The sequence below is a fragment of the Nocardia sp. NPDC051900 genome, from assembly GCF_044452545.1.
GTDB classification, from domain to species: Bacteria; Actinomycetota; Actinomycetes; order Mycobacteriales; family Mycobacteriaceae; genus Nocardia; species Nocardia sichangensis.
The window spans coordinates 224724-278000 of sequence record NZ_JBITBU010000008.1 but is presented as its reverse complement, the minus strand read 5'-3'; the positions used below and the strand labels follow the sequence as shown (position 1 = coordinate 278000).

The window sequence follows — 53277 nt, the reverse complement described above, 5'->3', positions numbered from 1 at the left end:
CCGGTCGCGGGGGACGGACGCAAATCGGCCGCCGGGCCGCGCCGGTCGCGGGGGACGGACGCAAATCGGCCGCCGGGCCGCGCCGGTCGCGGGGGACGGACGCAAATCGGCCGCCGGGCCGCGCCGGTCGCGGGGGAGAGCGGCAAAAGAAAGGCCCTCCAGCGATCTTGCTGGAGGGCTTTCGCCGACTGTGCGGACTATCCGCTCTTGCGCCGGAATTCCCGCTTGTGGCCGACCGCGGAGTGCGCCGAGGACGCCTTCGACCGTCCGTCGAGGTGGTCGGCCGCGCGGGCGTTCTGCTGGTTCTTGCGCTCCAGTGCTTCCCGGAACTTGCGCTTCACCTCGTCGGCGCCGTTGGACTTACCCGAATCCGCCATCGCTGCTCCTCGTCGTCGCGGCCGCGCGCCGCGTCCTCGCGGGCGGCGGTGCCCGGCCGATTGCTGTCGAACACCCCGACGCTAGCCCGTGCGAGGCGGTTGTGTCAGTTGGATTTCGCGCGCGTCGCGCGGCCCGATCGCGTTCGGGCCGGTCAGTCGAGTGCCTGCGCGGTACTGCCGCCCAGCGGCATCGCCGGAAGGCCGAGCTTGCGATGATCCCAGCTGCGCGTGCGCTCCGGCACGACGCGCACGGCCACCCGCTTGTTCAGCATGGCTTCGACCATCGGGCGCAATTCTTCGTTGTAGGGGCCGGTGTAGCGCTCCCATACGCTCACGCCGACGGCGAAGAGTTTCTCGGCGTCATCGATGATCTCGGCGCGGCCCTCGATCGAGACGCCCCGGAGTTGGTCGTAGGTGTCGCCCGCCTCGACCATGCAGGTGACCCGAGGATCGCGGCGCAGGTTCACTGCCTTCTGCGATTTGGCCTTGGTCTCGAACCAGATCTCGCCGCCGATGAGCGCGTACCACATCGCGGTCAGGTGCGGCGTGCCCTTCGGTCCGATGGTCGCCAGCGTCGCGATCCGGCTGCGCTGCAGGAACTCGGTGATCTCGGTGTCGGACATCACGATCTGTGCCCGTTGATTGACTCCCATGGGGCAACTCTAGAGAGTCCGGACTGAAACAGGTTACAGGCGCTTGTGCAGCGCCTCGGCCGCCGCGACCAGATCCGCCGCCCACCGCGCGCCCGGCCTGCGGCCCATCCGATCGATCGGTCCCGACACCGAAACGGCCGCGACCACGGCGCCGCCCGCGTCGCGCACCGGCGCGGAGACGCTGGCCACGCCTGCCGCACGCTCGGCCGCGCTCTGCGCCCACCCGCGCTTGCGCACTTCGGCCAGCGCGCGTTCGCCGAACACCGCGTCGGCCAGGATGGTGCGCTGCAGTTCCGGGTCGGCCCACGCCAGCAGTACTTTGGCCGCCGACCCCGCGGTGAGCGGCAGCCGCGCCCCGATCGGCACGGTGTCGCGCAGTCCGACGGGAGGTTCCAGCGCCGCGACGCAGACGCGGGCGTTGCCGTCGCGGCAGTACAGCTGGACGCTCTCGCCGGTGATCTCGCGCAGCCGGGGGAGGATGGCCGACGCGGCCTCGAGCAGTGGATCGTTCGCGCTGGTCGCGAGCTCGGCGAGGGCCGGCCCCGGCCGCCAGGTGCCGTTGCTGTCGCGCGCGAGCAGGCGATGCACTTCCAAGCCGACGGCGAGACGGTGTGCGGTGGCGCGGGGTAGACCGGTGCGCGCGCACAGCTCGTTGAGACCCGAGGGATGCTCGGCTACGGCGTACAGGACCGCCACTGCTTTGTCGAGGACGCCGATGCCGCTATGCTGTCTCATAGAACGATACTAGCGTCTCGGATGTTGAGAAATCCACCTCCATGGATCCTTCCTCTCGGCGTTCGGACCAGGCGCAGCTATCCCAACTTGTGCAACCGTCGCCGCGTCGGAGTCCAGATCGCGGAACGGCTGCTTCGTCCGAAAGGTGATCGACAATGGCCGAACCGCGCACGCTGGCCGAGAAGGTATGGGACCAGCACGTCGTCGCTCGCGGGGAGGGCGAGGGTGCCTCGCGCGAACCGGACCTGATCTACATCGACCTGCATCTCGTCCACGAGGTGACCAGCCCGCAGGCCTTCGACGGACTGCGCGCGGCGGGCAGGCCGGTGCGACGGCCCGATCTCACGATCGCGACCGAGGACCACAACGTTCCGACGATCGATATCGACAAGCCGATCGCCGACCCGATTTCACGCACCCAGGTGGAGACGCTGCGGCGCAACTGCGCGGAATTCGGTGTGCGGCTGCACCCGATGGGCGACCTGGACCAGGGCATCGTGCACGTGGTCGGGCCGCAGCTGGGCCTGACCCAGCCGGGCACGACCGTGGTCTGCGGCGACAGCCACACCTCGACGCACGGCGCGTTCGGGGCGCTGGCGATGGGCATCGGCACCTCCGAGGTGGAGCATGTGCTTGCCACCCAGACCCTCTCGCTGCGCCCGTTCAAGACGATGGCGATCACGGTGGACGGCGCCATGCCGCCCGGCGTGACGAGCAAGGACCTGATCCTGGCCGTCATCGCGAAGATCGGCACCGGCGGCGGACAGGGCTACGTCCTGGAGTACCGCGGCGAGGCCATCCGGGCCATGTCGATGGAGGCCCGAATGACGATCTGCAACATGTCCATCGAAGCGGGCGCGCGGGCAGGCATGATCGCGCCGGACGAGACCACCTACGAATTCCTCAAAGGACGGCCGCACGCGCCGCAGGGAGCCGATTGGGACGCCGCGGTGGCCGCCTGGGAGGCGCTGAAGACCGACGAGGGCGCTGTTTTCGACGCCGAGGTGCACATCGACGCCTCCGAGCTGACTCCGTTCGTCACCTGGGGCACCAACCCGGGTCAAGGCGCCCCGCTGGGCGAGGCGGTGCCCGACCCCGCCGCCATCGCCGACGAGGTGGCTCGCGAGTCCGCGGAGAAAGCTCTGCGTTACATGGACTTGGAGCCGGGTACTCCGCTTCGACAAGTGCCGATCGACACCGTATTCGTCGGCTCGTGCACCAACGGACGCATTGAAGATTTGCGTGCGGTGGCCGGGATTTTGAAGGGACGTCATGTCGCCGACGGCGTGCGAATGCTGGTTGTACCGGGCTCGATGCGGGTTCGCGCACAGGCGGAAAAAGAAGGACTCGGGGAGATTTTCACTGCGGCGGGCGCCGAATGGCGGCAAGCCGGCTGCTCAATGTGCCTGGGAATGAATCCGGACCAGCTCGAGCCAGGCCAGCGTTGCGCGTCCACCTCGAACCGCAACTTCGAGGGCAGACAGGGCAAAGGCGGCCGTACGCACCTCGTTTCTCCCCTCGTAGCGGCCGCGACGGCGGTTCGTGGAACTCTGTCATCGCCTGCGGATCTGGACTGACCGGCCCCGATTCCCTCAATCAAACCCAGGAGATTCGTTATGGAAGCCTTCACTGTGCACAAGGGCATCGGGGTGCCGCTGCGCCGCTCCAATGTCGATACCGATCAGATCATCCCGGCGGTCTACCTCAAGCGGGTGACGCGGACCGGATTCGAGGACGGGTTGTTCGCCGCATGGCGCACCGATCCCGACTTCATTCTGAACATCGCGCCTTACAACAGGGGTAGTGTCTTGGTGGCGGGTCCGGATTTCGGTACGGGATCGTCGCGTGAGCACGCCGTTTGGGCGCTGTCGGACTACGGCTTTCGGGTGGTCATCTCATCCCGGTTCGCCGACATCTTCCGCGGCAATGCGGGCAAGGGCGGTCTGGTCGCCGCTCAGATGTCACAGAACGATGTCGAAATGCTCTGGAAGTTGCTCGAGGAACAGCCCGGCTTGGAATTGGTTGTGGACCTCGAGGCGCGCACGGTGACGGCCGGAACCGTCGTGTTGCCGTTCGATATTGATGACTACACCAGGTGGCGTCTGCTGGAAGGATTGGATGACATCGGCCTGACGCTGCGCCGGGAGGACGCGATCGCCCGGTTCGAAAAGGCAAGGCCAACATGGAAACCCACTACCCTGCCTGCACATATTTCGCAGACGTAATCACCCCCGCCGGTTAGCTGGACACCCGGAGTTGCGGTAGCTGGACGTGTGCTAAACCACATGAATTTTGGCGTGGCACATAGACTCTTGCCCAAAGTGGGTTTACCGTGGTACCTAGTCGGTCCGACGACGGGCCATTAGTCTGCGGAGGATTCAATGAACAAGGCGGAACTGATCGACGTTCTGACCGAAAAGTTGGGTACGGACAGGCGCACGGCCACCGCGGCAGTCGAGCATGTGGTCGACACCATCGTGCGCGCGGTGCACAAGGGTCAGAGCGTCACTATCACCGGATTCGGTGTGTTCGAACAGCGTAAGCGTGCGGCTCGCGTCGCGCGGAACCCGCGTACCGGCGAAACCGTGAAGGTCAAGCCCACTTCGGTGCCCGCGTTCCGTCCCGGCGCTCAGTTCAAGGCGGTGATCGCGGGTAAGCAGAAACTGGCCGCGACCGGGCCCGCCGTCAAGCGCGGGGTGAATGCGCCGGTGTCGGCGAAGAAGGCGGCGGCGAAGAAGACGGCGGCCAAGAAGACCGCCGCCAAGAAGTCGACGCCGACCAAGGCGCCCGCCAAGACGACGGCCCGCAAGGCCGCCGCCAAGGCTCCGGCGAAGACCACCGCGCGCAAGACGACCGCTACGAAGACCGCTGCGAAGAAGGCGCCCGCGAAGAAGACCGCGGTCGCGAAGAAGGCTCCGGCCAAGAAGACGGCCACCAAGGCCACGGCGGCCAAGAAGACCACCACCGCTGCCGCCAAGAAGACCACCGCGAAGAAGACCGCGGCCAAGAAGGCCTCGACTCGCGGAACCCGCTGATCTCGAGCCACCGCCGGATCGGCGCTGAATGCGTGGCCCCACGACTGGGCCCATTCGCCTCAACGTCGAGACGGCCCCGGGAGACACCCGGGGCCGTTTTCGGCTGTCCGCCTACCTAGACCTCACGGCCGTGGCCGCCACTCGGCGCCCGCCGACCCGCGCGGTGACGCGGGAGCTGCCGGTCTAATCCGACCGCACCACGTAGGCTGACAGCGATCGATCCAGATGGTCGGCGGCCACCAAGCGATGGCCGACGAACGACAGCACCCACACACTGCCCTTGCGATTGCGCGCCGACGGCAGCGCGATTCCATCGCGTTCGGCCAGCCATCCCAGCAGATCGGGGATCACCTTGCCCTGACTGCAGACGACACGAATGGCTTTGTCCGACACCAGGGCTCGAAAACGTTCCCGGGCGTCGTCCGGGTTTTCGGCGTACCCGGTCTCGGAAAGCAATGGCTCCTCGATGATTTCGACACCGAGTTTCTCCGCCAACGGCGCCACGGACTGCACGCAACGCAGTGGTGGAGCCGAATAGACCTCAGATGCGCCGAACGCCAAGAGGTTCGGCGTGAGCGCCTGTGCCTGCGCCTCGCCCTCGCGGTCGAGCGGACGCTGCTCGTCGGGACCGTTGAAGCGGTCCCTGCGGCCTGCTTTGGCATGCCGCACCAACAGCAGAGTGTCGGTGCGCGCGGGCAGCCGGGTGAAGGCGCGCACCACCTGCCGGTCCATCGGATACGACAGTTGGTCCATCACCCGATCCAGCGGATGCCAGCTCAGCACGTCCACCTCGGAGTTGACGGTGAACTCCCCGCCCACCTGTTCGGCGGCCCAATAGTCGACCCGCTTCAGCTTGCGGTGGCCGGGGATCGGGTAGGTCACGTGGCCGAGATAGCGGCCGAGCCTGCTCTCCAGCCCGGTTTCCTCCCGGACTTCGCGGACCGCGGCCAGCACCGGGGTCTCGCCCGGGTCGAGTTTGCCCTTCGGCAGCGACCAGTCCTCGTACTTGGGGCGGTGGACGATCGCGATCTCGATCGCACCCGAGGACGACTCGCGCCACAGCACCGCTCCGGCGGCGTGGATATTGGCGGTGACGCGGGGATCCCAGAACGGGCCCCCCTCTTGTTCGAACCCCGTTTTGGCGTTCACTGCTGATCTGGCCTCCGCAGCCGCATCAAGAACTCCTGATGGTCTCTGATCTTGTCCCCGTCGCCGGACACGCCCGGCGACGCCTGCCACGTGCCGTCCGGTTGCAGCACCCAGCAGCGCGTGGTCGGCGACAGAGCCGAGTCGAAGACTCCGCCGAGTTGTTCGGTCAACCGCGGATCCTTCACCTGCGCCATCACCTCGACCCGGCGATCGAGGTTGCGGTGCATCATGTCGGCGCTACCGATCCAGTACTCGTCCTGCGCCTGGAAGTGCAGGATGCGGGAATGCTCGAGGAACCGGCCGAGGATCGAGCGGACCTCGACGTTCTCGCTCATCCCTGGCACACCGGGGCGCAGGCCGCAGATGCCGCGCACCACGATCTGTACCGGCACGCCCGCCTGGGAGGCCCGGTACAGCGCGTCGATGACCTCCTCGTCGACGATGGCGTTGGCCTTCAGCCGGATTCGGGCGTCCTTACCCTCACCCGCCAGATCGGTCTCGCGCTGGATGCGCTCGATGATGCCGGAGCGCACGCTGTGCGGGGCGACGAGCAGATTGCGGTAGTTCTCTTTCCGCGAGTAACCGGTCAGCGAATTGAACAGGTCGGTCAGGTCGGCGCCGATTTCGGGTGCGGCGGTGAGCAATCCGACATCCTCGTAGAGGCGCGCGGTCTTCGGGTTGTAGTTGCCGGTGCCGATGTGGCAGTAGCGCCGGATGGTGGCGCCCTCGCGGCGCACCACCAGGCAGGTCTTGCAGTGGGTCTTCAGGCCGATGAGGCCGTACACCACGTGCACGCCGGCCTGTTCCAGCGCGCGGGCCCATTTGATGTTCGCCTGCTCGTCGAATCGCGCCTTGATCTCGACCAGGGCGACCACCTGCTTGCCCGCCTCGGCGGCGTCGATGAGCGCGTTGACGATCGGGGAGTCACCGGAGGTGCGGTACAGCGTCTGCTTGATGGCGAGCACCTGCGGGTCGGCGGCGGCCTGTTCGATGAACCGCTGCACGCTGGTGGAGAACGAGTCGTACGGATGGTGCACCAGCACGTCACCCTCGCGCAGCGCGGCGAAGACGTTGCGCGGCGTCTCGCGCTCGCCGAACGCGGGCGGGGTCGCGGGAACGTACGGAGTGTCCTTCAGATTCGGCCGGTCGACGCCGTACACCTGCCAGAGGCAGGACAGGTCGAGCAGGCCGGGCACCTGGATGACGTCGTCGGGGTCGACGTCCAACTCGCGGAGGAGCAGATCGAGCATGTGCTCGGTCATGTCGTCGGACACCTCTAGTCGCACCGGCGAACCGAACCGCCGCCGGGCCAGTTCCCGCTCCAGCGCCTGGAGCAGGTCCTCGTCGCGATCCTCGTCGACTTCGAAGTCCGCGTTGCGGGTGATCCGGAACGAGTGGTGCTCGACCACCTCCATGCCGGGGAACAAAAGGTCCAGGTGCGCGGCGATGAGCGCTTCCATCGGCAGGAAAGCCGCGATCGGGGAGCCGGAGTCGGTGCGGCGCACGCGGACGAACCGGTCGACGTTGTCGGGGACCTTGACGCGGGCGAAGTGCTCGCCGCCGGTCGCGGAATCCTTTACCGTCACCGCGAGGTTGAGACTCAGCCCGCTGATGTAGGGGAAGGGGTGCGCCGGGTCGACCGCGAGCGGGGTGAGGACCGGGAAGACCTGATCCTGGAAGTAACCCGAAAGGCGACTGCGTTCGTCCTCGTCCAGGTCGCTCCAGTCGATGATCGCGATGCCCTCGGCGGTCAACGCGGGCAGCACGCTGTCGAGGAAGACGCGGGCATGCCGCACCGCGATCTCCTGGGTGCGCGCGGCGATCAGTTCCAACTGCTCGCCGGGGGAGCGGCCGTCGGCCGAGCGCACCAGCAGGCCGGTCTCGGCGCGGCGTTTCAGCCCGGCCACCCGCACCATGTAGAACTCGTCGAGATTGGACGCGAAGATCGCCAGGAACTTCGCACGCTCCAGCAACGGCAGCGACTCGTCCTCGGCGAGGGCGAGCACGCGGGCGTTGAAGTCCAGCCAGCTCAATTCGCGATTGAGGTAGCGATCGCGTGGCAACCGCGCCGCCGACGAGTCGGCGGACAGGGGTGTCGCCGCTGGGGGTGGCGTGGGAAGCAACGGCTGCTGCTTGACGGTTTCCGTATCGCTCACGTCACCGATCATCCCCTACCGGAGAGGTCGTGTGCATCCCGCGACCGTGATCGTCATGTGTCTCACGCCACCATGGCGACCGGCTAGCACACGTGTGGAACGTGTTCGTGAACGCCGCCCGGCCAGCCGATGTCGTGCAGGACAGCACGCGTCGCGTTTCCGGCCCCGAGTGCCACCGCGCGGTCCAGATCGGCGGGGGTGTCGACGTCCGAGCGCAGGCCCGGCCAGTCCCCGGTGAGATCGACCGCGCCCGCGTCGATATGGCTGCGTGCCGACCCGGGACCGAAACGGGGATCGAGCGCGGCGACCGGGTCGCGAACCACGAGCGCGGCGGTGCCGCTGCCCTCGTGATCGATCACGATCGAGCGCAACCCGCGCGGGGCGGCGGCGAGCATGTCCGACAGTTCTTCCGGGCGCAGCGCGGGCAGATCCGCCTGCAAAGCGAGCAGATCGATCGGGCCGTGCGCGCCGCGCAACGCGGCGGCGGTGGCGGCGAGCGCGGTGTTCAGCCCGTCGGCGTGCCGCTGACGCGGTTCCGGATGGACTTCCGCGCCCAATGTGCGGGCCAGGTCCGCGACGGCGGGGTCGGGCGTGACCACGGTGACCGATACGACCTCGTCGACCGCCGCGGTGGCGGTCACGGTGTCGGCGAGCATGGCCAACACCAACCGGGCCCGGTGCTCCGGGCGCAGCCGGTCGGCCAGTCGGCTCTTGGCCTGATCGAGGCTCTTGACCGCGATCACGGCATGCACGGCGTGCGGGCGCATGCGAGCAATCCTTCCATGGCATATTGGGCTGATGACGAGGGCGGCAGTGCTGGGCGCGGGATCGTGGGGCACCGCGTTCGCGAAGGTGTTGGCGGACGCGGGAACCGAGGTCACGATCTGGGCCCGGCGGCCCGAGGTCGCCGCGACGCTGGCCTCCGAACATCGCAATCCCGATTACCTGTCGGATATTCCGCTGCCGCCGGTCGCGGCCACCCACGACCCGGCGGTGGCGCTGGACGGAGCGGACATCGTCGTGCTGGCGGTGCCGTCGCAGTCGCTGCGGGCCAACCTCGCGGAGTGGAAGGGGTTGATCCCGGGCGACGCCACGCTGCTGAGTCTGGCGAAAGGCATCGAGACCAGGACGCTGCTGCGGATGAGCCAGGTGATCGAGGAGGTCACCGGGGCCGATCCGAGCCGGATCGCGGTGCTGTCCGGACCGAACCTGGCGCGCGAGATCGCGGTGGGCCAGCCTGCCGCGACCGTGGTCGCCTGCTCGGACAACGATCGCGCGGTGGCGGTGCAGCACGCCTGCGCGACCGGATACTTCCGTCCCTACACCAACACCGACGTGGTCGGCTGCGAGATCGGCGGCGCGTGCAAGAACGTCATCGCGCTCGCCTGCGGCATCGCGTCGGGAATGGGACTCGGCGACAACTCGATCGCCAGCCTGATCACCCGCGGTCTCGCCGAGATCATCCGGCTCGGGGTGGCCCTCGGCGCGGAGCCGGTGACGCTCGCGGGTCTGGCCGGCGTCGGAGACCTGGTCGCCACCTGTACCTCCCCGTTGTCGCGCAACCGGTCGTTCGGGCACGTGCTCGGCGCGGGCGGATCCATGGACGCCGCCCAGTCGGCCACTCATGGCCAGGTCGCCGAGGGTGTGAAGTCCTGCACATCGGTGCGCGCGCTGGCCGAGCGGCACGGCGTCGAGATGCCGCTGACCACCGCGGTGCACCAGGTCTGTCACGAAGGGCTCTCCGTGCGCGAAGCCGTCGGCAACCTGCTCGGGCGGCGGATGAAGCCCGAGTGAGCCCGCTCCGCCCCGGCGGGAGTGTCCGGGACGGTCAGCGGTGGGAGTGCGCATCGAAACGGGTACGGTTCGGGGCATGACGAACCGGATCAGGGTGGCTGTGGTGTTCGGCGGGCGCAGTAACGAGCACGCCGTGTCCTGCGTATCGGCCGGTAGCGTGCTTCGCCACCTGGATCAGGAGAAGTACGAGGTCGTGCCGATCGGCATCACCACGGAAGGCCGCTGGGTGCTCGGCGGTTCGGAGGTGGCCGCGCTCGGCATCCACGACCGCGCACTGCCGTCGGTGGACGCCACCGGCACGGCATTGACCCTGGCCGCGGACCCCAGCCGCCCCGGGGCTCTGATCGCGCTTGACGATCCCAGGGCGGCGCTCGGCTCGGTCGATGTGGTGTTCCCGATCCTGCACGGACCGTTCGGCGAGGACGGCACCTTGCAAGGGATGCTGGAACTCGCCGGAATTCCCTACGTCGGCCCCGGCGTGCTGGCCAGCGCCGCGGGCATGGACAAGGAGTTCACCAAGAAACTGCTCGCGGCGGAGGGGCTGCCGATCGGCACGCAGGTGGTGTTGCGGCCCGGCACCGCGACGGTCACCGAGGAAGACCGGCTGCGCCTGGGTCTGCCCGTGTTCGTCAAACCGGCCCGTGGCGGCTCATCGATCGGCATCACCCGGGTCACCGACTGGAACGAGCTGGACGCGGCCATCGCCGTGGCGCGCGCGCACGATCCGAAGGTGATCGTCGAAGCGGGCATCGTCGGGCGCGAGGTGGAGTGCGGGGTCCTGGAATACCCGGACGGCCGGGTCGCGGCGAGCGTGGTGGCGGAGATCCGGATGCCGGAGACCGGCGTCACCGTCGACGGACCCGCGTTCTACGACTTCGACACGAAGTACCTCGACGACATCTGCGAATTCGACGTTCCCGCGAAACTGGACGACGAGGTGTCCGACCGGATCCGGGAATTGGCCGTGCGTGCCTTCCAGGCTCTCGACTGCCAAGGACTGGCGCGGGTCGATTTCTTCGTCACCGAGCAGGGGCCGGTGATCAACGAGATCAACACGATGCCGGGATTCACCGCCATCTCCATGTATCCGCGCATGTGGGAGGCCACCGGCATCGACTATGCCGCACTCGTCTCCACGCTCATCGAGACCGCGCTCGTTCGCGGCACCGGGTTGCGTTAGAGCCTGCCGTCGTCGGGTGCGCCCCAGGTGATCGGCGCGCGACTACTCGGAGTCAGTTGGGCAGCGGTCCCGGGTCGATCGGCTGGGCCGGGAGGTTGGCGGTGATGGTGTCGGAGACTTCTTGCAGCGGCGTCGGACCGGAGCCGTCGGGGACGGTGAGGGCGACATAGGTCCCACGGTCGACGGCGAACCACGTGCTCGCCTTGGCGGCCTGGTCGCGGACCTCGAACCACTGCACGCCGTTCACGATCTGCAGCGGCGAGGCGCGATTGAATTCCAACGGGCGATCCAGCCCGCAGCGCAGCACGATCGCGTCGCCGCCGTCGGCGCGCTGCCATGCGCGTGTGGCGGGCGGAGCGGGCTCGACCAGCGTCGATTTCGTGAAATCACCCAGGTCCGCGGGCAAGGCGGGCAGCAGGGCGGCGCAGGCCGGGCCCTCCGCCGCCGGAGCCGGGACAGGGCCGAGCACCAGCGGTTCGCGCTCGACGGGCGCGCGGTGCGCGAGCACGGCGGCGACGAGCACCGCGACGACCAGCACGACCGGAAGCGCCACGGCGGTCGCGATGAGCGCGGGCGGGTACTGGTGTGCCGGGGACGACGCGGGGCGGCTGTCCGGCTCGCCGGTATCGGTATCCGCGTTCGCGCTGTCCCCGCTCTTCGACAAGGAAGGCGTGGTCCGCGCGTCGGAGTCGGCGGCTTGTGGGCGATCGGACGCATTGTCCGTCGCCGCGGGTTCCTTCGGGGCGCTCCCGGGATCCGTGGCATCGGTGCGTTCGTGCTCGGGCTCCGCCGAATCACGGTCCGACGAATCCGCCGCCATGCTCACCGATCCTTTCCGCTACGCGCGTCGTCGCTGCCGCGCCGCAGGGCCGTTGGTACTCGAGTGCCCCCGAAAGGGTACCGTCGGGCTCATTCCAGCAAGCAGCGCGCCGGGAAGGATCGGTCATCAGCGCCAGCAGTGCCCCGAGGACAGTGCGTGAACTGGGCGAGTTCGCGCTGATCGAGCGCATCAACGCGGGTCGCGTCCAGGCGCCGGGTGTGCTGCTCGGCCCCGGTGACGACGCGGCGCTGGTCGCGGCGCCGGACGGCCGTTTCGTGGTGACCACCGACATGCTCGTGCAGGACCGGCACTTCCGGCTGGACTGGTCCAGCCCCGAGGACGTCGGCCGCAAGGCGATCGCGCAGAACGCCGCCGACGTGGTCGCCATGGGGGCGACGCCGACCGCGTTCGTCGTCGCGCTCGGCTGCCCGGCCGACACCCCGCTCGAGGTGATCGACGGACTCGCGGACGGCATGTGGGCCGAGGCCGCCAGGGCGGGCGCGTCCATCGCGGGCGGCGACCTGGTCCGCAGCCGCGAACTGGTCGTCTCCGTCACCGCCTTCGGTGATCCGGGCCGCGGCGCGCCGGTCACCCGGGCGGGTGCCCGCGTGGGCGATGTCGTCGCGGTGGCGGGCCGCCTCGGCTGGTCGGCCGCGGGACTGGCCGCCTTCACCGCCGGAGCGACCGGACCGGAGTTCGTGGAAGCGCTTGCCGCGCATCGCGTTCCGCGGCCGCCGTACGCGCTCGTGTTGGACGCGCTGCGGCGCGGGCGATACGGAGGGTCGAATCGGTCTGAGGTGCAGCATGATTCGGCGTCCGAGGCAACTGCCGAAGATCCCGCGACCGCACGCCTCGATTCGGGAGCGCCTGGCTCCTTCGGGACCTCGGCCATCGAGTCGTCCGGACCGGTCACGCTCGACGAGGACTTCGGAACCGGAGCGCCCGACATCGGCCTGCACGCGCTGACCGACGTGTCCGACGGACTGCTCGCGGATCTGGGGCACATCGCGTCGGCCTCGGGCGTGGCCATCGATCTGGATTCGGCCGCCCTGCGCGACCCTGCGCTGGAACCGATCGCCGCCCGGCTGGATGCCGATGCGGCGCAATGGATTCTGACCGGCGGAGAGGACCATGCGTTCGCGGGCACCTGGGCGCCGGACGGCGCGCTTCCCCCTGGATGGGTCGCGATCGGGCGGGTTCTGGCCGGTCGCGGGCTCACCGTCGACGGTGTGGCGCAGACCGGCGACGTCGGGTGGGAATCGTTCCGTGGGGCGGACTCGTCATCCGACGGCCGGTCACGCTAAGTTGTGCGGTCATGGGCGCGAAACCACTGTCGGAAATCATGGATCCGGGATGGGCGAAGGCACTCGAGCCGGTGGCGGATCGGATTACCGCCATGGGCGATTTCCTTCGTGCCGAGAACGCGGAAGGCCGTGGCTACCTACCGTCCGGTGACAACGTGCTGCGGGCCTTCCAGCGTCCGTTCGACGCGGTGCGCGTGCTGGTCGTCGGCCAGGATCCGTATCCGACGCCCGGTCACCCGATGGGGCTGAGTTTCTCCGTGGCGCCGGATGTTTCGCCGATCCCGCGCAGCCTGGCCAATATCTTCGCCGAATACAGCAAGGATCTCGGTCACCCGACGCCGTCCTGTGGCGATCTGAGCCCGTGGTCGGACCAGGGTGTGCTGATGTTGAACCGAGTGCTCACCGTGTCGCCCGGCAAGCCTGCCTCGCACCGCGGCAAGGGGTGGGAGGCGGTCACCGAGCAGGCGATCCGCGCCTTGGTCGCCAGGGACGAGCCGTTGGTCGCGATCCTGTGGGGCCGCGACGCGGCGACGCTCGAGCCGTTGCTGACCGAGTCCGAGGTGCCCTACATCGAGTCCGCGCATCCGTCGCCGCTGTCGGCGTCCCGCGGGTTCTTCGGTTCCCGCCCCTTCTCGCGAGTGAACGAACTGCTCGACGAACTGGGGGCCGAACCGGTTGACTGGCGCCTGCCCTGAGTTGGGCGTCTGTGTGTGATCGACCGAGTTAACGAGTGAGGAGCTGTTCCATGCACAACAACACCGTCCGGGGCGCGCTGCGCGGTACCACCGCGACCCTGGCCTTCTGCGCCGCTCTGAGCAGTGGCGCCGCCGTCGCGAGCGCGGCGCCGCTGCGGCTCGAGCCGGCCACGGAGACCACCACGGCCCCGGTCGCCGAGGAATACACCTCCAGCGGTTCCTCCACCATCTCCGCGTCGTTCAACGCCAAGATCGCGTGCCTGTTCTTCGCGGGCAACCTCGCCTGCTGAACACTCGAAACGCCGGGTTCGCGCCAGCGCGTCCCGGCGTTTGTGCGATCCTACGGATCGTGAGTAATGCGAACTATCTTCTCGAACCGTCCCGGCTGCGGCTGCGCGGTTCGGGCGGAATCGAGCTGGCCGCCGATCAGTTCGGACCGGTCGACGGCCCGCTCGTCGTCTTCCTGCACGGTGGCGGGCAAACCCGCCATTCGTGGAAGAAGACCGGCGCCCGGCTCGGCGCGTCGGGAATGCAGGTGGTCACGGTGGACGCCCGCGGCCACGGCGACAGCGAGTGGGCGCCGGATCGCGACTATCGGCGCCAGACCATGGTGGACGACCTGCTGCTCGTGCTCGAACAGCTGGGCGAGCCCGCGGTGGTCGTCGGGGCCAGCATGGGGGGAATCACCGGTCTGCTCGCCACCGCGCGGCCCGGCGGGGATGCGATCAGCGCCTTGGTGCTCGTCGACATCGTGACCCGGCCCGAGCCGGAAGGCGTCGCCCGGGTGATCGACTTCCTCGGCAAGCATCGCGACGGTTTCGACAGCCTCGAACAGGCCGCCGACGCGGTCGCCGAATACCTGCCGCACCGCCCGCGGCCGAAGAGCCCCGAGGGACTGCTGCGCAATCTGCGTGAGCGCGACGGCCGCTGGTACTGGCACTGGGATCCGGACATGCTCAGTGATCGGGTCGAGGACCCGTCCGCGATGATCGAGCCGATGGAGGACGCGGCGCGGGCGCTGCGCATCCCGGTGCTGCTGGTGCGCGGCATGCGCTCGGACGTGGTCAGCGCCGAAGGAGCCGAAGCGTTCCAGCGGCTGGTGCCGCACGCCCAGCTGGTCGAGATCGGCGGCGCGGCGCACACCGCGGCCGGTGACGACAACGACTCGTTCACCGACGCGGTGGCGAAATTCGTGCTCTCCACCCGGGAGTGATTCAGGCGAGTCCGGCGTAGTCGGGTTTGCGTTTCGCGACGAACGCGTCGACGCCCTCGCGTCCGGCGGCGGAGCCCGCGGCAGCGGCGATACCGTCGCGCTCGCTGTCGAGTTGATCGCTCAGCGTCGCGGTGCCCGACTGCCGCAACAGCGACTTGATGCTCGCGTGGGTAGAACGCGGTCCGGTGGCCAGAGTGCGTGCGAGGCGCTGCGCCTCCTCGGCGATCTCGCCGTCGGGGACCAGCCTGCTCAGCACGCCGAGGCGCACTGCCTCGTCGGCGTCGAGGACGGCGTCGGTGAGCAGGATTTCGCGCGCCCGCCCCTGCCCCACGATGCGCGGCAGCGTCCAGGACATGCCCCCGTCGGGGCTCAGTCCGATGCCGGGATAGGCCGGGCGCAGTTTGGTGCCGGGCCCGCCGAGGGCTATGTCGGCCAGGCAGACCAGGCTCATGCCCGCGCCCGCAGCCCAGCCCTGCACCGCCGCGACCACCGGCACCGTGGTCGCGTCCAGCGCGCGGACGAAATCGTGCAGATCGGTGGCCAGACCGCGGATGTGCGCGGAGCGGTCCTGCGCCGCGGCGAAGCCGCGCACGTCGCCGCCAGCGCAGAAGTTCGCGCCGGTGCCGCGCAGCAGCACCGCGCCCACCTCGGACCCCAGCGAACCCAGTGCGGCGGTGCCCGCGTTGATCCCCGCGAAGTCCATGGACGTGCCGTTGACGGAGGTGGCGATGGTGATCTGGAGGACGCCGTCGACGGTCGTCACGTAGCCGGTTTGCTCGCTGGTGGTCATGATCTGCACCTTAACGGGCGCGGCCGGACGCAGTCCCTCGGTAGTCCGCACGGCAACCGGAGCGAGGGCGAGGTTACCTCTAGGGGCCGTCGTCCGACACCGACTCGGCGTGCATCGTCGGCGTGCGCACCATGCGCACCTCGATCGCGGCGGTGAACGGTTCGACCTTGCGCGTGCCGTCGAGCACGAACCCATGCCGCCGGTAGAACGCCTTGGCACGCGCATTCTGCTCGAACACCCACAGCGAGCACGGAGCGGCCGGCTCGAGCGCGGCGCGGATCAGGTCGTCGGCGACCCCGCTGCCGTGCCAGGAGGAGCGCACGTAGAGCGCGTGCAGTTCGATCGGGGTCACCGCGTCCGGGTAGTCGGGCGGGCCCGCGCTGGAGAATCCGATCACCACGTCATCGACGATCGCGACGTGCGTGCGGCCCGGATAGCGCAGCCGGTCGCGCTCCCACTGCTCGGCCCGTCGTCCGATATCGAAGGCGTCGAGCACGTGCGCGGGCACCAGCCCCCGGTACGCCTCGCGCCAGCAGGCGATGTGGCATTCGGCGAGGCTGTAGACGTACTCGGCGGTCAGCGGCTGGACCCGCCACGGATGCTCGGTCACAGCGGCCATGCGCGGCCCGCACTCATGACAACGCCCCGGACCACCCGATACGGGTGCCGGGGCGTGTACCGACGATGCCGGTCAGCCCGAGGGCGGATCAGCCGCGGGCGACCTTGCCCGCCTTCAGGCAAGAGGTGCACACGTTCATCCGGCGGGTGTTGCCCGGGGCGACCTGCGCGCGAACGGTCTGGATGTTCGGGTTCCAACGACGGTTGGTGCGCCGGTGCGAGTGCGAGACCGACTTCCCGAAGCCGGGGCCCTTGGCGCAGACGTCGCAGACGGCAGCCATAGTCGCGAACTCCTTCATGTCAATGGTGGGGACCGCCGCTTTCGCGGTGCGGCGCATCCTCGTGCAATGTCGAGTGCCCTGTCAGCGGAGAGCCGACCAGCGCAGACCGGTGACGGCCGCGCGAGGCAACCCTGCAAGGGTAGCTGTGCTGCCTTCGATCCACCAAACCGGTCCCCGTGAACGAGTGCCGGATCGGTCGCCGGGCATATCCATTCTAATGACGCGGTCTTACCGGTCGCCTGTCGGGACCGCCCGCTAACCTGGCGGGCGGTGGTGGTGCGCAGGTGGCGGAAGGGAGTGAGGTGACGGTGTCCGGAGCGCGAGACGTGATGGACGGCACGGCATTGCTGCGCTGGGGCCGTACCTGTCTCGCCGGCCTGGAGCATCGGCGCGAGGAGATCAACGCGCTCAATGTGTTCCCTGTCCCGGACGCGGATACCGGCACCAATCTGCTGGCCACGATGCGTGCCGCGGTGGAGGCGGGGGAGGCCGTCGCGCGCGCGGACGGGAGCGCCGCCCGTGCCGTCGCCGTCGCGATGGCGCACGGCGCGACGGTCGGCGCCCGCGGCAATTCCGGGATCATCCTGTCGCAGGTACTGCGCGGCGTCGCGGACACGGTGCACGGCGGTCCGTTCACGGCCGACAGCCTGCGCGCCGCGCTGGCCAGGGCCTCCGAACTGGTCCGTGAGGCACTGAGCGTGCCGATCGAAGGGACGATCCTCACCGTGCTGGACTGCGCGACCGCGGCGGCCGCGGCATGCCCCGACCAGGAATTGGCGGATGTGGCACTCGCGGCGGCCGACGGCGCGGCCAAAGCGCTCGGCGACACCCCGTTCCAATTGGGCGTGCTGCGTCGGGCCGGTGTCGTCGACGCGGGAGCCCGAGGGTTGGTCGTGCTGCTGGACAGCTTGGTCGCCGTGACCCGAGGCGAGGCGCCGACGCGGCCGGAGTACCCGCGGCCCGCGGCGGCCGACCGTTCGGCGCCCGCCGGCGAGGCCGAACCGCAGTACGAGGTGATGTATTTGCTGGCCGACTCCGACGAGCGGAAAGTGGCCGCGTTGCGCGCCCGTCTCGGCGAACTCGGCGACTCGGTCGTCGTCGTCGGCGACGGAAGCGGATCCTGGTCGGCGCACGTGCACTGCGCCGATGCGGGTGCGGCGGTGGAAGCGGGCATCGCGGCGGGCATGCTCAGCCGGATCCGCGTCGAGAACGTCGCTTTCGCTTCGCACGCGGACATATTCGACGTGTCGAGCGGCCTCGGCGCGGCTGATCGCGCCACGCGCGCGAACCCCGGCGAACTGTCCGATGGCGATGCGTCCCGGACCGGGCCTGCCCGAGGCGAAGGCATCGCGGGATCGGTTCCGCCCGCCGATTCGACCCAGGTGGTGGCCGGTGCGCTCGGCGCGAGCGTAGCTCCGGCCGATCGCGGGATTCTGGCGGTGGTCGCGGGTGCGGGCGCGGCGACGCTGTTCGAGGACGCGGGCGCGGTGGTGCTGGCAGGCGAGCCCGTCACCGCGGCCACTCTGCTGGCCGCGATCCGGCATATGCCGAACCGAGAGGTACTGGTGCTGCCCAACGGCGCGCTGCCTGCGCACGAATTGGTCGCCGTCGGTGTCGCCGCGCGTGACGCCCACCGGGACGTGCTGCTGTTGCCGAGCGCGTCGATGGTGCAAGGACTGGCGGCCTTGGCCGTGCACGACCGCGGGCGGATCGCGGTGGACGACGCCTTCGCCATGTCCGAGGCGGCCGCCACCACGCGCTGGGGATCGCTGCGCGCGGCGACCGAGCGCGCGCTCACCATGGTCGGCACTTGCGAACCGGGCGATGGGCTCGGTCTGGCCGGGCACGACGTCGTCGTGATCGAGCGCGATGTGCGCGCCGCCGGGCGGACGCTGCTGGACCGGCTGCTCGCCTTCGGCGGCGAGCTGGTCACCCTGCTGATGGGCGCGGCGGCGCCGGCGGGCCTCGGCGACGAACTGGCGACGCATATCGCGCAGAATTTTCCCGGCGTCGAGGTGATCGTGTATTCCGGTGGGCAGCAGGGCGATTCGGTGCAGATCGGAGTGGAGTAGGCATGGCGGCACTGAGTGATCGGCTCGACCACATCCTCGGCGCGAAGGCAGCGGACTCGCTCGCGGACGCTTTCGACATGCGGACCGTCGAGGATCTGCTGCGGCACTACCCCCTGCGATACGCGACGCAGGGGCAGCCGCTCACCGAGGAAGCGCCGGAAGACGGTTCGCACATCACCGTCATCGGCCGGATCACGAAGGCCGAGCTGCGGCCGATGCGCAACCGCCGCGGTTCCCTGCTGAAGGTGGTGCTCGACACCGGCTCCGGTCGCGGCGTGGACGTCACCTTCTTCAACGGCGACAAGGTGAAGTACGTGGTCCGCGAAGGGCTGCGCGCGATGATGTCGGGCACGGTGAACTACTGGCGTCCCGGCCAGTGGAACCTCAGCCATCCCGGCTACTTGATCCTGCCGGAAACCGAGGGCGATGACGATTCGGTCGGCGCGCTGACCAGGGTGCGCGGCGGCGGAGACCTGCGCGGCCTCGCGGAGAGCGCGAAAGGCGCTGGGGGAGTGGACACCTCGTTCATGGAACGCGAGTTCATCCCGGTCTACCCGGCGACCGCGAAGGTACAGAGCTGGGACGTGCTCGCCTGCGTGCGTCAGGTGCTCGACCAGCTCGATCCCCTCGACGATCCCGTACCGGAAGACGTGCGCGCCGAACGCGCGCTGCCGAACCTGTCCGACGCGCTGCGCCTGATCCACCTGCCCGAACGCAAGGACGACATCGATCGAGCCAAGGACCGGCTGCGTTTCGACGAGGCGCTGGCCTTGCAATTGGTCTTGGCCGAGCGCAGGCACGAGGTGTCCGGGCGCAGGGCGCGCGCTTGTGCTCCGCGGCCGGACGGTATCGCCGCGGCGTTCGAGCAGCGACTTCCGTTCGAACTCACCGCGGGGCAGCAGCAGGTCGTCGCGGAGATCTCCGCCGACCTGGCCCGTGAACAGCCGATGCACCGGTTGCTGCAAGGCGAGGTGGGCTCCGGCAAGACGATCGTCGCCCTGCACGCCATGTTGCAGGTGGTGGACGCGGGACTGCAGTGCGCGCTGCTCGCCCCGACGGAGGTGCTCGCCGCGCAGCACTATCGGTCGCTGCGCGGCATGCTCGGTGACCTGGGCGCCGCGGGCGAGCTGGGCGCGGCCGACCACGCCACCCGAGTGGTGCTGGTGACCGGGTCGATGTCGGCGTCGGCCAAGAAGGCGGCGTTGCTGGAAGCGGTGACCGGTGAGGCCGGCATCGTGATCGGCACGCACGCGCTGATCCAGGACAACGTCGAGTTCTTCGACCTCGGCATGGTGGTGGTCGACGAGCAGCATCGCTTCGGTGTCGAGCAGCGGGATGCCTTGCGCGCCAAGGCGAAAGCGGGCGCCAGTCCGCATCTGCTGGTGATGACCGCGACCCCGATCCCGCGCACCATCGCCATGACCACGCTCGGCGATCTGGAGACCTCCACGCTGACCGAACTGCCGAGAGGCCGCTCGCCGATCGTCTCCAGGGTGGTGCCGCGCAGGCAGCACCCGAACTGGGTGGATCGCGCCTGGGAGCGGATCGTGGAGGAGGTCGCCGCCGGGCGCCAGGCGTACGTGGTGTGTTCGCGCATCGGCGACGACGAGGAGGCCGCGGGCAAATCCCGCAACGGGCGGGCGAAGAACGGCGACGGCGAGAAGGACGGCCCGACCACCCAGGCCGTGCTGGACGTGTTCGAGACGCTGCGCGCGGGCCCGCTGTCCGGCGTGCGGGTCGGCTTGCTGCACGGCAGACTGCCCGCCGACGAAAAAGACCAGGTGATGCGGGCGTTCAACGACGGATCGGTGGACGTTCTAGTGTGCACCACCGTCGTCGAGGTCGGCGTGGACGTGCCCAACGCGACGGTGATGGTGATCGTCGACGCCGACCGGTTCGGCGTCAGCCAATTGCATCAGCTGCGCGGCCGGATCGGGCGGGGCGAGCACCCCGGTTTGTGCCTGCTGATCACGGATGCCGCGCCGGGCGGGTCGGCCATGGCGCGTCTGGACGCGGTCGCCGCCACCACCGACGGCTTCGAACTCGCGGTGCTCGACCTGCGGACCCGGCGCGAGGGCGACGTGCTGGGCGCCGCCCAATCCGGCACCGCCCGCTCGCTGCGCCTGCTGTCACTGCTGGACGATCTCGAGGTGATCACCGCGGCGCAGGAGTTCGCCCGCGCGGTGGTGGCGTCCGACCCGGGGCTGCGCGGGCATCCCGGGCTGGCGGGGATGATGCACGCGGCGGTGGACTCCGAGCGGCTGGAGTATCTGGCCAAGTCTTGAGCGCACCGGCGGTGTGGACGGGACACGTCGGACTCCGGGCGCGCACGTGCGGCGGCCACGTCGCCGTTCGCGCACAGTGGCGGCCGAAAGATCGGTGCTGAACGGTGACCCGGCCGCACTGATCTCCTCGACGGGCGCGCCGTTCACGGTGGTCGTGCTCGAGATCGACGCAGCGGCTCCGGGCGATCCGCGCCGGGCCGACCCGCACGAGCTCGCCGGAAGGGAAGTCGTCAGCGCCCGAGCCGCGGGTAGGGCAGGTCGGTGCTGGTGTGTTCGGCGACCGCCAACGGGCTGCCTATGTGCGGGAAGGCGCGCTGCGGACACGCGGGACGCTCGCACACTTTGCAGCCCGCGCCGATCGGGACCGAGGCCGCCGGGTCGTCCAGCTGCAACCCGGCCGAGTACACCAAGCGGTCGGCGTATTCGATATCGCAGCCGAGGCCGACGGCGAAGTTCTTCGCCGCGGTGCCGAACCCGTGTGGGGCGATCGCCGCGGTGCGCGCGATCCATAGATACCGGCGGCCGTCGGGCATCTCGGCCACTTGGGTCAGGATCCGGCCGGGATGGGAGAAGGCCTCGTGCACCACCCAGAGCGGACAACTGCCACCGACCCGGGAGAAGTGGAAAGCGGTCGCGGACTGACGTTTGGAGATGTTGCCCGCCCGGTCGGTGCGGACGAAGAAGAACGGAACGCCACGCTGGCCCTGCCGTTGCAGGGTGCTGAGCCGATGGCAGACGGTCTCGAACCCGACCTCGAAACGCAGGCCGAGCAGGTCGATGTCGTAGCGGAGTTCCTCGGCCGAGCGCAGGAACCGGCTGTAGGGCAGCACCAGCGCGCCCGCGAAGTAATTGGCCAGCCCGATCCGCGCCAGCGTGCGGGATTCGCCGCTGAGCGACGGGCTCTCGGCCAGCACGGCATCCAGCTCGGCCCCGTACAGGAGGAGGCCGAGCGTGGTGGCGATCTGAAAGGCGCGCTGGCCCGGCCGCAATCGGCGAGCGAGCGTGAGCGTGCGGGTCTCGGTGTCGTAGTGGCGTTTGGGGACGGTGGGGTCGGCGCCGTCGCCGCGCACCAGAACGGTGACGCCGGCGCGTTCCTCGGCGATGCGGGCGAGCTGGCGATCGAGCGAGCCGATGGTCAGCCCGGAATTCTCGAACAGTTGCTCGGCGGCGATGTCGAGTTGCGGAATGTGATTGTGGTGGTCGTAGAAGAAGTCGCGTACGTCCTCGTACGGCATGGGCACTCCGGGCGCGCCCGCGGGCGCGGACACCCGCGCGGACAGCAGGTCGAGCTGATCGGTGGCGGCGCGTAGGCGGCGATGCATGGCGACGACGATCCTGGCGACTTCCGGTTGGCGGGTCGCCAGCTCCTCCACCTCGGTCAGCGGCGCTGCGTGTCCGCCCGCGGCGTCGACCAGCACTTCGTGTAGATCCGATACGAGCCGCGCGTCGGAATCGGCGGCGAAGAACTGGACGTCCAGGTCGAAGGTGGAATTCAATTTCAGCAGTACGGGAATGGTGAGTGGGCGCTGGTCGCGCTCGAGCTGATTGAGGTAGCTCGGCGACAGATCCAGCGATTTCGCCAGAGCCGCCTGAGTCATTCTCCGCTCTTCACGCAACCGCCGAAGCCGGGCGCCCGCATACATCTTGCGCACGTGCACGATGGTAGCTGTGATTATTCGCAATCATCGCAATAACGCGCGCTATTACCCACAAAGATGTGCTTTTGCGAGGTGTCCAGCAATGTAATCGATCTGTGTAGCGTGCGAAGAGAGGTTTGCCACCGTGTCGTTGTGAACGCGTGAAATTCGCCGTTGCCCGCGGGCTGGAACGAAACCGACCCGGAAGTCGCTGACGCCCTTCCCTGCCGAGCAATTGCTTGGTTGAATCGAGGGGTTCCAATCCCCGCCCCGGCCCCAGGAAGTGAGCAGACGAATGCCCGATCCCGACGAGCTCGTGCGTGCGATGTGCCGAAGCTGGTCCGACCCTGATCCGCATCGGATCAGCGCGTACTTCGCCGAGGACGCCGTCTACCACAACATCCCGATGGAGCCCATCGTCGGCCGCGCCGCCATTCGCGACTTCATCGCGGGTTTCCTGACCACCTTCGACGCCATCGATTTCGACATCCACCACCAGATCGCCTCCGGCAACGTGGTGATGAACGAGCGCACCGACACCCTCCGCTCCGCCGGGCGCGAGACTCCGCTCCCGGTCATGGGTTTCTTCGAAGTCGCCGACGGCGCCATCACCACGTGGCGTGACTACTTCGACATGGTCGCCATCAACCGCGCCTTCGGACTGTAAGGGCCTCAGCCGAACAGATCGTTCTCGGATTCGGCTGTGGCGGCCTTGCGCGTCCAGGATTCGAGCCGGTCGAGATCGGTGCACCCGGTGATCTCGGCTCGCGTCTTCTGCCCGACGACGATCCCGCGCGCTTCCAGCACAAGGAGAAGGGCCCGCACCGCTTCTTCGGTCCGTCCTTCGTCGCGGCCTTGCGCGACGTACTTGCGGGCGAAGTCGCTCTGGTACTCGTACTTGAAGGTCGACGTCATGAGTTCCTCCAGTCGATGCCGGGCCGTCTTCGACAGGGCCGCGACAACAAGGTCATAGTACATTTTCGCCCGCTCGTCATCCGTGCTCTGCAATCCGGCTAGAAGTGCCTCGAACACACGATCGGCCTCCGGTCCGTCCGCGTGTGCGAGTGTGGAGAGGACGAGCGCTTCGTGCTGCTGTGTCGGAATGAAAGCTACATGGGCGCAAGGACATTCGGATCTAAGAAGTGAACTTTCGTATCGTATGGAACCGAACCGGCCATCGGTGCGTCGAAAGTAGGCAAGAGGGGAAAGACGGTGTCGTAGTCGACTAGTGAGGAGGGGTAGCCGATGGAGCGTTGTTCCGGGTGTCATACGGCGTGGCGGCGAGGGATGCGGGCGCGGGCGCGGGAGTTGCCGGTCACGCGGCGGGAAGAACCGTGTGACCGGTACACCCTACGGCGGCGGCAGCCGCCTCGGCCGGAACCCGAATCCGGCTGAGGCCGTAGTTGATCCGGTGCCCCCTTCAGCAGGTGAAGGGGGCACCGGATCGGCGATCTGGGGGTGGGGTTACCGCACGGCCGACGCTGCCGCGACCATGTTGCGGAGCGAGGCTTCCACCTCGGTGCGTCCCCTGGTCTTCAATCCGCAGTCGGGATTAACCCAAAGACGCTCGGCCGGAACGGCTTTCAATGCCGCGCGCAGCGATGTGGTGATCTCGTCAACGCTGGGCACCCGTGGAGAGTGGATGTCGTACACGCCGGGGCCGACGCCGAGGTCGAATCCCGCCGCGTTGAGGTCGTCGAGCACCTCCATGTGTGAGCGCGCCGCCTCTATGGACGTGACATCGGCGTCCAGTCCGGCGATCGCGTCGATCACCTCGCCGAACTCCGAGTAGCACAAATGCGTGTGGATCTGCGTCGCGTCGGACACCCCGGAGGTCGCGAGCCGGAACGACCGCACCGACCATTCCAGATACCCGGGCTGATCGGCCGCGCGCAGCGGAAGCAGTTCCCGCAAGGCGGGCTCGTCGACCTGGATGATCCTGATGCCCGCCGACTCCAGATCCACGGTCTCCTCCCGGATCGCCAGCGCCACCTGGCGGGCGGACTCGCCCAACGGCTGGTCGTCGCGGACGAACGACCACGCCAGAATGGTCACCGGGCCGGTCAGCATGCCCTTCACCGGCTTGTCGGTGAGCGACTGCGCGTAGCCGATCCACTCGACGGTCATCGGCTCCCGCCGCGCGACGTCCCCGAACAGGATCGGCGGCCGCACGCAGCGCGTCCCATAGGACTGCACCCAACCTTGCTCGGTCGCCGCGAACCCGTCGAGTTGCTCGGCGAAGTACTGCACCATGTCGTTGCGTTCCGGCTCGCCGTGCACCAGCACGTCCAACCCCAGCTCCTCCTGGAGCGCGATGACATCCGCGATCTCGGCCCGCATCCGGCGTACGTACTCCGCCCGATCGATCTCGCCCTTGCGCAGCGCGGCGCGCGCCAGCCGGATGGCCGAGGTCTGCGGGTAGGAACCGATCGTCGTGGTCGGCAGCGCGGGCAACCGCAGACGATCCCGTTGCAGTTCCCGGCGTTGTTCGGCGGGCGCGCGGCGGTCGGCCTCGGGCCCGAGCGCGGCGAGCGCGGCTCGCACGCGCGGATCGTTCAGCCGCGGATCCGACCACCGCGACGCCAGCGCCGCCCGCACCTCGGCCAACTCGGCGGCGATCCCCTCCGTGCCCTGGCTCAGCCCGGTGGCGAGCAGGCGCACCTCGGCCACCTTCTCCGCACCGAACGCCAGCCAGGACCGCAGCCGCTCGTCCAACCCGGTTTCCGCGGCCAGCGTGTACGGCACGTGCAGCAGCGAGCAGGAACTCGAAACCGCCACGTGCGCAGCGGATCCCAGCAACGTGCCGAGGGTGGCCATGGCGCGGTCCAGATCGGTGCGCCACACATTGCGGCCGTCGACGATCCCCGCGACGAGCAGTTTGCCGGTCAGCGCGGGCACGGCGGCCACCGCGGCGACGTCGGCGCCGGCCGTGAAATCGAGGGCGACCCCCTCTATTCCGGTGCTCGCCAGCGCCGTCAGCGCCGCATCCGGTCGCCCGAAGTAGGTCGCGACGAGGATCGCCGGGCGCTCGGCGGCGTCGGCGAGTTCCTCGTAGGTGACCTGCACCAGGTCGATTTCCTCCGCCGTGAGGTCGGTGACCAGCACCGGCTCGTCGATCTGCACCCATCCGGCACCGGCGACGGCGAGCCTGCGCAGCAGTTCCCGATACAGCGGCAGCAGCTCGATCAGCCGGGCGAGCGCCGAGCCGCCGGTCGCCTTCGCCAGTTTGAGGAAGGTGATCGGCCCGATCACCACCGGCCGCGCGGGCACCCCGAGCTCCAGTGCTTCCCGCAGTTCCGCGAGCAGCTTCTCCGGGTGCAGCGAGAAGGCGGTCTCCGGCTCGATTTCCGGCACCAGGTAGTGGTAGTTGGTGTCGAACCACTTGGTCATCTCCAAGGGCTCGACCGTGTCGGTGCCGCGCGCGGCGGCGAAATACCGTTCCAGCGGGTCCGCGATCCCGGCGACCCGGGGCGGCAGCGCGCCCAGCAACTCGGCGGTGTCGAGCATCTGGTCGTAGTAGGAGAACGTGCCGATCGGAACGGAGTCCAGGCCCGCGGCCCGTAATTCGGCAAATTGGGCGTGCCGGAGGTCGCGCGCCACGGCGTGCAACTGGTCGGCGTCGATCTTGCCCGCCCAATAGGCTTCGGTGGCCCGCTTCAGTTCGCGCCGCGGCCCCACTCGTGGAAGCCCGAGAACCGTAGCGGTAAACGGCTTTTGCTGTGCAACAGTCACGATGTTTCTCCATTGCTGAGGACGAAAGCCATCGCCATACGGGCAGGCGGAGAACCCGGTGACATGCCGGTGATGTTCCCGGCGGAGCCCGACACGTCAGCTGGTGATCCGCACGCCCAGTCCACGAGGCGGTGGCCGCCGGGTACGGCGTACCCGGCACGGCTGGCAGGTCTTCGGACTCGCGGGCACCGGCCGTGCGGGCCGACATACGCCGGAGTGCTCCCGATGGCCGACCTACTGGCCGTCGCTTCCCAAGTCGCCGAACCTTCCGGATCGCTGAACTCAGTGCCTGGTGACGGCGGTCGTTCCTGCATACCGCTGCGGGACAGTCCCGGATTCCCACCGGGTTCCCTCTCACCCGCCGTGACGTCGCCGCACGGGCGGGCTCGACTCCGTGGCGCGACGTCGGGGCTCCATCTCGTCGTGCTGCGGTGAACCAGCTGCCCACTCAGCATAGGACGCGGCCGAGCGAGCACACGGCGAGGGATCGCACACCGGCATTTGCCCGCACCGCTCATCGCGTACCGATTCGGCACCTGCTTCCGTTCCGGCTATCGGCCGGGCCGCCCATGCGGACCCGGATCTGCTCTCGACCGGCTACCAGACCGCCGGGTCACCCGGGATTCACCTTTCCGAACTCGTCGTATGCGTGGTTCGCCTGGTCCGAGGGCGCGAACTCGTGCCAGGGGAGCGCGGCTCGATGCCGGGATCGACCACCGGGACGGCTGCTGGGCGGCCTCCGCCGCCGGACCCGAACCGAACCCGGCCTCGGGACAGCACACCGGTTGCTGCCGCACCGCTCATGTGTCGGGGCTGTGAACGCAACTTCGCAACCGTGCTAGTCGGTCTTGTGAAAAGGTTTGCGAAGGGGGATTCCATGTCGGTGCGGTTCACGCGGCCGGGTACCTTGGGTCAATGTTCTCGAAAGTCTTGGTTGCCAACCGTGGCGAGATCGCCATCCGCGCCTTCCGTGCGGCCTACGAACTCGGCATCGGGACGGTCGCCGTGTTTCCCTACGAGGACCGTAATTCGGTCCATCGGTTGAAGGCGGCGGAGTCGTACCAGATCGGCGAGCCCGGTCATCCGGTGCGGGCCTACCTGTCGATCGAGGCGATCATCGAGGCGGCCAAGTCGGCGGGCGCGGACGCGATCTACCCGGGGTACGGGTTCTTGTCGGAGAACCCGGATCTGGCGGCGGCATGCGCCCGCGAGGGCATCACCTTCATCGGACCGTCGGCCGAGGTGCTCGAACTGGCGGGTAACAAGGCGCGGGCGATCGCGGCGGCCAAGGCTGCCGGGCTGCCGGTGTTGCGTTCGAGCGCACCGTCGTCGGACGTGGAGGAGTTGCTGGCCGCGGCACGGGAGCTGGAATACCCCATCTTCGTGAAGGCGGTGGCCGGCGGCGGAGGGCGCGGGATGCGCCGGGTCGCCGCGCCCGAACAGCTGCGCGAGTCGATCGAGGCGGCCTCCAGGGAGGCGGAGTCGGCCTTCGGCGACCCGACGGTGTTCCTGGAACAGGCGGTGGTGAACCCCCGCCACATCGAGGTGCAGATCCTCGCTGATCAGCACGGGAACGTGATGCACCTGTTCGAGCGGGACTGCTCGGTGCAGCGCCGCCACCAGAAGGTGATCGAGCTGGCACCGGCACCCAATCTGGACCCCGCACTGCGGGAACGGATCTGCGCCGACGCGGTCGCCTTCGCCCGGCAGATCGGCTACTCGTGCGCGGGCACCGTGGAGTTCCTGCTCGACGAGCGCGGCAACCACGTCTTCATCGAGATGAACCCGCGCATCCAGGTGGAGCACACGGTGACCGAGGAGATCACCGACGTGGACCTGGTGCAGTCGCAGCTGCGCATCGCGGCGGGGGAGACGCTCGAGCAACTGGGTCTCAGCCAGGACGCCGTGACCATCCGGGGCGCGGCTTTGCAATGCCGGATCACCACCGAGGACCCGGCCAACGGATTCCGTCCCGACACCGGCCGGATCACCGCCTACCGCACACCCGGCGGCGCGGGCATCCGCCTCGATGGCGGCGCGAACCTGGGCGCCGAGATCGGCGCCTACTTCGACTCCATGCTGGTCAAGCTCACCTGCCGGGGCCGTGACTTCGGTACGGCGGTGGCGCGGGCGAGCCGGGCGCTGGCGGAGTTCCGGATTCGCGGCGTCGCCACGAACATTCCCTTCCTGCTGGCGGTGCTGGACGATCCGGACTTCAAGGCGGGCCGGGTCACCACCTCGTTCATCGACGAGCGTCCGCAGCTGCTGACCCTGCGCCGGTCCGCTGACCGCGGCACCAAGATCCTCGACTACCTGGCCGACGTCACGGTGAACAAGCCGCACGGCGATCGGCCGACCACGGTGTACCCGCACGACAAGTTGCCCGCGATCGATCTGAGCGTGCCGCCGCCGGACGGCTCGCGGCAGCGGCTGCTGCGGCTGGGTCCGGAGGGTTTCGCGCGGGCGTTGCGTGAGCAGAAGGCGGTCGGCGTCACCGACACCACCTTCCGCGACGCGCACCAATCGCTGCTGGCCACCCGGGTGCGCACCAACGGTCTGCTGGGCGTGGCGGGGCATGTGGCGCGATTGACTCCGGAGTTGCTGTCGATCGAGGCGTGGGGCGGAGCGACCTACGACGTGGGGCTGCGGTTCCTGTACGAGGACCCGTGGGAGCGGCTGGCGGCGTTGCGCGAGGCGATCCCGAACATCTGCCTGCAGATGCTGCTGCGCGGCCGCAACACCGTCGGCTACACCCCGTATCCGGAGGCGGTGACCCGCGCGTTCGTCTCGGAGGCGACCGCCACGGGTATCGACATCTTCCGTATCTTCGACGCGCTCAACAATGTCGACCAGATGCGTCCGGCCATCGATGCGGTCCGCGAGACCGGTACCGCGATCGCGGAGGTCGCGATCAGCTACACCGGGGATCTGTCGAATCCGGACGAGTCGCTCTACACCCTGGACTACTACCTGAAGCTGGCCGAGCAGATCGTCGACGCGGGCGCGCACGTGCTCGCGATCAAGGACATGGCGGGTCTGCTGCGCGCCCCGGCCGCGACCACACTGGTCACCGCGTTGCGCAGCAATTTCGATCTGCCGGTGCACGTGCACACCCACGACACCCCGGGCGGGCAGCTGGCCACTTATCTGGCCGCGTGGCAGGCCGGCGCCGACGCCGTGGACGGGGCGAGCGCCGCGATGGCGGGCACCACCAGCCAGCCCGCGCTCTCGGCGATCGTCGCCGCGGCGGCGCACAGCGAGTACGACACCGGGTTGAACCTGCAGAACGTGTGCGACCTGGAACCGTACTGGGAGGCGCTGCGGAAGGTGTACGCCCCCTTCGAGTCCGGGCTGCCCGCACCCACCGGTCGCGTCTACACCCACGAGATCCCCGGCGGGCAGTTGTCGAACCTGCGTCAGCAGGCCATCGCGCTCGGGTTGGGTGACAGGTTCGAGGAGGTGGAGGCGAAGTACGCCGCCGCCGACCGGCTGCTCGGCCGCTTGGTAAAGGTCACCCCGTCCTCGAAGGTCGTCGGTGACCTGGCGCTGGCGTTGGTCGGCACCGGTGTCGAGGTCGAGGATTTCGCCTCCGACCCGGGCCGCTACGACATCCCGGATTCGGTGATCGGTTTCCTGCGCGGGGAACTCGGCACACCCGCCGGCGGCTGGCCCGAACCGTTCCGCACCAAGGCTCTGGCCGGGCGCGGCGCGGCCAAGCCCGAGACACCGTTGACGCCCGCGGACGAGAAGGGCCTGTCCGGCAGCTCCGAGGAGCGTCGGGCGACGTTGAACCGGTTGCTGTTCCCCGGCCCCACCGCCGAATTCCTCGCCCACCGGGAGAAGTACGGCGATACCTCCGGGTTGTCGGCCAACCAGTTCTTCTACGGGCTGCGCCGCGGCGAGGAACACCGGGTGCAGTTGGAGAAGGGCGTAACCCTGCTCATCGGCCTCGAAGCGATCTCCGAGCCCGACGAGCGCGGTATGCGCACGGTGATGTGCATCTTGAACGGGCAGCTGCGGCCGGTCTCGGTGCGTGACCGGTCGATCGCCAGCGAGATCCCCGCGGCGGAGAAAGCCGACAAGGCCAACCCCGGCCACGTCGCGGCGCCGTTCGCCGGTGTCGTCACTCTCGCGGTGTCCGAAGGCGATTCGGTCGCGGCGGGCGACACCATCGGCACCATCGAGGCCATGAAGATGGAAGCCGCGATCACCGCGCCACGCGCGGGCATCGTCGGCCGCGTCGCCATCGGCTCCGTGCAGCAGGTCGAGGGCGGTGACCTGCTCATCGAACTGGCGGTGCGGGAGTCGTCCGCCGGATGACGAGGATCGTCGCGGGCGCGGCGGGCGGGCGGCGCCTCCGGGTGCCGCCGTCCGGCACCCGCCCGACCTCCGATCGCGTCCGGGAGGCGCTGTTCAGCGCGTTGGACGCCCGGTTGGACTTCGCCGGCGCGCGCGTCCTCGACTTGTACGCGGGTTCCGGCGCGCTCGGGCTGGAGGCGCTGTCGCGCGGCGCCGAGCACGCTTTGCTCGTCGAATCCGACCGGAAGGCGGCGGCCGTTGTTCGCGGCAATATCGCCGACCTCGGGCTGCCCGGCGCCGAATTGCGGGTCGCGACGGTGGCCAGTGTGCTGCAACTGGGCGGGGCGGGCGGCTTCGACGTGGTCTTCTCGGACCCGCCGTACGCGGTGGACAACGCCGCGGTGCTGGCCGACCTGAGCGCGCTGGCCGAGCGCGGTTGGCTGCGCCCAGGGGCGGTGGTCGTGCTGGAGCGTTCGGCGCGTTCCCCCGAAACCGCCTGGCCCGCAGGCTTCGTCCCGGCCAAGTCGCGCCGGTACGGCGAAACCCGCATCGAGCTGGCGGAGTTCGATCCGGACGAATAGGCGCGCGTGCGGCCACCCGTGCCCGGCCGCGTGCGTCCTGCTAGCGTCGCCTCATGGCAGGAGCACTGTGCCCCGGGTCGTTCGACCCCGTGACCTACGGACACCTCGACGTTTTCACCCGGGCGGCGGCCCAGTTCGACGAGGTCGTCATCACCGTCATGATCAACCCGAACAAGCAGGGCATGTTCACCGTCGACGAGCGCATCGAGATGCTGCGCGAGTCGACCGCGCACCTGGGCAACGTCCGGGTGGAGTCGTGGCAGGGGCTGCTGGTGGACTTCGCCCGCGAGCAGGGCATCACCGCCATCGTGAAGGGCCTGCGCGACGCGGGCGACTTCGGCTACGAACTGCAGATGGCGCAGATGAACAAGAAGCTCTCCGGCGTGGACACCTTCTTCATAGCCACCAACCCGTCGTTCAGCTTCCTGTCCAGCTCACTGGTCAAGGAGGTCGCCGCCTACGGCGGCGACGTCGCCGACATGCTGCCCCCCTCGGTACACAAGCGCCTCCTCGACCGCCTGGCCGAACGCAAGAACTGACCAACCGGGCCGCGAATCCGCAGGTGATCTCGCCTTCATCGAAAACCCGCCAGAACGCTGACGCGGTGGCGAACAACGGACCCTCTACGGGAAAACCACGGAGCCTTCATACCTGCAGACTCGACCGGGTGGTTCACCACCCGGTCGGGTCCGCCAAAGCAACTACTGATCACGCGCGAACATGGGTAACCCCCCGGGGGAACGCCCAGAACTCCAGCGGCTGTCGACGCAAGACCTGAACGCGACTCGCGTCCCACCCCACTGGTAAGGCCTGAATACTCGGAGAGGCGGGCAGCGAGGCGGGCGGGCAGCCTAGAACACCAGGCCGCGCAGGGCCAGGAAGCGCATGCCGCCGACCACAGCGGTGATCGCCAGGATCGCGACGGCCTGGGCGGTGTCCCCGAGTCCGGGAGCCCACAGACCCAGGGCGGCCAGCCCCGCGGTGGTGACGCCGAGTCCGACCAACGCGAGCCCGCCGCCTTCCCATTGCGCGGTGAACCAGCCGACCCGTTCCGCGGCGTGGAAGGTGAGCTGACGGTGCAGCTCGTTGGCGATCACGGTGCTGACGATCGAGCCCACGACGTTGGCGATCAGCGGTCCGACGCCGTGCATGGCGAAGAACAACAGGACGTACGCGATATTGCTGGAGCCGCCGACCAGCGCGAAACGGATCAACTGAGCGAAGGCTCGATCGCCGCGCAGGTACCGGGCGAGCCGGCCGAACCCGGTCGCCACCGAGGTCCTCGGCAGTGCCGGATAGGGGCCGGCCCACGGCACGAAGAAGCTGGTGGCGCTCACTCCTCCGGGTCGCGGCAGTTCCAGTAAGGTCATCGTCTTTCCGATCGAACACAAGCCCTCGGCAGGGACAACGGCGAGAGTGCTCGCATGCTTCCCCCGTCGACTCTTGGCAGGTTCCGTTCGTAGCGCATATTCGGCAATCGCTGACGTGTCGGCGCCTGTCAACATTCGACGGCGGGTTGTCCTTACCTCCGGCTTCCTTGTCCGCGATCCAGGGAACGCGGTAGGTGCTGAAGATCTTGGTCGACCTTCCAAGAAAATGTAACACGAAGCGGAGAGGAGGTCTCCACTTGATTTTGTGGCGTGCGAGACACTGACACGACACACCGGAAAGGGACTCGGCACGAGCCGTGACGAGGGGCACACTGGGCGTCGGCGGAGATTTCGCCGTGAGTCCGCAGGAGGGTAGTGAGCATGTATCGCGTTTTCGAAGCGCTCGATGAACTGGTCGCCATCGTCGAAGAGGCGCGCGGCATCCCCCCGACCCGCAGTTGCATCGTGCCGCGCGGCGACGTGCTGGAATTACTCGACGACGTCCGCGACGCGCTGCCCGGCGAACTCGACGACGCACAGGACGTGCTCGACCATCGCGACAAGATCGTCTCCGATGCCAGGACCGCGGCCGAGACCGCCGTGACCGGGGCGAACGAGCAGGCCGAGCGCACCATCGGCGCGGCGCGCGAGGAAGCCGACCGCATCCTCGCCGACGCCAAGGCGCATGCCGACCGGATGGTCGCCGAGGCGAGCGCGCACGCCGATCACCTGGTGGCCTCCGCTCAGGAGGCGGCCGATCGGGTGGTGGCCGACGGCAACGCCGAATACGAGGCGGTGACCGGCCGGGCGCGGGCCGAGTCGGAGCGGATGATCGATGCGGGCAAGGCCGCCTACGACCGCTCCGTCGCCGACGGGCTCGCCGAGCAGGAGCGGCTGGTCACGCAGACCGAGGTGGTGCGGGCCGCGCACGCCGAATCGGCCAGGGTGATCGACGCCGCGCACGCCGAGGCGGATCGCCTGCGCGAGGAATGCGACCACTACGTCGACTCCCGGCTCGCCGATTTCGAGGAGACGCTGACCAGCACGCTGCGCACGGTCGGGCGCGGGCGCCATCAACTGCGCAGCGGGGCGGGCGCACCCGACTACGCCACGGAATTCCGCAGGTAGCGGCCCCGAGCGCGATGGGCCGCGTTTGGGCGTGGACCGCGTGATCGCGTATTGTTGAGTGGTTGCCCGTATCCCCTCGATCGTGAGTGAGTCCGTGATGTCCGCCGGTTCCGGTTCCGCGTCGCGCCCCCGATCGGCCAAGCGCCGGTCGCCGGACGCCGCTTTCGTGCTGGACACTCGCAGCCTCGGCCGCAGGCCGGGGACCATGCGCGAACTGCGCCGTACCGTCACCACCGAGGAGCGGATCGGTCTGGATCTGATCGGCGTTCCGGTGGGTGCGCAGGTGGAATTGGATCTGCAGTTGCAGGCGGTGTCCGAGGGAGTGCTGGTCACCGGGACGGTCGAGGCGCCGATCGAAGGTGAGTGCTCGCGCTGCCTGGAGCCGTTCACCGACGCGGTCACCCTGCGGCTGACCGAGCTGTTCGCCTATCCGGACAGCACCACCGAGCAGACCACCGAGGACGACGAGATCTATCGCATGGACGACGACCTCATCGATCTGGAACCGGTGGTGATCGACGCCGTCGGGCTGGAGTTGCCGCTGCAACCGCTGTGCACCCCGGATTGCGCGGGACTGTGCCCGGAATGCGGCGTACGGATGGCGATTGCGGGATCCGACCACCGGCATGAGATACTTGACCCTCGCTGGGCCGGACTGGCCGGATTCGCCTCCGAATCGCCCGGCAGCGGCAGCCCCGACGAGGGTGCGGCCGACCGAGACCACTGAGCAAGACCGATCAGCCGAACCGGCAGAGCAATTAAGACAGAGGAGAAGTAGTCGTGGCCGTTCCCAAGCGCCGGATGTCCCGTTCCAACACCAGGTCGCGGCGCAGCCAGTGGAAGGCCACCGCGCCGACCCTGATCACCTGCCCGAACCGCGCCTGCGGCGAGAAGACCCTGCCGCACATCGCCTGCCCGTCCTGCGGCACCTACAAGGGCCGCCAGGTCACGGCGGCGGTCTGATCGTCCGATCTGTCGTAGCGACGTGACCGACGAACCCGACTCGTCCGGTGAACACGCGAGCCTGCTCGCCGCGTTGGGCGTCGACGTGCAGCCGGATCTGCTGCGTCTCGCACTGACTCATCGGTCGTACGCGTACGAGAACGGCGGTCTGCCGACGAACGAGCGTCTCGAGTTCCTCGGCGACTCCGTGCTCGGGCTGAGCATCACCGAACGGCTGTATCACGAGCATCCCTCGAAGTCCGAGGGTGAGCTGGCCAAACTGCGCGCGAGCGTTGTGAACATGCGCGCGCTGGCGGAGGTCGCCCGCGGGCTCGGTGCGGGCGGGCTCGGTGCCCACCTGCTGCTCGGCAAGGGCGAGGAGCTCACCGGCGGCCGGGACAAGGAGAGCATCCTCGCCGACGGTATGGAGTCGTTGCTCGGCGCCGTGCATCTGGAGCACGGCATCGAGGTGGCTCGCGCCGTGGTGCTGCGGCTGTTCGCCGAGCTGCTCGAGCGCGGACCGCGGATGGGCGCGGGCCTGGACTGGAAGACGAGCCTGCAGGAACTCACCGCCGAGCGTGGTCTCGGCGTGCCCAGCTACGAGATCACCTCGACCGGGCCGGACCACGACAAGGAATTCACCGCCACCACGGTGATCGGCGGCCGGGCCTACGGGCAGGGCGTCGGACGGTCGAAGAAGGAAGCCGAGCAGAAGGCCGCGGGGGCCGCCTACGAGGCGCTGACCGCCGAAACCTGACGTGCCCGAACTTCCCGAGGTCGAGGTCGTGCGGCGCGGGCTCGCCGAGCACGTGGTCGGCCGGATGATCGAATCGGTGGCGATCACCCATCCCCGCTCGGTGCGCCGCCATCTCGAAGGCGCCGCCGATCTCGCCGCACGGCTGACCGGCCTGAAGGTCGAGTCGGCCGAGCGGCGCGGCAAATTCCTCTGGCTCACCTTCGACGATCCGGAGGCGGCGCTCGTCGTGCATCTCGGCATGAGCGGTCAGATGCTGGTCCAGCCCGCGGAAGCGCCGCTGGAGAAGCACGCCCACATCCGCGCCACTTTCGGCGACGGCACCCAGCTGCGCTTCGTCGACCAGCGCACCTTCGGTGGCTGGGCGCTCGCGCCGCTCGTCGAGGTGGACGGCACCCTGGTGCCCGAGCCGGTCGCGCACATCGCTCGCGATCCGCTGGATCCGCGTTTCGACGTCGAATCCGTGGTCGCCGTCATCCGGGGCAAGCAGAGTGAGATCAAGCGCGTGCTGCTCGACCAAGGCGTGGTCTCCGGCATCGGCAACATCTACGCCGACGAGGCGCTGTGGCGGGCCGAGATCCACGGGGGACGGACCGCCTCCGGGCTGTCCAGACCCGCGGTGCGCGGGTTGCTCGCCGAAGTCGGCACTGTGATGGGCGAAGCGCTCGCCGCGGGCGGTACGTCGTTCGACGCACTCTATGTGAACGTCAACGGCCAGTCGGGCTACTTCGAACGCTCCCTGGCCGTATACGGTCGGGAGCACGAGCCGTGTCGCCGGTGTGGTGCGCCGATCATCCGCGAGCGGTTCATGAACCGCTCGTCCTACTCCTGCCCGCGCTGCCAGCCGAAGCCTCGTCGTCGTTAGCGCGGGCGAGCTACCGTTTCCTCAGGGCGGTTCGGAATGTCAGCCGACCGTGAGGAAGGGAAGCATGCGCAAGCTCACCTATTACGTCGCGTCGACGATCGACGGTTTCATCGCCACCGAGGACGGCTCGGTCGACTTCTTCCCGGTCGGCGGCGACCACGGTCCCTCGATCAACGCGCAGTATCCCGAGACGCTGCCGACCAAGGTGCGCGAGGCGATCGGGTTGGAGGAGCGCAATCGCTACTTCGACACGGTGCTGATGGGACGCAAGACGCACGACTTCGGCGTCCGCACCGGCACCTCCACTCCCTACGCGCATCTGCGGCAATTCGTGGTCTCGACCACCCTGCCCGAGAGTCCCGACGCGGCCGTGGAGCTGATCTCGGAGAACCCGATCGCGAAGGTTCGCGCACTCAAGCGGGAGAGCGGGCTGGGTATCTGGTTGTGCGGCGGCGGGGAACTGGCGCAGGCGCTGCTGCCGGAGATCGACCAGATCTTCCTCAAGCTCTACCCGATCGTGCTCGGCAGCGGCCGTGCGCTGTTCGGCGCCGGGTCGCGGCTGCCGGAACCGGCCAAGTTCCGGGTGATAACCAGCACGGTGTTCGAGGACGGTGTGGCCTTCGTCAAATACAGCCGGGTGCACTGACCCGGTGCCCGGTCAGGAATCGAGCGGGATGCCGGACGCCGCCGCGGCGCCCGGTCCGGAGGCGGCGCTACGGGAGATCGGCTTCTGGCTGGAGCGCTCCCGGGCTGAGACCCACCGGGTGAAGGCCTACCGGCGCGCCGCCGACGTCGTCGCGGAGTTGTCCGCCGACGAGCGCGAGGCGCGCCGGGCGGCAGGCACTTGGACCGAGCTGGCCGGCATCGGGCCCAAGACCGCCGCCGTCATCGAACAGGCGTACGCGGGCGTGGTGCCGCGGTACCTGAGCGAGTTGCGGGCGGCCGCGCAGCCGATCGGGGCGCCGGGCAAGCCGTTGCGCGAGCTGCTGCGCGGCGATCTGCACACCCACTCGAACTGGTCCGACGGCGGCAGCCCGATCGAGGAGATGATGCGAGTCGCGGCCGCGCTCGGGCACGAATACTGCGCCCTGACCGACCATTCCCCGCGCCTGACCGTGGCCAACGGCCTGTCCGCCGACCGGTTGCGCAGGCAGCTGGACGTGGTGGCCGAGCTCAACGACCGGATGGCGCCGTTCCGCATCCTCACCGGCATCGAGGTGGACATCCTCGACGACGGCACCCTCGATCAGCAGGCGGATCTGCTCGCCCGGTTGGACGTGGTCGTGGCCAGCGTGCATTCGCGTCTGCGCGACGACAGCGCGACCATGACCAAGCGCATGGCGTACGCGGTCGCCGATCCCAACGTCGACGTGCTCGGTCACTGCACCGGCCGCCTGGTCACGGGGGGACGCGGCACCAGGCCGGAGTCGACGTTCGACGCCGAGGTGGTGTTCGAGGCGTGCCGCACCTACGGCACCGCCGTGGAGATCAACAGCAGGCCCGAACGACTGGATCCGCCTTCGCGATTGCTGCGCCTGGCCGCCGAGATGGGTTGTCACTTCTCGATCGACACCGACGCGCACGCACCCGGCCAGCTCGACTGGCAGGGGTACGGTTGCGAGCGCGCGCTCGCCAACGGCGTCGCGGCGGAACGGGTGATCAACACCTGGCCGCTGGCGGATCTGCTGGCGTGGACTCGCGCGCAAGCGTGACCGCCGGGTTAACTTGTACCGAACAATACGACTTCGCCTGTGTCCGAAGGCTATTGCGGCACAGAATAAGGGTCACACGAATCGCTAGGGGTGGGATCAACTGGTGGGCGACTTTCCGCTCGAAATCGTACTCGCGCTCATCGGTATCGCGGTGCCCATCGGCGCGTTCCTGTGGGAGTTCGTCTTCGCCGGCCGCAGGCGCCTTGGCTATCGGGTGCAGATGGATACGCCGGTCACCGGTGAGATCGAATCGGTGTTTCCCGGTGTGCTCCCGCAACTGCGCCCCTCGCTCGACGGCGCCAGTCCGGACCTGAAGGACATCTCGGTCGTTCTGGTGCGCGTCGAGAACAGCGGCATCACGACCATCGACAGCCACGACTACAAAGCGCCGGAAGCCGCGCGGATCGGCCTGCATCTGCGTTTTCCGCAGCGCCGCGTGATCGGCATGGCGGTGAACGAACTCAGCGATCCCGCGTTGGCCGACAACCTCGACGCCGATTCCGGCATCGCGGTGCGCGAGGACACCGGCGGGCACATCGGTGTGATCGACCTGCCGAAGGTGCCGCTCGCCCCCGGCGATCACTACAAAATTCTGGCGATCCTGCAGCGTTCGGAGGGCGTGGGCGAATACCCGCCGCCGGCGTTGCGCGGCGGCATCAAAGGCGGGCGGATCACCGAGACCCGCAGCCGCACCGGCGTTTCCCTGATGATGGTCGCGCTCACGGTCTTCTTGGTGCTGGTGATCGTCGTCCAGTTGGTGGTGTCCGCACTGGAGCCGTCGCCGACGCCGCTGGAGTGCGCCTCCGGCAAACTGACCGTGATCGGGTCTTCGGCGTTCGCCCAGGTGATCGAAGACGCCGCCGAGCAGTATCGGAAGAGTTGCGTCGGCGCCGATTTCACCTACGGCTTCGAAGGATCCGAGCGCGGACTGGACCGGCTCGCCGAAGAAGGCGCGGGCAATCCCGGGTTGCTCGCCGTCACCGACGGTGCGAAGGGCGGCGGCTATCCGACACTGGTGCACCGGCCGCTGGCGTTGTCGCTGTTCACCATGATCGCGCATCCCGGCGTCGGCGTCCGCGACCTCACCGCCGCCCAGATCCAGGATCTGTTCCGGGGCAGGATCGGCAACTGGCGCGAGGTGGGCGGTTCGGACTTGCCGGTGGTGCTGGTCAACCGCATACCCGGCTCGGGCACGCGCACCATCTTCGAACGCAGGCTGCTCGGCGGCACGCAGCCGGAGCGCCCGCACGTGAGCTGCACGGCGTTGAAGGGCACGGTCGTCACCGCGCCCGCGCAGTGCGAGGTGCAGGTCACCGCCGACATGCGCAAAGCGGTGGCCGAAATACCAGGGGCCATTGGCTATTCGGAATTCTCCGAGGCCGTCGGAGCCGGTCTGCCGACCATCGCGATCGAGGGCGTCGGCGCGAGCCGGGACGCCGCCGTGCGGCACGCCTATCCCTTGTGGGGCGTCGAGTACGCCTACAGCAACGGCGAGTTGCCCGGTGGGTCGCTCGCCGCGAGCTTCCTGCACTTCCTGACCGCTCAGACCGGCAAAGAGGTGCTGCGCGCGCACGGCAACGCGCCGTGTGCCGACCTGCCCGATCCCGGTCGCTGCCTGCCGGATCAGTGACCCCGGACGTCGTTCCCATGGTCCGGCGGACAACGCGGGGCCACCGGACTACCCATCGGTAGCCGAACGAACGCTGCGGGAGGGGATTTTTCCCGAACTGTTTGGTTTGAACGGCACCCCCTGAGGTACCTCCCACTCGGCCCCCCTGATCATGCCGACCGCGTGACCAGGCCAACCAAGCCCCATGGACGGCGGTGCAGCTAGGTCTTCACCTCCGCCGCGGGGGCCACTTAGTTCAGTTCGGCGCCCGGTACTCCGAGTGCTGGGTGAATGCGAGTGCTACTTGGTTGTCCCTGGAAGGAGGGTCATGAGCGCGCTTTCCGTGCCGATTTCCGCGCAGGCGTCGTCCGATCTGGAGATGCCGTCGTCCGACTACTTGTCGACAGATCGTTCCAGCGGCCCGTTTCGCATCGCGATGGTCGTGCCACCGTACTTCGACGTCCCGCCCAAGGCATACGGCGGCGTCGAGGCCGTGGTGGCCGACCTGGTCGACGCGCTGGTGGCTCGCGGCCACGACGTCACGCTGTTGGGCGCGGGGGAGCCGGGGACGAAGGCCAAGTTCGTGCCGGTGTGGGACCGGGCGCTGCCCGAACGCCTCGGAGAGCCGTTTCCCGAGGTCGTGCACGCGTTGCGGGTGCGCCGCGCGATCGAGAACCTCGCGGCCACTTCCGGTGTGGACCTGGTGCACGACCACACGTTCGCGGGGCCGCTGAACGCGACCGTCTTCCAGAACATGGGCCTTCCGACGGTGCTGACCGTCCACGGGCCGGTGGAGGACGATATCTACCGCTACTACCAGGATCTGGGCGACGAGGTCGCCTTGGTGGCGATCAGCGACCGCCAGCGCGAGCTCGCGCAGGGTCTCAACTGGTCCGGACGGGTGCACAACGCACTGCACGTCGACGATTGGCCGTTCCGCGTCGAGAAGGACGACTACGCGCTGTTCCTCGGGCGGTTCAACGAGTGCAAGGCCCCGCACTTGGCGCTGGAAGCCGCGCACGCCGCGGGTATCCCGCTGGTGCTGGCCGGCAAGTGCAGCGAGCGTCCCGAGCAGGCCTATTTCGAGGAGAAGGTGCGACCGCTGCTGACGGAAAACGATCACGTGTTCGGTCTCGCCGACGCGACGGCCAAGCGTAAGCTGCTTGCGAACGCGCGTTGCCTGTTGTTCCCGATCCGCTGGGAGGAACCGTTCGGCATGGTGATGATCGAATCCATGGTCTGTGGCACGCCGGTGGTCGCGCTGCGCGGCGGGGCGGTGTCCGAGGTGATCGTCGACGGCGTAACCGGCCGGATCTGTGAGGATCCCGCCGAATTGCCCGCGGCCATCGAAGAGGTCAGGGCGCTGGATCCGTACGCTTGCCGAGCGCACGTGCAGGCCAAGTTCGGCTCCGACACGCTCGGTTTCGGATACGAGCAGGTGTATCGCCGGGTCCTGCGCTCCAAGAAGCGGTCCGGGGCGGTGCCGCTCGACACCGCGGCGGCCGTGACCACGCCACTCGACGACCCGGCGCCCGCCTCTCCGATCCGGATCGCGGCGAGCGGCTTGGCGTGACCGATTCCGTACCGGTGAGCCCCGCCCCCCTGAACTCCGGTGAGTCCACCGGGTTCGGGGGGTGCGGCTCGGTGACCCTGGTGGAAGGCGGCACCTTCTGCCTGTCCAATCGGCTCGGCGACGTCGAGCCGGGTAAGCCGCACGGCTTGTTCTTCCGGGACGCCCGCGTGCTGTCGCGCTGGGAGTTGCTGGTGAACGGCAAACCCGCCGAGTCGCTTTCGGTGCTCAGTCCGGAGGCGTTCGCCGCCAGGTTCGTGTTGCGCAGGCCCCCGCAGGCGGGCCTGGCCGACAGCACGTTGCTGGTGGTGCGCGAACGGATCGTGGCCGACGGCATGCACGAGCTGATCACGTTGGAGAACATGGGCCGCGAGCCCACCGCGGTGCTGCTGGAACTGCATGTGGACGCCGACTTCGTCGACCTGTTCGCGGTGAAGGAAGGACGCGCAGGACACGGGCGGGCGGACGTGACGGTCGCCGACGGGGAACTGGTGCTGCACGATCACGCCGACCGCAGCCGGGGCATCTCGATCTCGGCGACCGTGGAACCCGAGGTGATGCCCGGTTCGCTGCTGTGGCGGGTGATCGTGCCGGTCGGCGAATGCTGGCAGGCCGAGATCATCGCCCAGCCGACCGTGGGCAACCAGCGATTCCAGGCGATCTCGCCGGGCGAGCACTACAACGTCAGCGCGCCGGGCCGCAAGATCGAGGCGTGGCGCGACACCGCCACCGACATCGCCGCCTCCGATCCGGCGCTCACCCGGGTGCTGCGCCGCACCGAGAGCGACTTGGGCGCCTTGCAGATGCACGACGAATCCGGCGACGCGCGGCCTTTCGTGGCCGCGGGCGCACCGTGGTTCATGACCCTGTTCGGCCGCGACAGCCTGCTCACCGCGTGGATGGCGCTGCCGCTGGAGATCGATCTGGCGCTGGGCACGCTGCAACAGTTGGCGGAACTGCAAGGGCAGGACGTGAACCCGCTCACCGAGGAGGAACCCGGCCGCATCATGCACGAGATGCGCCGCGGGCCCGCGGGCGGACAGGTGTTCGGCGGCCACATCTACTACGGAACCGCCGACGCCACACCGCTGTTCGTGATGCTGCTGGCCGAATGTCACCGCTGGGGCGCCGATCCGGAGGCGATCCGGCACTTGCTGCCCGCCGCCGACGCCGCGCTGCACTGGATCACCGACTACGGCGACCGGGACGGAGACGGCTTCGTCGAGTACCGCCGCGCCACCGATCGCGGCCTGGTCAACCAGGGCTGGAAGGACAGCTTCGACGGAATCAACGACGCAACCGGCCATATCGCCGAAGCGCCCATCGCCCTGTGCGAGGTGCAAGGGTACGTGCACGCCGCGCTGCTGGCCAGGGCCGAACTGGCGGAGGCTTTCGACGACTTGCGGTTGGCCGGTCAGCTGCGCGAACGCGCGGCGGAGTTGCGCGTCAAGTTCGCCGAACAGTTCTGGCTGCCCGACCGCGGCTGGTATGCCGTGGCGCTGGACGGCGGAAAGCGCCAGGTCGACGCGCTGACCAGCAATGTCGCGCACTGTCTCTGGTCGGGCATCGCCACCGACGAGCACGCCGCGGAGCTGGTGTCGCGGATGGCGGCCCCGGAGATGGATTCCGGCTTCGGGTTGCGCACGCTGGCGTCGAACATGGGCGCCTACAACCCGATGAGCTATCACTGCGGCTCGGTCTGGCCGCACGATACGGCGATCGCGGTGGCGGGGCTGCTGCGCTACCGGCACGTTCCCGGCGCGGTGGAGCTGGCCACTCGGCTGGCCACCGGCTTGTTGGACGCGGCCGCGGTGTTCGACGGACGCCTGCCGGAGCTGTTCTGCGGCTTCCCTCGGTCTCGATTCGCCACGCCCGTGCCGTATCCGACGTCCTGCTCGCCGCAGGCGTGGGCCAGCGCGGCGCCGCTGTTGCTGGTGCGCGCGTTCCTCGGGCTCGATCCCGACGCGCCGACCAGGACGCTCACCGTTCGACCGCAGCTGCCCGCGCGGTGGGGCAAGGTGTCGCTGCGCGCGCTGCGGCTCGGTGCGACCACCGTCGACCTCGAGGCAGAAGGCGCGCAGATCACCGCGGCGCGCTTGCCCGACGACTGGCGGTTGGTGACCCGATGACCCGCACCGATTGCCGCGGGTCGGGAGCGGGTATGCCCCCGATATAAGGACATTGCAAGCCTTCTCGCACTGATACGCAGCACGGGAGGTGCACGATGCAGACATCGCTGGACATACAGGATCTGTGGCGGACCCGGTACCGGGACTGTTCCGCGGAGCCGTCGACGGATCTCGACATGGATCGCGCCTTGTTCATTCGCAGCGTGCACGCCGGTCACGGCCCGGAGTGTCGCCAATATCTCGCGGCGGCGGCGTACTGTCTCGCCCACGGCGACGAGCACTGAACCATCGGCCGCACTCCGGAACGCGGTGTCGGCAGGGCACCGAGCGTCCTGCCGACACCACGCACCGCCGTGACGACGCCTACAGGATCGCGAAGGCGACCACGAGCCCGAGCGCGAAATGCGCGGCCGCCACCACGAGCACCTCGGTGGTGTAGGTGTCGGCGTGCAGCGCGGCGCCGATGTCGATGCCGAGCGCCCGTTCGATGACGCGCACCGAGATGACCTGCGCGACAATGCCGACCAGGCCGAACACCAGGGCGGCGATCAGGCCCTCGGAGAGCTTGCCGCCGCTGCCCACGGCGAAGATGGCGAGCACGACGATGAACGCCATGCTGATCATGCCCGCCGCGGTGACGATGACGGCGTTCGGCTTGCCCGCCACCACCAGCTTGCGCAGCTTGCCCGGCGTGGTCAGGTCGATGGCGTAGAAGCCGACGAGCATGAGCACCAAGCCGACGAGGGCATAGAGGACGATCGCGCCCACGCCCTCGCCGAGCGAGTTCCAGTACCCCGATTCCAGGGCGACTGCGGTCATCTTGATCCTTCCGAGATGGATCGGCATGCGGCCGAGATGGGTTCGTGCTTGACGGTGACGATGCTCAGTCGGTGGCGATGCGATGCGGGACGAATGCGGAGCCGTCGTCGGTGATCAGTCCCGCGGTCTCGCGGATACCCAGCCCCGCCGCGGCGTCGCCGACGATCCACGCGCCGAGCACCGGACGCATGTCATCGAATTCCGGGAGCGGATCGAGCAGTTGGTACACGTAGCCTTCCTCGCCGTAGACGCCGCCGGTCGCGGTCTCCAGTCCGGCGCCGACGATCGTCATGTTGGCGCCCTCGCGTCCCAGCTTCGGTTTGCGGATGTACTCGGTGAGCTCGTTGGGTTGGTCGAGGTAGGCGGGCAGCAGATTCGGGTGACCCGGGTACATCTCCCACAGCACCGCCAGGATCGCCTTGTTGCTCAGCAGCGTCTTCCACAGCGGTTCGATCCACATGGTCTCCGGCAGGCTGTCCACGACGCGTTTGCCGAAATCGTCGTCGAGCACCCACTCCCACGGGTAGAGCTTGAAGACCGCCTCCATCGGAGCCTCCGCCAGGTCGACGAAACGCTCCAGCTCGGAATCGAATCCGATCTCCTCGATCGGCAGCGCGATGGTGTCGAAACCGGCCTCGGCCGCGGTCTCCTGCAGGTAGGCGGTGGTGACGTTGTCCTCGCCGGTGGCGTCCGCGCCGGACCAGGTGAAGTGCAGCTGCGACGTGGGCAGCACGTCGCGCAACTCGCCCCACCGCTCGACCAGCTTCTCGTGCAACGAGTTCCACTGGTCGCCGCCGGGGTAGCGGTCGGTCAGCCAGTGCCACTGCACGATGGCCGCCTCCAGCAGCGAGGTCGGCGTGTCGGCGTTGTACTCCAATAGTTTCGCCGGACGCCGTGCGTCGTAGCGCAGGTCGAAACGCCCGTACACGTGCGGATCGGAACGCCGCCAGGATTCGGCGATCGGGCCCCAACTCCATTCGGGCAGGCCGAAATCGGCGTACCGCTCGGTGAGCACGATGTGCTCCACCGCGTTCAGGCACATCGAGTGCAGGAGTTCGACGTCGGCCTCCAAGGCGAGGATCTCCGACATCTCGAACTCGTAGTGCACCGACTCGTCCCAGTACGGCCGCGGCTGACCGCTCGCGTCCCGCCCCGGGGCACCGTAGACCAGGCCTTGGCTCTCGATGATCTGCTGCCAGCCCGGCCGGGGCGTATCCCGTACACGCCGCATCTACGATCCTCCGCCGCTCTTGCTACCCAGGCCGCCGCGCTGGATGGTGGTGCCGCTCTTGGTCTTGATCTCGGCGCTCTTCGGCTTGATCGTGGTGCCGCCGACGGGCGGTTTGCCGATCGTGCCGGTGCCGCCGTAGTAGTAGCGGTACTGCGGCCCGCCGCCGAGGATGATCAAACCGGGATTGATGCCGGTGTCGTTGACGAAGCCAGGACGGCCGTCGCCGCAGTAGTAGTCGTCGACCACGATTTCTTGGCCGTTCTCGGTTTTCATGCACTGGGCCGTGACCCGGTCAGGGGCAGCCAAGGCGCGATAGGCCAGATAGCCGCCGCCGACCAGGGCGGCGACGCCGACGATGGCGACACCGCCGATCATGACGCGTTTGCGGGTGCGCTTCTTGGCCTCCTCGGCTGCGGCGGCCGCGCGCTGGACTTCCTCGGCGCGCTTGCGCGCCTTGTCGCGCGCTCGCGCCTCGGCCACCGTGGGCGGGCGGGGGCGGGTCACGCCCGCTTCTTGGCGTTGGATACTGCCGGGGCGAGGAGGGGGCGCGGCGGGCGGCCGATCGCCGGGACCGCCCCCGCTCGATGGCACTGAAGTGGGCGTCGACCAGTCGCTTTCGGGCTGATCGGCGTCACCCGATGCGGACGTGGGGGTCGATCGGTCGGCGCCACCGGCGGCAGGTGCCGACCTGTCCTGATCGTCGCCGGATGGCGGCGTCGGCGGTTGCCGGTCCTCGGCCGGGCGCTGTGGACCGGACGGCCGCTCGGGCTCGTCCCGGCGCTCGTCACCCGGATCTCGCGTGCTCATCGCTGCGCCCCCCTCGTCGCCCGAACCACCACTACCGCTCCTCGAAACCGGTCAAATCACCCCGCGCGGGCTCCCAGCTTTCCACAACCAACCTGACCTGACCAGGTGTGTCCTCGGAACGCAAGAGGGCCAGCAACCGCTCGCAAGCCGGTCGCGGACCTTCGGCGACCACGTGCACGCGGCCATCCCTGGCATTCGTCGCATGCCCGGCCAGTCCCAATTCGAGCGCGCGGGACCGGGTCCACCAGCGGAAACCGACGCCCTGGACCAGTCCGTGCACCCAGGCGCTCAACCGAACGGCCTCGTCCATCAGGCCTCGATGTCGAACGACAGCGTCACCTTCGATCCCGCTTTCAACGTCCGCCCCACGGTGCAGACCTTGTCGATCGCGCGCTGCACGGTGACCAGCAACCGTTCACGGGCCTCCTCGTCGAGGTCGCTGAGGTCGAGTTCGAACACTTCGTCCAGCTGCGGGTAGACCTCGTTCTCCCGGTCGGCGTCGCCGGAGACGCGAATGGTGGCGTCGAAGTTGTCGCCGAGTTTGCGCGACAGGGGGAAGTCCGCGCTCAGGCCGGAGCAGGCGGCGAGCGCGATCTTCAGCAACTCGCCGGGGGTGAACACACCGGGGACGCCCTGCGAACCGATCAGGACCTCGGCGCCGCGGGAGCTGCGGCCGGTGTAGGCCCTGGTCCCGGTGCGCTCGACCCACAACGTGGTCGGCTCCGGCGCGCTCGGCGCCGCGGGGGCGGTGACGGATGTAGCGGTCTGTTCAGCCATGGGTTCGATCCTGCCATTGTCGTCGCAATCAGTTCGCGGGCCTGGCAACGCCGCGCGAGGACGGGCCATTCCGCGCGGTCGGCGGACCGTGGCCGGGATTACTCCTGGAACCGGTATCCCATGCCCGCCTCGGTGAGCAGGTGCTTGGGGCGTGACGGGTCGTCCTCCAGTTTGCGGCGCAATTGCGCCAGATAGACCCGAAGATAATGGGTCTCGGTGGCGTACGACGGCCCCCACACCTCCCGCAGCAGTTCGCGCCGCCCGACCAGCTTGCCGCGATTGCGCACCAGCATTTCGAGCATGCCCCACTCGGTGGGGGTCAGGTGCACCGTCTCGCCGCGCTTGGTGACCTTCTTGGCGGCCAGGTCGACGGTGAACGAGTCGGTGGTCACCACCGGCGCCGAGGCGTCGGGATCGGTGACGCCGCGCCGGACCGCGGCGCGCAGCCGGGCCAGCAGTTCGTCCATGCCGAACGGTTTGGTGACGTAGTCGTCGGCGCCCGCGTCGAGCGCCTCGACCTTGTCGGCGGAATCCGTCCGCGCCGACAGCACGATCACCGGCGCCGAGGTCCAGCCGCGCAATCCGGCGAGCACCTCGATGCCGTCCATGTCGGGCAGGCCGAGGTCGAGGATCACGACGTCCGGATGCCGGTCGGCGGCCGCGCGCAGGCCCGCGCTGCCGGTCGCCGCGGTGATCACCTCGTAGCCGCGGACCGAGAGATTTATTCGCAACGCGCGCACGATCTGCGGTTCGTCGTCGACCACGAGCACCTTCGTCGCCACCGCATCGGGCGTCTTCGTCACAACCGCCGCCTCCTGTGTCGTCGCGGACACCTCACTCACCCGCGCTCGTCGTCTCGTGTGCCACGCCCGTGCCGTTCGCGTCCGGCGCCTCGCCGCCGGGCAAGTCGACCAGCATGGTCAATCCTCCACCGGGTGTGGGCTCGGCGTGCACAGTGCCGCCCATCGCTTCGACGAACCCGCGCACCACCGACAGGCCGAGCCCGACGCCGGTCGTATTGTCCCGGTCGCCGCGCCGCTGGAAAGGCTCGAACAATTGCTCCTCGGTGCCGTGCGGTACGCCGGGACCGGTGTCGACGACCGCGATCGCGACCCGGTCGCCCGCGCGTTCGGCGGTGACCCGGACCGTGCCCGCGCGTGGGGCGTGCCGCAGCGCGTTGTCGATCAGATTGGCCAGCACCCGTTCCAGCAGGCCGCTGTCGGCGAGCACCGAGACGTCGCCGACCTCGACCCGCACCCGGTCCATCGCCGCGCGCCGCAGCCCGCGCGCGCCCATCCCGACGCTCACCAGCGCGCGGTGCACCGCCTCGTCCAGGTAGACCCGCCGCACCTGCGGCGTGACCACGCCGACCGCGAGCCGGGAGGAGTCGAGCAGATTGCCGACCAGCGCGGTGAGCTGATCCACCGACTCCTCGATGGTCTCCAGCAGTTCGGCGGTGTCCTCCGGGGAGAACTCGATGTCGTCGCTGCGCAGGCTGGAAACCGCCGCTTTGGCGCCTGCCAGCGGGGTGCGCAGGTCATGGCCGACCGCCGAGAGCAACGCCCGCCGCAGGCGATCGGCCTCCAGCAGGGCCGCGGCGGCGCTGGCCTCCTCGGCCAGGCGAGCCTGCCGGACCAGAGCGACGGCCTGGTTGGTGACCGCGTTCAGCACCGGACGGTCGGCGGCCGCCAGCGGGCGGCCGGCCAGCAGCAACCAGTGCACGGCATCGCCCGCCTCGACCACGGTGTCCGCGTCGGAGGGCCGCCGCGGTGGGCCCACTCCCACCTCGGCGAGGACCTGGTCACCCGACACCAGGGCGACCGCGCGCTGCCCGAACACCTCCCTGATCTGTTCGAGCAGCCGGGGCAGATCCGCGCCGTGCAGGATCGCGCCGGAGAACATGGTCAGCAGTTCGGCTTGCCGGGAGGCCTTGCGCGCCTGCGCGGTTCGTTTCGCGGCCAGATCGACCAGCGCGGCCACCGCGACGGCGACGATGAGCAGCACCACCACGGTGATGAAGCTGTTCGGCTCGGCGATGGTCAGGCTGTAGCGGGGTGGCGCGAAGAACCAGTTCAGCAGCAGGCCCGACAGCAGCGCCGAGAAGGAGGCGGGTACGACGCCGCCGAGCAGCGCGACAGCGACCACGCCCACCACGAACACGGCACTGATGCCGCCGAGATCCAGCACCTCGTCGAGGTAGGCGGCGCTCAGCGCGCACACCAGGGCCGGTACGGCCACGGCGGCGAGCCACGCCGCCACCGGGCGGCGCGGATGCAGGGCCGCGTACCGGAATCCGCGGTGGGCCTCCTCGTGCGTCACCATGTGCACGTCGATCTTGCCGGAGCGTTGCACCACCGTGGAGCCGATGCCCTCATCGAAGATGCGCGCCCACCGCGAGCGACGGGAGGTGCCGAGCACCAGCTGGGTGGCGTTCGCCTCTCGGGCGAACTCGAGCAGGGCGGTGGGCACGTCCTCGCCGGTGACGGTGTGCAGGGAGGCGTCCAGGCTGGCCGCAAGCTCGCGCAGCCGGGCCAGCCGCTCGGTGGAGACCCCGGCCAGGCCGTCGCCGCGCACCACGTGCACGACCACCAGGTCGGCGCTGGATTTGGTGGCGATCCGGCCGGCCCGGCGCACGATCGTCTCCGATTCCGGACCGCCGGTCACCGCCACCACGACGCGCTCGCGCGCCTCCCATAGTTCGGTGATCTTGTGGTCGGCCCGGTACTTGGCGAGCGCGGCGTCGACCTGATCGGCCAGCCACAGCAGCGCCAGTTCGCGCAGCGCGGTGAGGTTTCCCGCGCGGAAATAGTTCCGCAGCGCCGCGTCGATCTTCTCGGCGGCGTAGACGTTTCCGTGGGAGAGCCTGCGGCGCAGCGCTTCCGGTGTGATGTCGACCAGCTCCACCTGGTCCGCCCCGCGCACCACGGCGTCGGGCACCGTCTCGCGCTGCTGGATGCCGGTGATCTGCTCCACGACGTCGTTGAGGCTCTCCAGATGCTGCACGTTGACCGTGGAGATCACGTCGATCCCCGCGTCGAGCAGCTGCGCCACGTCCTGCCAGCGCTTCTCGTGCGTGCTGCCGGGCACGTTGGTGTGCGCCAGCTCGTCGACCAGCACCACCGCGGGGGCGCGGCGCAACACCGCCTCGACGTCGACTTCCTGGAACGTGCTACCGCGATATTCGATCAGCTTCGGGGGGATGCGTTCGATGCCATCGAGCAGTTCCGCGGTTTTCTCCCTGCCGTGTGTTTCGACCACCGCGGCCACCACGTCGCGACCGCGCTCCAGTCGCCGGTGCGCCTCGCCGAGCATGGCGTAGGTCTTGCCGACTCCCGGCGCGGCGCCGAGGTAGATACGCAGCTGACCGCGTTTCACGCCTTCATCATCGCGCGTCGCGCCGCCCCGGCCGAACACCCCTGGGTCGTCCCGGCGCGCTGCCCCACGTCACCGCCGCACATCATCGGCCTTGATCCGCACCGGTCGCAGCCGCGGCGTCTGCGCACGAGCGCCGACTGCGCGAATGACCAGCGCGCAGCAGACGAATGCGACGACAAAGATCACTGCCGACATTGCGATCCTCTCTTCCTTCCCGGCGCCGGTCGCGCTGGAATCGTCCCGCCTGGCCGGCTCTCCACTTCTACCGCCGCCAGGCGGGCCGACCTCGATTTTTACGGTGTGTTGACGGTCCGTCCGCGTTCCTTGACGCCATACTTGCGGGCATCGCGGGCCCGTCAACGAACCGCAAATGCCCGGTGCCGGTGCGTCAAGAAGTCGTCAGGAAACGACCGGACGCGCTATCGGGGCGCTTCACTCGCTCTGTCGCGCCGAAGCCCGGCGCGCGGATGGAGGTTGTCGAGTTATGTCGGTCGTGGTGTTCACCGCGCTCACCGTGGCGGCGTTCGCGCTGCTGGGGTTGGTCCAGCGCGGGGTGGAGAAGTTGTGACCGCCAACCTGATCGGTCTCGTTCTCGCCGCAGGCGTCGCGGTCTACCTGGTCGCGGCGCTGCTGTTTCCCGAGAGGTTCTGAGTGAGCACGACAACCGCGGGGATCGCCTTCGTGGCCTCCCTGATCTTGGCGCTCGCGCTGGTACACGTGCCGCTGGGCGACTACATGTACCGGGTCTACGAGGGACGTGCGCATTCTCGCGTCGAACGTCTCGTCTATCGCGCGATCGGCGCGCATCCCGAAGTCGAGCAGCCCTGGCCCGTGTACGCGCGCAGTGTGCTGGCCTTCTCGGCGGTCGGCATTCTCTTCCTTTTCTTCTTCCAGCTCGTGCAAGGCAAGTTGCCCCTGCACCTGAACGATCCGGGCACCGAGATGACGCCCGCGCTGGCGTGGAACACCGCGGTCAGCTTCGTGACGAACACGAACTGGCAGAACTACTCCGGTGAATCCACTCAAGGGCACCTGGTGCAGATGGCCGGGCTCGCCGTACAGAACTTCGTTTCGGCGGCGGTCGGCATGGCGGTGGCCGTGGCGCTGGTGCGCGGGTTCGGTCGCAGGCACACCGGTGACCTCGGCAACTTCTGGGTGGACCTGGTGCGCGGCACGCTGCGCATCCTGCTGCCGATCGCGTTCGTCTTCGCCCTCGTGCTGGTGGCGGGCGGGGCGATCCAGAACTTCCACCTGCACGACCAGGTGGCGCACACGCTGGGCGGCACCGAGCAGACCATCACGGGCGGCCCGGTCGCCGGCCAAGAGGCGATCAAGGAACTCGGCACCAACGGCGGCGGCTTCTACAACGCCAACTCCGCGCATCCGTTCGAGAACCCGGCCACTTGGACCAACTGGGTGGAGATCTTCCTGCTGCTCGTGATCAGCTTTTCGCTGCCGCGCACCTTCGGCCGGATGGTGGGCAGCCGCAAGCAGGGCTACGCGATCGTCGCGGTGATGGGGACGATCGCACTGTTCAGCGTCACGCTGACCAACCTGTTCCAGCTCCAGCACCACGGCACGGTGCCGACCGCGATCGGCTCCTCGATGGAGGGCGTGGAACAGCGCTTCGGTGTGGCGAATTCGGCCACCTTCGCCGGGGCGACCACCCTGACCTCCACCGGCGCGGTCGATTCGTTCCACGATTCCTACACCAGCCTCGGCGGTCTGATGACGATGTTCAACATGCAGCTGGGCGAGGTCGCGCCGGGCGGCACCGGGTCGGGCCTGTACGGCATGCTGATCCTGGCGGTGATCACGGTGTTCGTCGCGGGCCTCATGGTCGGTCGCACCCCGGAGTACCTGGGCAAGAAGATCACGCCGCGCGAGATCAAGCTCGCCGCGTCGTACTTCCTGATCAGCCCGCTGATCGTGCTGGTCGGCACGGCCGCCGCGATGGCGATGCCGGGGCAGCGCGCGAGCATGCTCAACTCCGGGCCGCACGGACTGTCGGAGGTGCTCTACGCGTTCACCTCGGCCGCCAACAACAACGGCTCCGCTTTCGCGGGCCTGACCGGCAACACCGGGTGGTACAACACCGCGCTGGGCCTGGCCATGCTGTTCGGGCGCTTCCTGCCGATCATCTTCGTGCTCGCGCTGGCCGGTTCGCTCGCGCGGCAGGGCACCACTCCCGCATCGATCGGCACGCTGCCGACCCATCGTCCGCAGTTCGTCGGCATGGTCGTCGGCGTGACGGTGATCCTGGTCGCGCTCACCTTCCTGCCCGCGCTGGCGCTCGGGCCGCTCGCCGAAGGAATCCACTGACATGTCGAGTCCCGCGATCGATGAGAACGTCTCGGCACAGGCCGAGCCCGAGCGGCCACGGGGCAAGAGTGTCCCGAACGGCGTGCTCGACCCCAAGATGCTGCTGACCTCGTTGCCGGACGCGATACGCAAGCTCGATCCGCGCACGCTGTGGCGCAACCCGGTGATGCTGATCGTCGAACTGGGCGCGGTGTGGTCGACCGTGCTCGCGCTGGCGGACCCGACCTTCTTCGCCTGGGCGATCGTCGTATGGCTGTGGCTCACGGTGATCTTCGCGAACCTGGCCGAGGCCGTCGCGGAGGGGCGCGGCAAGGCGCAGGCCGACACGCTGCGCAAGGCGAAGACCGACACCGTCGCGCGGCGACTGGTCGAGTGGTCGCCGGGCGCGCGGGTGGTCGAGGAACGCGTCGCGGCCCCGGACTTGCGCCGCGGTGATCACGTCGTGGTCGAGGCGGGGCAGG

General features: G+C 69.0%; 50 protein-coding genes and 1 riboswitch (1 of these 51 cut by a window edge). Of the genes, 29 read left to right on the top strand and 21 right to left on the bottom strand.

What is annotated here, in order from left to right; translation table 11 throughout:
- Positions 1-197: 197 nt before the first annotated feature.
- The 3 genes from ACIA5H_RS16125 to ACIA5H_RS16115 form a co-directional block, all read right to left on the bottom strand.
- Positions 198-377: a DUF5302 domain-containing protein gene (locus ACIA5H_RS16125; protein ID WP_355069796.1), complete on the bottom strand. Its 180-nt coding sequence runs from the start codon at positions 375-377 to the stop codon at positions 198-200.
- Positions 378-529: 152 nt separating this feature from the next.
- Entirely contained in the window at positions 530-1030 is a 501-nt protein-coding gene (locus tag ACIA5H_RS16120; RefSeq protein WP_397076633.1) for a PPOX class F420-dependent oxidoreductase, read from the bottom strand.
- A gap of 33 nt (positions 1031-1063) precedes the next feature.
- Positions 1064-1765, bottom strand: coding sequence for an IclR family transcriptional regulator (locus ACIA5H_RS16115; protein WP_355069799.1), 702 nt, complete (start codon positions 1763-1765; stop codon positions 1064-1066).
- Between the two features lie 155 nt (positions 1766-1920).
- Between ACIA5H_RS16115 and leuC the strand changes: the two genes are divergently transcribed.
- The 3 genes from leuC (at position 1921) to ACIA5H_RS16100 (ending at position 4800) form a co-directional block, all read left to right on the top strand.
- Positions 1921-3342 carry a 3-isopropylmalate dehydratase large subunit gene (leuC, locus tag ACIA5H_RS16110; protein ID WP_379251521.1) on the top strand — a complete coding sequence of 474 codons (1422 nt, stop codon included), beginning with the start codon at positions 1921-1923 and terminating at the stop codon, positions 3340-3342.
- A gap of 39 nt (positions 3343-3381) precedes the next feature.
- Positions 3382-3990 carry a 3-isopropylmalate dehydratase small subunit gene (gene leuD / locus ACIA5H_RS16105; RefSeq protein WP_356961237.1) on the top strand — a complete coding sequence of 203 codons (609 nt, stop codon included), beginning with the start codon at positions 3382-3384 and terminating at the stop codon, positions 3988-3990.
- A 156-nt stretch (positions 3991-4146) separates the two neighbouring features.
- Complete coding sequence (locus ACIA5H_RS16100; protein ID WP_039799597.1) at positions 4147-4800, top strand: HU family DNA-binding protein; 654 nt, start codon at positions 4147-4149, stop codon at positions 4798-4800.
- 183 nt (positions 4801-4983) lie between these two features.
- Here the strand turns inward: ACIA5H_RS16100 and ACIA5H_RS16095 are convergent, their stop codons facing one another.
- From ACIA5H_RS16095 to cofC, 3 genes are all read right to left on the bottom strand, one after another.
- The gene (locus ACIA5H_RS16095; protein WP_379251520.1) at positions 4984-5949 is read right to left on the bottom strand and encodes an NUDIX domain-containing protein; all 966 of its coding nucleotides are present in this window, start codon (positions 5947-5949) and stop codon (positions 4984-4986) included.
- Positions 5946-8117: an RNA degradosome polyphosphate kinase gene (locus ACIA5H_RS16090; protein ID WP_355069805.1), complete on the bottom strand. Its 2172-nt coding sequence runs from the start codon at positions 8115-8117 to the stop codon at positions 5946-5948. Before ACIA5H_RS16090 ends, ACIA5H_RS16095 begins: the two co-directional genes overlap by 4 nt.
- A 71-nt stretch (positions 8118-8188) precedes the next feature.
- Positions 8189-8872: a 2-phospho-L-lactate guanylyltransferase gene (gene cofC / locus ACIA5H_RS16085; RefSeq protein WP_397076632.1), complete on the bottom strand. Its 684-nt coding sequence runs from the start codon at positions 8870-8872 to the stop codon at positions 8189-8191.
- A 31-nt stretch (positions 8873-8903) separates the two neighbouring features.
- On the opposite strand from cofC, the gene ACIA5H_RS16080 reads away from it, so the two are divergent.
- The gene (locus tag ACIA5H_RS16080) at positions 8904-9899 is read left to right on the top strand and encodes an NAD(P)H-dependent glycerol-3-phosphate dehydrogenase (protein WP_355069808.1); all 996 of its coding nucleotides are present in this window, start codon (positions 8904-8906) and stop codon (positions 9897-9899) included.
- Positions 9900-9975: 76 nt separating this feature from the next.
- Entirely contained in the window at positions 9976-11079 is a 1104-nt protein-coding gene (locus ACIA5H_RS16075) for a D-alanine--D-alanine ligase family protein (protein WP_397076631.1), read from the top strand.
- A 52-nt stretch (positions 11080-11131) separates the two neighbouring features.
- Here ACIA5H_RS16075 and ACIA5H_RS16070 read toward each other — a convergent pair whose 3' ends face one another.
- Entirely contained in the window at positions 11132-11899 is a 768-nt protein-coding gene (locus ACIA5H_RS16070; RefSeq protein ID WP_379251518.1) for a DUF3515 domain-containing protein, read from the bottom strand.
- A 152-nt stretch (positions 11900-12051) separates the two neighbouring features.
- Between ACIA5H_RS16070 and thiL the strand changes: the two genes are divergently transcribed.
- Genes thiL through ACIA5H_RS16050 form a run of 4 tightly spaced genes read left to right on the top strand, consistent with a single transcriptional unit; the run spans position 12052 to position 15111 of the window.
- Positions 12052-13203, top strand: coding sequence for a thiamine-phosphate kinase (thiL, locus tag ACIA5H_RS16065; RefSeq protein WP_397076630.1), 1152 nt, complete (start codon positions 12052-12054; stop codon positions 13201-13203).
- Positions 13204-13214: 11 nt separating this feature from the next.
- Positions 13215-13898, top strand: coding sequence for a uracil-DNA glycosylase (locus ACIA5H_RS16060; RefSeq protein ID WP_397076629.1), 684 nt, complete (start codon positions 13215-13217; stop codon positions 13896-13898).
- Between the two features lie 50 nt (positions 13899-13948).
- On the top strand, positions 13949-14188 hold the full coding sequence (locus ACIA5H_RS16055) for a hypothetical protein (RefSeq protein ID WP_355069814.1): 240 nt from the start codon (positions 13949-13951) through the stop codon (positions 14186-14188).
- Between the two features lie 59 nt (positions 14189-14247).
- On the top strand, positions 14248-15111 hold the full coding sequence (locus ACIA5H_RS16050) for an alpha/beta fold hydrolase (protein WP_397076628.1): 864 nt from the start codon (positions 14248-14250) through the stop codon (positions 15109-15111).
- A gap of 1 nt (position 15112) precedes the next feature.
- On the opposite strand, the gene ACIA5H_RS16045 is transcribed toward ACIA5H_RS16050, so the two are convergent.
- The 3 genes from ACIA5H_RS16045 to rpmB all read right to left on the bottom strand — a co-directional run bounded on the left by ACIA5H_RS16045 (position 15113) and on the right by rpmB (position 16800).
- Complete coding sequence (locus ACIA5H_RS16045; RefSeq protein WP_397076627.1) at positions 15113-15901, bottom strand: enoyl-CoA hydratase/isomerase family protein; 789 nt, start codon at positions 15899-15901, stop codon at positions 15113-15115.
- 79 nt (positions 15902-15980) lie between these two features.
- Positions 15981-16520, bottom strand: a complete 540-nt coding sequence (locus tag ACIA5H_RS16040; RefSeq protein WP_397076626.1) for a GNAT family N-acetyltransferase — start codon at positions 16518-16520, stop codon at positions 15981-15983.
- 88 nt (positions 16521-16608) lie between these two features.
- On the bottom strand, positions 16609-16800 hold the full coding sequence (gene rpmB / locus ACIA5H_RS16035) for a 50S ribosomal protein L28 (RefSeq protein WP_039799620.1): 192 nt from the start codon (positions 16798-16800) through the stop codon (positions 16609-16611).
- 329 nt (positions 16801-17129) lie between these two features.
- Here rpmB and ACIA5H_RS16030 point away from each other — a divergent pair, with 329 nt between their 5' ends.
- Together ACIA5H_RS16030 and recG are read left to right on the top strand one after the other, a co-directional pair.
- A complete protein-coding gene (locus ACIA5H_RS16030; protein WP_397076698.1) occupies positions 17130-18872 on the top strand; it encodes a DAK2 domain-containing protein in 1743 nt (580 codons plus the stop codon).
- A 2-nt stretch (positions 18873-18874) separates the two neighbouring features.
- Complete coding sequence (gene recG, locus ACIA5H_RS16025) at positions 18875-21157, top strand: ATP-dependent DNA helicase RecG (RefSeq protein WP_397076625.1); 2283 nt, start codon at positions 18875-18877, stop codon at positions 21155-21157.
- A gap of 230 nt (positions 21158-21387) precedes the next feature.
- Here the strand turns inward: recG and ACIA5H_RS16020 are convergent, their stop codons facing one another.
- Positions 21388-22809, bottom strand: coding sequence for a short-chain fatty acyl-CoA regulator family protein (locus ACIA5H_RS16020; RefSeq protein ID WP_379251512.1), 1422 nt, complete (start codon positions 22807-22809; stop codon positions 21388-21390).
- Positions 22810-23089: 280 nt separating this feature from the next.
- On the opposite strand from ACIA5H_RS16020, the gene ACIA5H_RS16015 reads away from it, so the two are divergent.
- Positions 23090-23461 (top strand): nuclear transport factor 2 family protein, encoded by a 372-nt coding sequence (locus tag ACIA5H_RS16015; protein ID WP_397076624.1) that lies wholly within the window; start codon positions 23090-23092, stop codon positions 23459-23461.
- Between the two features lie 5 nt (positions 23462-23466).
- On the opposite strand, the gene ACIA5H_RS16010 is transcribed toward ACIA5H_RS16015, so the two are convergent.
- Positions 23467-23709, bottom strand: a complete 243-nt coding sequence (locus ACIA5H_RS16010; RefSeq protein WP_397076623.1) for a hypothetical protein — start codon at positions 23707-23709, stop codon at positions 23467-23469.
- 549 nt (positions 23710-24258) lie between these two features.
- Positions 24259-26529, bottom strand: a complete 2271-nt coding sequence (gene metE, locus ACIA5H_RS16005) for a 5-methyltetrahydropteroyltriglutamate--homocysteine S-methyltransferase (protein WP_397076697.1) — start codon at positions 26527-26529, stop codon at positions 24259-24261.
- Positions 26530-26693: 164 nt separating this feature from the next.
- A riboswitch (cobalamin riboswitch) is annotated at positions 26694-26881 on the bottom strand.
- 560 nt (positions 26882-27441) lie between these two features.
- On the opposite strand from metE, the gene ACIA5H_RS16000 reads away from it, so the two are divergent.
- From ACIA5H_RS16000 to coaD, 3 genes are read left to right on the top strand one after another with little or no spacing between them, the layout of a single operon-like run.
- Complete coding sequence (locus ACIA5H_RS16000; protein ID WP_379251509.1) at positions 27442-30846, top strand: pyruvate carboxylase; 3405 nt, start codon at positions 27442-27444, stop codon at positions 30844-30846.
- Positions 30843-31406, top strand: coding sequence for a 16S rRNA (guanine(966)-N(2))-methyltransferase RsmD (gene rsmD, locus ACIA5H_RS15995; protein ID WP_397076622.1), 564 nt, complete (start codon positions 30843-30845; stop codon positions 31404-31406). The genes ACIA5H_RS16000 and rsmD overlap by 4 nt, the downstream gene beginning before the upstream one ends.
- A 53-nt stretch (positions 31407-31459) precedes the next feature.
- Positions 31460-31945, top strand: a complete 486-nt coding sequence (coaD, locus tag ACIA5H_RS15990) for a pantetheine-phosphate adenylyltransferase (protein WP_355069832.1) — start codon at positions 31460-31462, stop codon at positions 31943-31945.
- 312 nt (positions 31946-32257) lie between these two features.
- Here coaD and ACIA5H_RS15985 read toward each other — a convergent pair whose 3' ends face one another.
- Positions 32258-32776 (bottom strand): GtrA family protein, encoded by a 519-nt coding sequence (locus tag ACIA5H_RS15985; RefSeq protein ID WP_379251507.1) that lies wholly within the window; start codon positions 32774-32776, stop codon positions 32258-32260.
- A gap of 381 nt (positions 32777-33157) precedes the next feature.
- On the opposite strand from ACIA5H_RS15985, the gene ACIA5H_RS15980 reads away from it, so the two are divergent.
- From ACIA5H_RS15980 to ACIA5H_RS15930, 11 genes are all read left to right on the top strand, one after another.
- Positions 33158-33904, top strand: coding sequence for a DivIVA domain-containing protein (locus ACIA5H_RS15980; protein ID WP_356962422.1), 747 nt, complete (start codon positions 33158-33160; stop codon positions 33902-33904).
- Positions 33905-34001: 97 nt separating this feature from the next.
- Entirely contained in the window at positions 34002-34631 is a 630-nt protein-coding gene (locus ACIA5H_RS15975; protein ID WP_356962423.1) for a DUF177 domain-containing protein, read from the top strand.
- Between the two features lie 53 nt (positions 34632-34684).
- Positions 34685-34867 carry a 50S ribosomal protein L32 gene (gene rpmF, locus ACIA5H_RS15970; RefSeq protein WP_014987105.1) on the top strand — a complete coding sequence of 61 codons (183 nt, stop codon included), beginning with the start codon at positions 34685-34687 and terminating at the stop codon, positions 34865-34867.
- 22 nt (positions 34868-34889) lie between these two features.
- Positions 34890-35603, top strand: a complete 714-nt coding sequence (gene rnc, locus ACIA5H_RS15965; RefSeq protein ID WP_379251505.1) for a ribonuclease III — start codon at positions 34890-34892, stop codon at positions 35601-35603.
- Between the two features lies 1 nt (position 35604).
- The gene (gene mutM, locus ACIA5H_RS15960) at positions 35605-36465 is read left to right on the top strand and encodes a bifunctional DNA-formamidopyrimidine glycosylase/DNA-(apurinic or apyrimidinic site) lyase (protein ID WP_397076621.1); all 861 of its coding nucleotides are present in this window, start codon (positions 35605-35607) and stop codon (positions 36463-36465) included.
- Between the two features lie 64 nt (positions 36466-36529).
- Positions 36530-37111, top strand: coding sequence for a dihydrofolate reductase family protein (locus ACIA5H_RS15955; protein ID WP_379251503.1), 582 nt, complete (start codon positions 36530-36532; stop codon positions 37109-37111).
- A 28-nt stretch (positions 37112-37139) separates the two neighbouring features.
- A complete protein-coding gene (locus ACIA5H_RS15950) occupies positions 37140-38177 on the top strand; it encodes a PHP domain-containing protein (RefSeq protein ID WP_355070980.1) in 1038 nt (345 codons plus the stop codon).
- Positions 38178-38280: 103 nt separating this feature from the next.
- The gene (locus ACIA5H_RS15945) at positions 38281-39807 is read left to right on the top strand and encodes a PstS family phosphate ABC transporter substrate-binding protein (protein ID WP_397076620.1); all 1527 of its coding nucleotides are present in this window, start codon (positions 38281-38283) and stop codon (positions 39805-39807) included.
- Between the two features lie 358 nt (positions 39808-40165).
- On the top strand, positions 40166-41359 hold the full coding sequence (locus tag ACIA5H_RS15940) for a glycosyltransferase family 4 protein (RefSeq protein WP_355070981.1): 1194 nt from the start codon (positions 40166-40168) through the stop codon (positions 41357-41359).
- A complete protein-coding gene (locus tag ACIA5H_RS15935) occupies positions 41356-43485 on the top strand; it encodes a glycogen debranching N-terminal domain-containing protein (RefSeq protein ID WP_379251500.1) in 2130 nt (709 codons plus the stop codon). The genes ACIA5H_RS15940 and ACIA5H_RS15935 overlap by 4 nt, the downstream gene beginning before the upstream one ends.
- A 95-nt stretch (positions 43486-43580) precedes the next feature.
- Positions 43581-43769, top strand: coding sequence for a hypothetical protein (locus ACIA5H_RS15930; protein ID WP_039799555.1), 189 nt, complete (start codon positions 43581-43583; stop codon positions 43767-43769).
- 79 nt (positions 43770-43848) lie between these two features.
- On the opposite strand, the gene ACIA5H_RS15925 is transcribed toward ACIA5H_RS15930, so the two are convergent.
- The 7 genes from ACIA5H_RS15925 to ACIA5H_RS15895 all read right to left on the bottom strand — a co-directional run bounded on the left by ACIA5H_RS15925 (position 43849) and on the right by ACIA5H_RS15895 (position 50494).
- On the bottom strand, positions 43849-44304 hold the full coding sequence (locus ACIA5H_RS15925) for a DUF350 domain-containing protein (RefSeq protein ID WP_379251499.1): 456 nt from the start codon (positions 44302-44304) through the stop codon (positions 43849-43851).
- 64 nt (positions 44305-44368) lie between these two features.
- Positions 44369-45535 (bottom strand): glutathionylspermidine synthase family protein, encoded by a 1167-nt coding sequence (locus tag ACIA5H_RS15920; protein WP_355069844.1) that lies wholly within the window; start codon positions 45533-45535, stop codon positions 44369-44371.
- Positions 45536-46039 carry a hypothetical protein gene (locus ACIA5H_RS15915; protein WP_379251498.1) on the bottom strand — a complete coding sequence of 168 codons (504 nt, stop codon included), beginning with the start codon at positions 46037-46039 and terminating at the stop codon, positions 45536-45538.
- Between the two features lie 334 nt (positions 46040-46373).
- Positions 46374-46652, bottom strand: a complete 279-nt coding sequence (locus ACIA5H_RS15910; protein WP_355069847.1) for an acylphosphatase — start codon at positions 46650-46652, stop codon at positions 46374-46376.
- Complete coding sequence (locus ACIA5H_RS15905; RefSeq protein ID WP_379251497.1) at positions 46652-47119, bottom strand: OsmC family protein; 468 nt, start codon at positions 47117-47119, stop codon at positions 46652-46654. The genes ACIA5H_RS15910 and ACIA5H_RS15905 overlap by 1 nt, the downstream gene beginning before the upstream one ends.
- Before the next feature lie 98 nt (positions 47120-47217).
- Positions 47218-47922, bottom strand: a complete 705-nt coding sequence (locus tag ACIA5H_RS15900; RefSeq protein ID WP_355069850.1) for a response regulator — start codon at positions 47920-47922, stop codon at positions 47218-47220.
- A 31-nt stretch (positions 47923-47953) separates the two neighbouring features.
- Positions 47954-50494 carry an ATP-binding protein gene (locus ACIA5H_RS15895; protein WP_379251495.1) on the bottom strand — a complete coding sequence of 847 codons (2541 nt, stop codon included), beginning with the start codon at positions 50492-50494 and terminating at the stop codon, positions 47954-47956.
- Here ACIA5H_RS15895 and ACIA5H_RS15890 point away from each other — a divergent pair.
- The 3 genes in view from ACIA5H_RS15890 to kdpB are tightly spaced (at most 1 nt apart) and all read left to right on the top strand, a layout consistent with a single transcriptional unit that may run on beyond the window.
- Entirely contained in the window at positions 50414-51145 is a 732-nt protein-coding gene (locus ACIA5H_RS15890) for a potassium-transporting ATPase subunit F (protein WP_379251494.1), read from the top strand. The genes ACIA5H_RS15895 and ACIA5H_RS15890 overlap by 81 nt on opposite strands.
- Complete coding sequence (kdpA, locus tag ACIA5H_RS15885) at positions 51146-52816, top strand: potassium-transporting ATPase subunit KdpA (RefSeq protein ID WP_397076619.1); 1671 nt, start codon at positions 51146-51148, stop codon at positions 52814-52816.
- A 1-nt stretch (position 52817) separates the two neighbouring features.
- Positions 52818-53277, top strand: partial view of a potassium-transporting ATPase subunit KdpB gene (gene kdpB, locus ACIA5H_RS15880; RefSeq protein ID WP_397076618.1) — the 5' portion only. 1694 nt of this gene lie beyond the right edge of the window; 460 of the gene's 2154 nt are visible here — the first part of the coding sequence; its start codon is at positions 52818-52820; its stop codon lies off the right edge, out of view.

Coding starts and splice junctions, on each gene's coding strand:
- leuD (WP_356961237.1), top strand. CDS start 3,382: ATGGAAGCCTTCACTGTGCACAAGGGCATCGGGGTGCCGCTGCGCCGC.
- ACIA5H_RS16015 (WP_397076624.1), top strand. CDS start 23,090: ATGCCCGATCCCGACGAGCTCGTGCGTGCGATGTGCCGAAGCTGGTCC.
- ACIA5H_RS15910 (WP_355069847.1), bottom strand. CDS start 46,652: ATGGACGAGGCCGTTCGGTTGAGCGCCTGGGTGCACGGACTGGTCCAG.
- ACIA5H_RS16115 (WP_355069799.1), bottom strand. CDS start 1,765: ATGAGACAGCATAGCGGCATCGGCGTCCTCGACAAAGCAGTGGCGGTC.
- ACIA5H_RS15950 (WP_355070980.1), top strand. CDS start 37,140: ATGCCGGACGCCGCCGCGGCGCCCGGTCCGGAGGCGGCGCTACGGGAG.
- cofC (WP_397076632.1), bottom strand. CDS start 8,872: ATGCGCCCGCACGCCGTGCATGCCGTGATCGCGGTCAAGAGCCTCGAT.
- recG (WP_397076625.1), top strand. CDS start 18,875: ATGGCGGCACTGAGTGATCGGCTCGACCACATCCTCGGCGCGAAGGCA.
- rsmD (WP_397076622.1), top strand. CDS start 30,843: ATGACGAGGATCGTCGCGGGCGCGGCGGGCGGGCGGCGCCTCCGGGTG.
- ACIA5H_RS16090 (WP_355069805.1), bottom strand. CDS start 8,117: ATGATCGGTGACGTGAGCGATACGGAAACCGTCAAGCAGCAGCCGTTG.
- ACIA5H_RS15925 (WP_379251499.1), bottom strand. CDS start 44,304: ATGACCGCAGTCGCCCTGGAATCGGGGTACTGGAACTCGCTCGGCGAG.
- ACIA5H_RS15955 (WP_379251503.1), top strand. CDS start 36,530: ATGCGCAAGCTCACCTATTACGTCGCGTCGACGATCGACGGTTTCATC.
- ACIA5H_RS16045 (WP_397076627.1), bottom strand. CDS start 15,901: ATGACCACCAGCGAGCAAACCGGCTACGTGACGACCGTCGACGGCGTC.
- ACIA5H_RS15980 (WP_356962422.1), top strand. CDS start 33,158: ATGTATCGCGTTTTCGAAGCGCTCGATGAACTGGTCGCCATCGTCGAA.
- ACIA5H_RS16010 (WP_397076623.1), bottom strand. CDS start 23,709: ATGACGTCGACCTTCAAGTACGAGTACCAGAGCGACTTCGCCCGCAAG.
- ACIA5H_RS16070 (WP_379251518.1), bottom strand. CDS start 11,899: ATGGCGGCGGATTCGTCGGACCGTGATTCGGCGGAGCCCGAGCACGAA.
- ACIA5H_RS16075 (WP_397076631.1), top strand. CDS start 9,976: ATGACGAACCGGATCAGGGTGGCTGTGGTGTTCGGCGGGCGCAGTAAC.
- ACIA5H_RS15905 (WP_379251497.1), bottom strand. CDS start 47,119: ATGGCTGAACAGACCGCTACATCCGTCACCGCCCCCGCGGCGCCGAGC.
- ACIA5H_RS15930 (WP_039799555.1), top strand. CDS start 43,581: ATGCAGACATCGCTGGACATACAGGATCTGTGGCGGACCCGGTACCGG.
- ACIA5H_RS15920 (WP_355069844.1), bottom strand. CDS start 45,535: ATGCGGCGTGTACGGGATACGCCCCGGCCGGGCTGGCAGCAGATCATC.
- ACIA5H_RS15975 (WP_356962423.1), top strand. CDS start 34,002: ATGTCCGCCGGTTCCGGTTCCGCGTCGCGCCCCCGATCGGCCAAGCGC.
- ACIA5H_RS16000 (WP_379251509.1), top strand. CDS start 27,442: ATGTTCTCGAAAGTCTTGGTTGCCAACCGTGGCGAGATCGCCATCCGC.
- coaD (WP_355069832.1), top strand. CDS start 31,460: ATGGCAGGAGCACTGTGCCCCGGGTCGTTCGACCCCGTGACCTACGGA.
- ACIA5H_RS16040 (WP_397076626.1), bottom strand. CDS start 16,520: ATGGCCGCTGTGACCGAGCATCCGTGGCGGGTCCAGCCGCTGACCGCC.
- ACIA5H_RS16125 (WP_355069796.1), bottom strand. CDS start 377: ATGGCGGATTCGGGTAAGTCCAACGGCGCCGACGAGGTGAAGCGCAAG.
- ACIA5H_RS16080 (WP_355069808.1), top strand. CDS start 8,904: ATGACGAGGGCGGCAGTGCTGGGCGCGGGATCGTGGGGCACCGCGTTC.
- ACIA5H_RS16030 (WP_397076698.1), top strand. CDS start 17,130: ATGGACGGCACGGCATTGCTGCGCTGGGGCCGTACCTGTCTCGCCGGC.
- ACIA5H_RS16060 (WP_397076629.1), top strand. CDS start 13,215: ATGGGCGCGAAACCACTGTCGGAAATCATGGATCCGGGATGGGCGAAG.
- ACIA5H_RS15940 (WP_355070981.1), top strand. CDS start 40,166: ATGCCGTCGTCCGACTACTTGTCGACAGATCGTTCCAGCGGCCCGTTT.
- rpmB (WP_039799620.1), bottom strand. CDS start 16,800: ATGGCTGCCGTCTGCGACGTCTGCGCCAAGGGCCCCGGCTTCGGGAAG.
- ACIA5H_RS15985 (WP_379251507.1), bottom strand. CDS start 32,776: ATGACCTTACTGGAACTGCCGCGACCCGGAGGAGTGAGCGCCACCAGC.
- ACIA5H_RS16120 (WP_397076633.1), bottom strand. CDS start 1,030: ATGGGAGTCAATCAACGGGCACAGATCGTGATGTCCGACACCGAGATC.
- leuC (WP_379251521.1), top strand. CDS start 1,921: ATGGCCGAACCGCGCACGCTGGCCGAGAAGGTATGGGACCAGCACGTC.
- ACIA5H_RS16100 (WP_039799597.1), top strand. CDS start 4,147: ATGAACAAGGCGGAACTGATCGACGTTCTGACCGAAAAGTTGGGTACG.
- ACIA5H_RS16055 (WP_355069814.1), top strand. CDS start 13,949: ATGCACAACAACACCGTCCGGGGCGCGCTGCGCGGTACCACCGCGACC.